The sequence below is a fragment of the Pseudomonas sp. A39 genome (genome assembly GCF_058145955.1).
The window spans coordinates 1-57,428 of record NZ_JBYVMD010000039.1 but is presented as its reverse complement, the minus strand read 5'-3'; the positions used below and the strand labels follow the sequence as shown (position 1 = coordinate 57,428).

The window sequence follows — 57,428 nt, the reverse complement described above, 5'->3', positions numbered from 1 at the left end:
GGGCAGGCTGACGCCGCTGATCATGCTTGCGGCGCTGCTCAGCAGGAACAGCACCGGCAAGGCCACTTCTACGGTTTCAGCAAAACGCCCAAGGGGAATGGCCGCCAGCGCCGGGTCGCGCTTGGACGGGTCGGACCACGCCATGGCCGCCATCGGCGTGAGCGTGACGGTGGGGTTGACGCTATTAACGCGAATGCCGAAGCGGCCCCACTCGGCACATTGCACGCGGGTGATCGCATCCAGCGCCGCCTTGGAAGCGCAGTAGCCGAGGTGATCGTCCAGGGCTACCAATGAGGCCTGGCTGGAGACATTGACGATGCTGCCGGCAATGCTCGCCTCGATCATTTTCGCCGCCACGCGGCTGCCGACCTGGGCGGCGGCGCGGGCGTTGACCTGCATCACCTGGTCGAAGGCCTCGGCGCTGATCGCGGCGGCGGGCTCCAGGCGCGAGATACCGGCGCAGTTGACCAGGCCGTGCAGCGGCGGAAGGGCTTGCAGCGCATTGTCGAGGGCGGTGCTGTCGGCGATGTCCAGGCACAAGGCGTGGCAGCCGAGTTGAGCCAGGGCCTGCGCGTCGCGACCGAGGGCGAAGACTTCAGCACCGCTGGCGATCAGTTGCAGGGCGATTTCCCGGCCGATGCCGCTGCTGGCGCCGGTGACGAGGATGCGGTGGTGGGTGAAGTTGAAGGCTGCGTTCATGAATAGAGATCTCAAAAACAATGAAGATCCAATGTGGGAGCTGGCTTGCCTGCGATGGCGGTGGTTCAGCTAGTACATTTGCGACTGATACACCGCTATCGCAGGCAAGCCAGCTCCCACATTTGGACTGTGTTGAATCAGTTGGTTTGTAGGCTGTGCATGATCGGTTTCAAAGCGGGGTACAGTTTCAAATACTCGGCAAACGCCCGGTCATAAACCCCGACGTTTTCAACCTTTGGCTCAGCCCGCAACGCCAGCTGCACCCACCCCTTGTCCATCTCCTCATCACTCACCAGCCCCACCGTATGCGCCGCCAGCAACGCCGCGCCCAATGCCGCTTCCACCTCTTGCACGATGGTGTAGACCGGGTAGCGCGTAACGTCCGCGATGATCTGCATCCACAGGTCCGAATGGCTCGCTCCGCCCACCACAATCAAGTGTGAATCCAGCGAATGCGCGCCGCGCGTGCCCGCTTCGATGTTGTGACGCAGGGCGAAACTCACCCCCTCCAGCACCGCGCGGTACAGGTGAATGCGGCTGTGGTAGAGGTTCAAGCCGACAAAGCTGCCACTGGCACGGTCATCCCACACCGGGCTGCGTTCGCCCATCAGGTACGGCTGGAACAACAGGCCTTCGCTGCCCGCCGGGATGTTCATCGCACGCTGTTCCAGCAGTACCAGGCTGTCCTGGCCGGTGGCCTTGGCTTGCTGTTCCTCGGCCTGGCAGAACTGCTCGCGAAACCAGCTCACCGACGCACCCGCCGTGATCGCACCGCCGAAGATGTACAGGTCGCGGTGGCCGTTGTAGACGTGGGGCATGCTCACCAACCCATGGTGCGCGTCCACCTGCTGGTTCAGGTAACCCCAGCACATGCTGGTGCCGATCATCGCCACATGGTTGCCCGGTTGCGTAACGCCTGCGGCCAACGTGGCCATGGCCGCGTCGACCCCCCCGGCCAGGATCGGCGTGCCGGTCTGCAGGCCCAGGCGCGCCGCCCACTCCTCCAGCAGGCCGCCCACCACCTCACCGGAATACACCAGGCGCTCCGGCATCATCGCTTGCGGTATACCCAGCGCGTCGAGCATCTCGCCCGACCAGCCGCGCGCCGCCACGTCATACACCCCGCCGATATTGCCGGCGCTGCTATGGTCCACCGCCAGCTCACCGGTGAGGCACGCGTTGATATAGCTGTTGGGCGGCAGCAGGTAACGGGTCTTGGCCCACACTTGCGGCTGGTGCTGCTTGAGCCAGAGCATCTTGGTGAAGCCGTAGTAGCTGTCCACCGAGTTACCGGTCACCGCGAACAGCCGCTCCAGGTCCACGTGCTCACGCACCCAGGCGACCTGCTCACCGGCGCGGCGGTCCATCCAGATCAGGCACGGGTGCAGCGGTGTGAGCGCTGCATCCACCGCAATCCCCGAGCCGCCGTACAGGCTGCTGATGCACAGGACTTTCACGTGTTCCTTGGCCACGCCGGCCTTGGCCATGCACTGCGCCACGCACGTCTCGACCGCATCGAGCCAGACCTGCGGCCATTGTTCGGCCCAGCGCACTTTCGGGGTATCCACGCGATACCCCTGGCTGTGCTGCGCGATAATCGTACCTTGAGCATCCACCAGCAGCGCCTTGGTGCTCTGGGTCCCTATGTCGACACCCATCACGTAGTTCATCTTCAGACCACCGGCTTCAGCAGCACCTTGATTGACTGGGTCGAGTTGGCCAGCTCAAACGCTTCGGCGTAGTCATCCAGCGGGAAATCGTGGGTGACGATGCCCTTGGAGGTGACCAGGCCGCGTTCGAACAGGTCGATGGCGATCGGGTAGCAATACGGGCCGAGGTGAGCGCCGCGCACGTCCAACTCCTTGCGGTCGCCGATGATCGACCAGTCGACGCTGGTCTCGGCACCGAACACGCTGAACTCGACAAAACGCCCGAGCTTGCGGATCAGGTCCAGGCCTTGGGTCACGCCGGCCGGTACGCCGGTGGTTTCGATGTAGACGTCGCAGCCATAGTTATCGGTGAGGCTGTTGATGATCTCGCGGGCGTTGTCGCGTGACGGGTTGATCACCACATCGGCGCCGAATTTTTTTGCCAGCTCCAGGCGCTCGTCGACCATGTCGATCACCACCAGTTTCTTCGGGGTCTTCAACGCGGCGACCTGGACCATGCACAGGCCGAGGGTCCCGGCACCGGCAATCACCACCACGTCGTCGAGCTGGACATCGCCACGGTTGACGGTGTGGATCGAACACGCCATCGGCTCCACCAGCGCCGAGTCTTCCAGCGACACCGACTCGGGAATCTTGTGCACGATGGCGGTCTTGGGGATGCGCATGTACTGGGCCATGCCACCTTCGGCCACTTCACGCTGGAAGCCGAAAATGTTGTGCACCTCGCACATCCAGTATTTGCCGGATTTGCAGAAGCGGCACTTGCCGCAGGGCACGATCTGCTCGGCGATCACCTTGTCGCCCACCGCGACTTCAAAGTGCTCTTCGGCGCCCTCGCCCGCTTCCACCACATAGCCGAAAAACTCGTGCCCCGGCACCACCGGCGCCTTGACCCACGGGTTGTCGCCGCCCCAGAACATCGCCGCGCCGGAGTGGCACTTGCAGTCACTGGCGCAGATGCCGCAGGCGGCGATGCGGATCACCAGCTCATTGGCGCGCGCCTGGGGTTTGCCGATGCGTTCCAGGCGGTAGTCTTTAGGGCCGTGGCAGACGACGGCTTGCATTTCGGTGTGCTTGTCCATGGTGTTCGGTCCTGTCTTGAGTTTATTTATGGCGCTGACGGCTGATGAAAATCGCCAGCAAAATGATCCCGCCCTTGATCACGCTCTGGACGTAGGGCGAAACGCCGAGCATGTTCAGTCCGTTGTTCAATACGCCGAGCAGCATGGCGCCGAGCAAGGTGCCGGCGATCACGCCGCGCCCGCCGGCAATCGACGCGCCGCCGAGTACCACGGCGGCAATCGCATCCAGCTCGAACGACACGCCGGCATTCGGCTGGCCGCTCATCAGGCGTGAGGTCAATACCAGCCCGGCAATCGCCGCCGTCAGGCCACTGATGCCGTACACCAGCAGCTTGAAGCGCGCGGCGCGCACGCCGGACAAGCGCACCGCTTCTTCATTGCCGCCGATGGCGTAGATGTAGCGACCGATGCGCGTGTGTTGCAGCAGCACATAGGCGGCCAGGTAGGTGAGCAGCATGATCAGGATCGGCACCTGGATGCCGAACAGGCTTTCGCGGCCGAAAAACGCAAACCAGTCCGGTAACCCGGAAATCGGGTAGCCGTCGGTGTACATCAGGCCCAGGCCACGGGCGATGCCCATGGTCGCCAGGGTGACGATGATCGGCGGCATGTGCAGGTAAGCGACGAAGAGGCCATTGCCGATGCCGAAGGCCACGCCGATCAGCATCCCGGCGCCAATCGCCAGGCCGGGCGGCAGGCCCGCGACCATCAAGCCGGCCGTGAGCGTGCCGGACAACGCCATCACCGGCCCCACCGACAAGTCGATGCCGCCCGTAAGGATCACGCAGGTCATGCCCACCGCGATAATCGCGTTGATCGACACTTGGCGGGCGATGTTCGACAGGTTGCTGGCGGTGAGGAAGGTGTCGCTGGCGAGGATCATCACCACGGTGACCACCACCAACCCGACAAAGGGGTAAAACGCCGGCGAGCGCACCAGCCGCGCCAGGTTGAGGCGCAGCCGGCTGCTGTCGACGGTATTAATGGACGTATTCACTTGAGCCCCCTGTTGCATGGCGCATGACCTGTTGAGGATTGACGGCGGACGCTTCCAGCAGCTTGACGATGGCGCCCTTGTGGAACACGGCGACCCGGTCGCACATGCCGATGACTTCGGGCAGTTCGGAGGAAATCATGATGATTGCGTAGCCCTGTTCGGTGAGGCTGCGCATCAGCGCGTAGATCTGCGCCTTGGCGCCCACGTCAATGCCACGGGTGGGTTCATCGAACACCAGCACGTCGCAGTGGTGGTTGATCCAGCGGGCGATCACGACCTTTTGCTGGTTGCCGCCGCTGAGGTTGAACACCCGGCTTTCGCTGCTCGGGGCTTTGATCGACAGTTGCTTCATCAGGCTTTCGACGCTGGCGCATTCACGACTTTTGTCGATCAGGCCCGAGGCGTTCTGGTACTTGGGCAGGTTATTCAGGGAGATGTTTTCGCGAATGCTGAAGTCGGTGATCAGCCCTTCGCTCTTGCGGCTTTCCGGCAGTAGGCCGATGCCGTGGGCCAGCGCCTGGGCCGGGTCGTCGAGGGTGATTTTTTCACCGCGCAACCACACGTCTTTGCTCACCGACGGCAGCGCGCCCATCATGCCCAACGCCAGTTCGGTGCGACCGGACCCGACCAAGCCGGCAAAGCCGAGGATCTCGCCCTTGTACAGCTGGAAGCTGTTGTGGGGGCCGTTGCGCACCAATTGGATGTCCTTGACCTCCAACAACAGCGGGCCGCGTACGCTGCTCGGCTTGGGCGGAAAACTGCATTCCAGGCGGCGCCCGACCATCATCTCGACCAGCCGGTCGATGTCGCTGTCAGCCACATCGGTGACGCCCACATTGCCACCGTCGCGCAGCACGCTGATGCGGTCACACACCTGGAAAATCTCCTCCAGGTGATGAGAGATGAAAATCACCGCCACGCCCTGGCGCTTGAGTTCGCGCATGATCTCGAACAGCAGCTCGGCCTCGCTGGGCGTGAGGGTGGCGGTGGGTTCATCCAGCACCAGTAGACGCGCATCCAGGGCCAGGGCCTTGGCGATTTCGACGAACTGCTGCTCGGCCACGCTCAGGTGCTTGACCGCGCATTGCAGGTCGAGGGTCACGCCCAGGCGCTTGAACAACGCCTCGCTGGCCTCGACCATGTCGCGCTTGCGCAGCAGGCCGAAGCGGTTGCTCAGCTCGTGGCCGAGGAAGATGTTTTCCACCGCCGTGAGGTAGGGAATCAGGCTGAACTCCTGGAACACGATGCCGATACCGGCAGCAATCGCATCACGATAGGTCGCGAAATGCTGCGCCTGGCCATCGATCAGGATCTGGCCTTCGTCTTGATGCTCGACGCCGCCGAGGATCTTCATCAGCGTCGATTTGCCCGCGCCATTCTCCCCGAGCAAGGCATGGATCTCGCCGCGCTCGACCTGCAGGTTGATGGACTTGAGGGCCTGTACGCCCGGGTAACGCTTACAGATGTTTTCCAGCTTCAGAAGACTGCTCATACCGCCGACCTCGTATTCAGAAGGAGACCTCAAGCCCCACGGGTTACGTGGGGCCTGGGTGATTTACCAGCTGAAATCCTTGGCCTTGGCCTGGTCGATCAGGGTGATGTCCACCGGGATCGTGGCGGGCACTTGCGAGCCCCACTTCTTGGCCAGGGCGATACCCAGCGCAAGGCGGATCTGGTCACGTGGGTATTGGGCCGAGGTGGCGATGAATTTGCTGCCGGGCTTCTGGATCGCCTTGATCGCTTCCGGCGCGCCATCGACGCTGACCAGCTTCACGTCCAGGCCGCTGGCTTCGATGGCCGAGAGCGCACCGAGCGAGCCGTTGTCATTCACGCTGAAAATGCCCTTGAGGGTGGGCTGGGCCTGCAACATGTTCTCGGTGACGGTCAGCGCCTGGTCACGTTCCTGCTTGCCATTCTGGATGCTGACAATCTTGATGTCCGGGTGCTTCGCCACGGCCTCTTTGCAGCCGCGTACGCGTTCCAGGATCGGCACCACGGCAATGCCGTCGAGGATGGCGATATTGCCTTTGTCGCCGATGTGCTTGGCCAGGTACTCGCAGGCCTGGAAACCGGCGTCGAAGTTCTTCGAGCCGACGAAGGAATCCAGCGGGCCGTCCGCCTGGGCGTCCACCGCGACGACCACGACACCGGCGGCGTGGGCGGATTTGACCGCCGATTGCACGCCCACCGAGTCGGTGGGGTTGATCAGCAGGATATCGATGCCTTTTTGCAGCATGTCTTCGACGTCACTGACCTGCTTGGACACATCGTGACGGGCGTCGGTGATGATCAATTTCGCGCCGATGGTCGCCCCGGCTTCTTCCAGGGCGTTTTTCATGGTGACGAAATAAGGGTTGTTGATTTCCTGGAAGGACGCGCCGATGCGGATGGGTTTTGCAGCGTCGGCAAAAACAGGGGCAGCGGTGCCGAGGGTGATGCTTACAGCCAATAAACACAGGGTTTTCGGGAGCATTTTCATGGCGTGGTTCTCTGTTTTGTTTTTATTTTTAGAGCAAATGTTATCGTTAACATTTTGCGAGAAGCTAGCAAGTAAATTCGGCAGGCGCAAGGGGCCGCTGGTCGACTGCCGTCAAAATGTGGGAGGGCGCTTGCTGTGGCGAGGGCGCTTGCTCCCGTTCGACAGCGCAGCTGGAGTCGGCTTTTTGGCGGCGCTCCGCACCCCAGCGGGAGCAAGCGCCCTCGCCACAGCAAGCCCACATTGGCGCGTTAAAACTCGCACATTCCCCACCACCAACTAAGCTCAGCCTCCAACAAAAAAATCCGAGCTGCCCGCCATGTCCCACCCCACCGAGACCTTTCGCGCCCGCTACCGCGCCAGCGTCGCGCCACACTACAACCCCTGGCTTCACGCCAGTTTTGTGTTCGGCTACGGCATCGTCTGCATCACCCTGGCCTGGTCATCGACGCATCAAATTACCGCACTGCAATGGCTGAGCGTGCCCGCGACCCTGGTGTTCTTCAACCTCTGCATCTACCTGGTCCACCGCCACCTCGGCCACCATAAACATGGGTTGGCCCGGCTGTTTTATGCGCGCCACACCGGCGACCATCACAGCTTCTTCACCCCCGGCCATATGACCTACGACAGCCCTCGGGATTGGCGGGTGATCCTGTTTCCAGCCTGGCTGATCGTGCTGCACAGCCTGGCTATCACCCTGCCCGCCTGGTGGTTGCTCAAGCAATGGAGCCGCAACGTCGCCGGGCTGTTCGCCGGGTGCATGATCCTCGGGTATTTGCTCTACGAATTGTTTCACGCCTGCGAGCACTTGCCTGTCGGCCACCCGGTGGCGCGCCTGCCGTGGCTGCGCCAGATGCACCGCTTGCACGCCCTGCATCACCGTCGTGAGCTGATGCAGGGGCGTAACTTCAATATTGTCCTCCCCCTGATGGATTACCTGTTCGGCACCCTGCACTGGGAGCCGAGCGCCCACGACAAGCAGGAACCGTCATGAGTACCCGTGCAAAAAAACTGCGTCATTGGCTGTTTGTGTTGTTTCTGGTGGTGATCGCCTTTTTGCTGCTGATGCCGACCAAAGTACAACCGGTGAATTGGGTACCGCCCAAAGCGCCGTCGATGAAAGACGGCCCTTACGCCGAAAACCAGCGCCTCAAGGGCGTGCAGAAAATCGGCGCCCAAGACATCGCCGGGCCAGAGGCCTTGCTGTTGGACGCCCAGGGCTATCTGATCAGCGGCTTGCATGACGGTCGCATCATCCGCACCTCGCCCGACAGCCGTAGCCTGGAAGTGCTGGCCAACACCGGCGGACGCCCCCTGGGCATGGCGCTGCACCCGGACGGGCGCTTGATCATTGCCGATGGGATCAAGGGCCTGCTCGCACTGGCTACGAATCGCCAACTGACCACCCTGAGCACCGGCGCCCATGACCTCCCCTTGGGGTTCGCCAATGACGTCACCGTAGACACCAGCGGGCGTTATGCCTACTTCAGCGATGCGTCGAGCCGCTGGGGTTATGGCCAAGACGGTGAAGCAGTGATCGAGCATGGTGGTGATGGCCGACTGCTGCGCTATGACTTCAGCAACGGCACCACCGAGGTACTGCTGGACCAGCTGCAATTCGCCAACGGCGTAGCCCTGGGCCCCGATGAAAACTACGTGCTGGTGAATGAAACCGGCGCCTATCGCATCAGCCGTTACTGGCTCAAAGGTGAGCGCGCGGGCACTCATGACTTGTTCATCGACAACCTGCCCGGCCTGCCGGACAACCTCAGCTTCAACGGCCAGGACCGCTTCTGGGTGGCGCTTTACTCACCGCGCAATCCACTGCTGGACAGCTTTGCCGGCTACCCGCTGCTGCGCAAGGTGATGGTGCGCGCGCTGATGGTGGTGCCCAAGCCGATCGAGCGCAAAGCCTTCGTGCTGGGGCTGGATACCGAGGGCAAGGTCATCGCCAATTTGCAGGACGGCAGCGCGGGGAATTACTCGCCCATCACCACGGCCCGGGAGTATGGCAACTGGTTGTACCTGGGTTCGTTGAAAAGCACGAGCATGGCGCGCGTGCCGTTGGCGCTGGCGTTGGCGCCCTGACGCAAAAAGGGCACACAGGCGCTCGGCCTGTATGCCCTCATTGCTTGCGGCTACACGCGTTTAGCTCTTGGTGCTGCTGAGCAGGGTTTGGTTGCACAGGTGACCAAAGCTGACGAACTCGGTGTTTTCACCGCCGACGCCAATGCCTGGATACTCCAGCACCTCCATGCGCCACACGCCGTAGTTGAAGTCGGTACGCCAGGTGTTGTTGTAGCCCTGGGAGTAATCGACAAAGGTGGTCTGGAAGTCACCGAAGCACGTGCCCACGTTGATCGTGCCACCGGCTTGGCCGGAGCTGTCGGTCGCCGCCGAATACGCCTTGTAGACGATATTGCCGGTGTCCGGGTTGATGTGCTGGTCGAGATAAACAATCGGGTGCAGCCCCACCAGTGGCGCGCCGGTGCTGTCGGACAGGTTCATTTTCCAGGTCAGGTTTCGATAAGCCTGGGTGGTCATGTAGCCGTAGCCCACATCAGACGCGGAATACGGGATGCGCAACACGTTGGCCTCGCCTTTCATATCCGGGTTGTCGACACGTGGGTTGGAACCAAAGGACAGGGTGTATTTGCCCGTCGCGCTCCACGGCTCGTTCGGGTGCTGGTTCGGGCGCACCCGCACCTTGACCACACCGCCCACACCCGGACTCGGGATCGACGTCGAGACGATATTGGCACCTACGGTGACCCACTGGCTGCCATCGAAGCGCTCAAGGATCCATTTGCCACGGGTGCTGCCGCTGGCGGCATCGGCCGACAGGGCAATGCCCACGCTCTGGCCACGCACAGCGGTGAAGTCGAAGTAATCGACATCATCGAGGCTGTCGGCGTTGCCGCTGATGTAGTTCAGGGTGTCCGGCAGTTGGAAGGCCGTGTCCGGCGTGTCATTCGGTTCGAAGGCATCGATATTGGCATTGACCGCCACACCGAACTGGAAGCTCGAACCCGAGACCGCCGCATTGGCTTCCATGAACCAGTAGTAGTCACCCGCCGGCAATACGCCGCTGAGGCTTTCGTCACCGGTACCGGGGTTATTGGAAGTGCCCAGCGGGATCGGATTGCCTTGGCCATCGTCCTGGAACAGGGTCAAGGACATGTCGGTACCGGCCGTCTGACCGACCAGCAGCGCATTGATACGGGCCGTCTGCGGCAGGTTGAAGTGGTAGCACAGCAGGTCACCGGTTTGCACACCATTGACCGTGTACAACTCATTCACGTCCAGCGTGGTTTCACAGCCTTGGACCAGCGCCGCTTGCACGGCAGTGGCTGGCTGAGCGCCGGCTTTCTTGACTTGGGTTACCGGGGCAGGTGCGCTGTGGTCTTCCACCACCGAGTCGGCCTTGGCCTTCGCGGCGAACACTGGCTTTTTCAGTTGGGCGCCTGCGTTCAGTTGCTTTTTCAGCGCCGCCGACGCCTTGGTGGCCGGGACTTTGCCAGCGGCTTTCAGGCTTTGCTTGATGTCAGGTTTAACGGCTTGCGCAGCCAGGTGAGGGTATTGCTCGGCCAGGGCAAAGGCCGAAACGAAGCAGGAGGCCGCCATGGCCGCGCCCAGCATAAAGGCTTTTTTCGATTTCATTTTTTATCCATCCATAGTTAAAAAGTGAAGCTCAGGTGACATCCGGTCACCTGGGATGGAATCTAGCCAATCACTGTATGCATGTCCAGTATTTTTACAGGAAATTTTCCGAACTAATACCCGGTCATCTCGAGGTACCCCACTCCCCCCTCAAACCGCACCGGCCCTTCCCAGTACGGAATACTCAGGTTCATCCAGGCGTTCGGATTGACCGCCTGGGGGGTGATGTCCAGCTGTTTGCGGGGAATTTTCAGCGACCAGCGTGTAGGCATCTTGCGCCCGTCAATGGTGGTGGTTTCCAGGGGTGTCAGCTGGATATCCGCGTTGTGCAACGTTTGTGTCTGGCCCTCGCGATCAATCCAGGTGCCGGTCAGGTAAGACGCGCCGTCGGTTTGCCGCACTCGGAACAGCATCAACTGCTCGCCACGGTCCAAGTGCAGGGAGAACCAGTCCCAACCGGTCTGGCTGGCGCTCAGGGGTTGGCTGCTCCACTCGCGGTCGAGCCAGGCCGGGCCGGTGACTTGATACACCTTGCCGTCGATGCTGACGCTGCCGCTGGCGTTGAAAAAGGGCTGGCTGTAGTAATAGGACGCCTGGCCCTGGTCGGATTTGCGGCTGTAGCCGTTGTCGCCCTGCAGCACCACTGGGCGGCTGGACGTCAGGTGCAAGTCGTAGGCGAACTGCGCGCCGCTGGCCTTGAGTTGCATGTCCGCCAAGGGGCTGGTGGCACCGGCGCGAGTGGCGAAATTCCAGTCGTCGATCCAGGCGTTGAACGGCACCGCCTCGGCTCCGGCCTGGCCGACGCCACCGCGCGCGTAACGTTCGGCGGCGTAGTGGTGGGTGGCGGAAGTGACGGCCGCATGGCCAAGCCAAAGGGTCGAGTCGTGCCAACCCGCTTGCGTCGGCCCCGCCTTGAGGGCGTTGCGGAACAGCGTCCATTGCACGCCGAATACATTGCCCTGCGCGTCCCTGAGGTTGGCGGTGACGTACCACCACTCGATACGAAAACCTTCATGGGGGCCATGATCCTCAGGGAAACTGAACACCTTGCCAGGCAGCACTTGGGCAAAGTCCGCCGCGTCACTGCCCAGACCGGCGAAGCTCTCCTGCGGCGCGGGGACTTTGTCGCAAGCGGCCAGTAACAAGCACACACACAGCAGCAGGCCGTTAATCTTCATGGGCAAACGTCCTCAACAAGTCCGCAGGACGGCTGCGATACAACTGCCACAGGGGCCAAGCCGAAGCCAGCAAGGTCGCCAGCATCGCCAACCCGAGCAATTGCGCGAGCTGCCACGGGAACACCTGCAACGGCAGGCGCCAACCAAACGCCTGCACATTGATCACCGCATCCAGGCACCAGGCCAGCAGCAGCCCAAGCGGCAACGCCAGCACCAGCGTAAGCACCGCCAGCAGCCAGGTCTGGCCCAGGTTGAGCAGCATCAATTGCCGACGCGTGACGCCCAGTGCCCACAGCGGCGCCAGTTGCCCAAGGCGGCTCTGGCTTTGGGTCAACAGGCTGATAAACAGCGCGACACCGGCCACGCCCAGCGTCAGGCTATTCAGCGCGGCCGTGGCGGCGAAGGTGCGTTCGAACACCTGGCTCGACCAGCCCTTGAGTTGTTGTTGATCGACGATACGGCTGTCTTCCAGGGCAAAGGCGCGTTGCACCTCGCGCACCAAGGGCGCCACATCCGCCGGCGCTACCCGCAGGTTGAAACGGGCCGGTGACAGCGTCGGCCAGTGGGCCAGCAGGTGCTGGGCATTGACCAGCACATGGCCCTTGGGGTTGCCGTAGTCGGCGTAGATCCCGACCACTGTCGGCGCCCACGCACCGTGTGGCGTGGGAATGCTCACGCTATCGCCCAGCCTCACGTCGAGCCGGCGCGCCAGTTGCTCGCTGAGCATCAGGGTGTCGCCTTGCTGCAACTGGTCCCACGGTTCGCTCGCTGCGTCCAGCAGCGGCCAGTGCTGACGATAGGTCGGGTCGTCGATCACGCCAAACAGGTCCGCCGGCCAGCCCTGCAATTGCACGGCGACCTGCCAGGTGGGCAGCACGGTTTGCACCAACGGTTGCCGGGCCAGCCAAGTGCTGAGTTGCTGCGCCTGGGCCGGGTTTTGCGGGTTGAGGTACAGCTCGGCCGTGAGGCGTTGTTCCAGCCAGTGATTGAAGGTGTGCCGAAAGCCGGAGGTCATGGAACCCGCGCCGATATTTGCGGCCAAGGCCAATAGCAGCGCCATCAGCGCCAGGCTCAAGGCCGGCAATTGCTGGCGGCAGTCCGCGAGAAACCATTGGCCGAGCACCGAACGGCTGCGCCCCAGCACGGCCTTGAGCAGGCCATTGAGCACCACGGGTAAACCGAGGGCGGCACCGAGCAACAGCGCGGCCATCAGCACAAAACCGGCGGCCAGGCTGTTGCCCAACCACAGCGCCAGCACCGCAACCAGCAACGCGGCACCGGCCACCCAACCTTGACGGCGCAACCAGCGCCCATGAGCCTCATGCCAGGCCTGGGCATTGGCCAGCGCCAGCAGTGGCAGGCGCGCTGCCCGCCACAGGCTGCCGGCACCGGCGAGCAAGGCACCGAGCAAGCTCAAGCCCAGCCCCGCCGCCCACCACCACGGGCTCAGGCTCAACTGCCCCGGCACCTCGGCGCCATACAACCCGCGCAGGCTGGCGGCCACATCCGGCAGCAACAGGCTGGCCAACAGGTAACCGCTGGCGACACCGAGCACGCCCCCCAACACCGAGAGCACGCCCAGTTCCACACTCAGGCTGACAATCAACATCCGCACGCTGACCCCGCAGGCCCGCAACGTACGCAGCAACCCGCGCCGTTGCTCCAGGGCCAGGCCGATGGCCGCGTGCACGATAAACAGCCCCACCACAAAGGACAGAAAGCCCAGCGCGTCGAGGTTCAGGTGAAAGCTCTCGGTGAGGCGCGCGAGGTTATTGTCCTCGCCCTGCTTAAGCTGCAACCCGGCGGGCGGCGTCGGATGGCCGGCGGCGAACGTTTTGTCCACCAGCAGGCGCGACAGGCGCTCGGGCATCTCCAGCACGGCTTGGGCAAACCCGATATCGGTGAGCAACAGGCCGGGCGCCATATCCGCCTGGGCTTGCAGCGGCGGCAAGGTGTGCCCATTCAGCGTGGTCGGCCGCTGCCCTGCGTGCAGCCCCAAGGCCTGCAAGGTCTGCGGCGCGATCCAGGTGCGCCCCGGCGGCGAAAAGAACGCCAGCATCTGGGCCTGGCTCAAGCGCTGCCCTGCCACCGCGCCACTGCCGGGCAACGACACCGGGTCGATGCCCATCAATTGCAGGCGTACTGCCTCATGCCCCTGGAGCTGCACCCGCCCCTGCACCACCGGCGACACCGGCCAGCCGGCGCGGCGCAATTGGGCAAACACGGCTTGGGGGAAACTCGCGTCGTCCGGCGCATTGAGACTGGCCTGGGGTTCACCGCCGATCAACTGGCTGGCGCGGGCGTAGCTGTCGCGCGCCTGGCCGTTGAGTGCCTGCACGCCAATCAGCAGCGCCGTGGCCAGCCACAGGCCGGTGAGCACGCTGAAAAATTGCACGGGATGCCGTCGCCAGTGGCTGAGCAGCGCGCGTAATGTCCAGTAAAACACCGCCATCTCAAGCGGCGCCTGCAGGGACGACACGCCCACGCTGCAGCACCACCTGCCGGTCCAGCCGTGCGGCGATGCGCGGGCTGTGGGTGACCATCAACAGGCTGGTGGGGCTGTCGCGCAGCAGGTCCAGCAGCAGTTGCAAGACTTCGTCACTGGTGGCTTCGTCAAGGTTGCCGGTGGGTTCGTCGGCCAACAACAGGCCCGGTTTTGAGGCTAATGCGCGCCCGACCGCGACCCGCTGCTGCTGGCCCCCGGAGAGTTGTTCAGGGTAACGCTTGAGCAGATCGCCCAGGCCCAGGCGTTCAACCAATTGCGCTTGCCACTGCGGGTCAAACCGCCCCGCCAACCGCGCCTGGAACGCCAGGTTGTCCTCGACCCGCAAACTGCCGATCAGGTTGAACTGCTGGAACACCAGGCCGATTTCGGTGCGCCGCCAATGGGCCAATTGCGCTTCGCTGAGCTGGTCGAGGCGTTGCTCGCCCACTTGGATGCTACCGCCGTCCAGCCGGTCGAGCCCGGCCACCAGGTGCAACAGGGTGCTCTTGCCGCTGCCCGACTCGCCCATCAACGCCAGGCTGCTGCGCTCGGCCAAGTGCAGGTCCACACCGGCCAACACCGCCAGCGGCCCTTGCGGAGTGACATAGCTTTTAAACACGGCGTGCACCTGCAACATGACAACTCTCGTTTGATGGGTGGCCATCGAGAATAACGGCTGCCGCCCAAGGCCATGCAAATTTTTCACATGGATTTCACCGACTGCCCACCCATGGCTGTTTAGATTACCGGCCATCGGTGATTCGTCGGCAACTTGTTAGTTGCCCTGCCTGACAACTTTTAACCGCAACATGTTCAGCGAAAAGACAGCCACCCTGTGACAGCCTCCTGCGTCACTGAGGCATTCGCCCACACGTTGCGCCTAACTAATTACAACGCTGCCAACAGTGCCCATGGTGAATGAAGTGGTTGACCTTACCCTGACCAAACCACGCTCGCGGCGAGCCTTTTTCAAGCGCTTGCAACCGCTGTGGCTGGGGCTTTTCGTGGTCGGCCTGCTGCTCGCCGGCAGCCTGTTCTGGCACGCCTCGCCACGCGACCTGGGCGTCGGCAACCGCCTGTTGAACTCCCATGTGCTGCCCCTTTGGCGTGATGGCGACCTGATCGTGCTGGTGCGTCACGAAGAACGCTGCGACCGCTCCACCAACCCCTGCCTGGGGCCTGTCGAAGGCCTGACGATCAGTGGCAGCCAACACGCCGAAAACCTGGGAAAAGCCTTTAAAACGTTGGGCATGGAAGGCAGTGACGTGCTTGCCAGCCCGACCATCCGAACCGCGCAGACCTTGCGCTTCATGTTCGGCAAAAACGAGTTGACCTCCGGCCAGCAAGCCGTCTGCGGCGCGGCCATGGGCGAAGAACTGCTCAGCCACAAAACCCCGGGACGCAACCTGGTCTTCGTCACCCACAGCGGCTGCATTGCCGACTTCGAAAGCACCCTGGGTTTCCCCCACGCCACATTCCCCCAGTACGGCAGCGCCCTGTTCGTGCAGGTATTGCCCAACGGCAAGTTCAAGGCATTGGGTATCGTCAATAATCCGGATTGGCCCGCCGCGCTGAAACAACTTTAATAACTCCCCCTCCTGCCTGTTCAGCAAAAAGACAGCCCGGTTCTGGCATGTTTAGTTGCGCCTTTTAATTAAGGACCTCATGAATATTTTGTGTAATTCAGTGAACGTCGTGACTGTCTCCGCTACTTCATTACTTCAAACATCCATTACTAAACGTCAGGGAGCGACGTTTTCATGACCCGATTAAAACCGCTGCCGATATTGTTGCTGGCCTTTGTCGCGTTTTACCTATTGCCGCTGGGCCTGCACGGTTTGTGGATCCCCGACGAGACCCGCTACGCCCAGATCAGCCAGGAAATGCTCCTGAGCGGCAATTGGGTCACGCCACATTTCATGGGTATCCGCTACTTCGAAAAGCCCGCCGGCGGCTACTGGTTGATCGCCCTCGGCCAGGCCGTGTTTGGCCAGAACCTGTTCGGTGTGCGCATCGCCTCGGCCTTGACCACCGGCTTAAGCGTGCTGCTGGCCTACCTGATCGCCCGTCGCCTGTGGAATGACCCACGTAAAAGCTTCGCCTGCGCCCTGCTCTACCTGAGCTTCGGCCTGGTGGCCGGGCAAGCGGGTTATTCCAACCTCGATCCGCAATTCACCCTGTGGGTCAACCTGAGCCTGGTGGCCCTGTGGTTTGCCCTCGACAGCACCACACTGCGGCACCGTCTAGGGGCGTGGGCCGTGGTGGGCCTGGCCTGCGCCCTGGGTTTCCTGACCAAAGGCTTCCTGGCCTGGGTGCTGCCGGTGCTGATTGCCGTGCCCTACATGCTCTGGCAACGGCGCCTGGGAGAATTGCTGCGCTACGGCCCGCTGGCAATCGCAGTCGCCGCCGTGGTCTGCCTGCCGTGGGCGCTGGCGATCCATCATCAGGAACCTGATTTCTGGCGCTTCTTTTTCTGGAATGAACACATTCGCCGCTTCAGCGCCGACAACGCGCAACACGTGCGGCCGTGGTGGTTCTTCCTACCGATCATCGCGGTGTCTTGCCTGCCCTGGGCCGGGCTGTTGCCCGCCACCCTGCGCACCACCTGGCAGCACAAACGCCAGCCGGCAATCACCTTCCTGGCCCTGTGGCTGCTACTGCCGCTGGTTTTTTTCAGCCTGAGCAACGGCAAGCTGCCGACCTACATCATGCCGTGCCTGCTGCCCCTGGCGTTGTTGATGGGGCATACCCTGGTCGACCTGATCAGCACCGGCCGTGCCCGCACCCTCTGCCTCAACGGCCTGCTCAACTTCGTGATCGGCATGGTCGCCATGGTCGGCCTGATCTACCTGCAGATCGCCCGGCCGCTGTACAGCAACAGTCACGCCGAAATGTTCAGCCTGTCGCTGGCCTTTATCGTGCTGTTGGCATGGATCCTCACTAACCTGCTGCAAGCGTTCCGCCCGTTGACGCTATGGGCCACGCCGACGCTGGGCATCGGCCTGCTGGTGATCCTGTTGCCGGCGAGCATGCCGGCGTGGATCGCCGACAACGAAATGCCCGACCAGTTTGTGCTCGAGCACCTGGAAGAGTTGCAACAAACCCAGGCACTGCTGAGCAACGAACTGGAGAGTGCCAGCGCCCTGGCCTGGCGCCTGCAACGCCCGGCTGTGGCGCTGTATGACACCGAGGGCGAGTTGCGCTACGGCTTGCAGTACGCGGGTTCGGTGCAGCGCAAAGTCGCACTGGAACAGGTGCAGACGTGGCTCAAGGACGCGCGCCAACGCGGCTCGGTGGGCGTGCTGATGCGGGTCAGAAGCACCAGCGAGATGCGTGAGGCGGGGCAACTGCCGCCGGGGGGCAAACGCTACTACAAGGGCGCCCTCGAACTGATCATCTACCCGAAATCGCCCTGATGGCGGCCTTCTGGAAAACCGAACGCGGCGCCCTGGTGGTATTGCTGGGTGTCACGGCCGTGCTGCTGCTCGCCGGCCTCGGCGCACGCGACCTGTGGGGCCCCGAAACCCGCTGGGCCAACATTGCCTTGCAGATGCTGCAAAGCGGCGACTACTTCGACCCGTATCTCAAAGGCGTGCCCTATTACGACAAGCCCCTGCCTTCCTACTGGCTGATCACCGCGACCGCCCACGCGATGGGCGGCCTCGGCCCGTGGTCGTTACGTTTGCCGTCCGTGATCGGCGCCTGGCTGAGCGTGTGGCTGATCTACCTGATCGGCGAACAACTGTTGCGCAAGGGCACCGGGCTGATTGCCGGCTGGATGCTCGCCACTACCTTCTACTTTCTGTTCTGGGCGCGCGTCGCCACGGCGGACGTGCTCACGGTGTGCGGCGTACTGGCGGCCGTGTGGTGGTATTGGCGTGGGCCGCAGGACACACGGCTTGGGCGCTACACCGTGTTCTTTCTCTTGTTGGCGGTGACCTCCCTGTTCAAGGGCTTGATCGGCTTTGTGCTACCCGGCCTGGTGCTGCTGCCGCACCTGCTCAGTGAGCATCGCTACAAACGCCATCTCAACCTGCGCCTGCCACTCGCCCTGCTGATGGCGGGCGCAGTGTATGCCGTGCCGTTCGTGCTGTCCCATGTCTACGGCGCACCCAGCTACGGCGAAAGTGGCCTGGCGCTGGTGTTCCGCGAAAACGTGGTGCGCTTTTTCGACCCGTTCGACCACATGGGCCCGATCTACACGTACCTGATCTACCTGCCCGCCTACACCCTGCCATGGGTGCCGTGCTGGCTGCTTGGCCTGTGGCTGGCGCTGCGGCATTGGCGCCAGACCCCGCCCAACGTACGTTGGCTGGTGTGGGGCCTGGGGTTGCTGTTCGTGTTCTTCACCGCCAGTGGCAGCCGACGCAGTTACTACGTGCTGCCGTTGGTGCCGTTCGCGCAGTTGCTGGGGGCCTGGTGGGTGAGTGAACGGCTGGCGAAAAACCCGGCGAGTTGGCCGCGCTGGCAGAAAGGTTTCGCAAGCGCCGCCGTGCTGATGCTACTGGTGCTCGGGGTGCTGTATCCCTGGACCAACGGCAATGGCGGCGTGACGCGTTTCGCCGAGGACGTGGAAACCCAGGCGACCCAAACAGCACCGTGGAACCAATGGCAGATGGTGCTGGTGGAAGTCGACAACAAACTCCCTCTGTACCTGCAAAACCACGGCGAACCCTTCTACTACGTAGCCGAAACCCAGGACTTCCCGCGCCAGGGCGACAGCGCCGCGTTCATGGCCTGGCTGGCCAACACCAGCGGCCAGGATTTCGACCCGCTACACACAATTATCGTTGCGCAATTCTCCAAGGACGACCCAACGCCACTGGCCTACCTGGGTGCGGATCATCACGTGATTACCACCCAGCCGGACAACGGCGAGCGGTGGTTTGCGAAGCGCGAGGGAGGCAGCGTGGCGTTTATCCCATCGCCGCGCTGATCAGGTCTTGCGAGCCTTGCCGGGGTCCACGGTGCCGATAGGCCCCAGGCTACCCCCCAACCCGGCCACGTGCTCCTGTACCGCCCGCCCCTCCGCCCGGTTGCGGATAAACCCGGCGCGGGTAAACCGCTCCAGAAACGGCACCGGCAAGGCCTTGTCAGGGGGCACCGCAGGATGCTCGGCCACTTCCCCGAACAGGGTGTACGCCGCGCTCGGCAAGTGCCGGGTATTGAGGTCGCCGGTCAGGCGTCCGGCTTGCAACACGAGCGCGCGGTTGGTGACGCGTTGCAGATCGGACAAGCGCTGGGAGATGTAGAGGATGGCCACACCGCGTGCGCGCTGGCTGTCGATCAGGCCGAGCAGGCGTTCGGCGTCGGTTTCCGACAAGGCCGCCGTCGGTTCGTCGAGGATCAACAGTTTGGGTTGCTGGGCAAAGGCACGCGCCAGTACCAGCAGTTGACGGTCCGCCTGGCCGAGGCGTTCGACCGGGTGTTGCAGCGGCAGGTCCAGGCCCAGCCCGGCGGCGATGGCTTCGGCACGTTGCAGGAGGCTTTTGCGGTTGAGCAGAAAATCCGCGTCTGGCTGCCCCAGCTCATCGAGCAACAGGTTCTCGGCCACGCTCAGGCCGGGGGCGATGGCATCGTCGGGCCGTTGATGCACGGCGACGATGCCGAGCCGGCGTGCCGACAACGGCGAGGTAAAGCGTTGGCGCTGGCCCTCGACCCACAGTTCGCCGCTATCCGGCGCCAGGCTGCCGCTGAGGACCTTGACCAAGGTCGATTTGCCCGCTCCCGTGGCACCGAGCAAGGCCACACCCTCACCCGGGTAAATATCCAGGGTGACTTGATCCAGCGCCTGCTGGGCACCATACGTCTTGCACAGGCCAACCAGACGGATCAAAGGCTCGGGGGCAACGGGGTTGCTCATGGCTAATCTCTAAGGCGCAACGATGACTCATTACAACGCCAGACAGCGCTGATTTATTCCGAACAACAATGAGTTAGGTCCCGAATTAAAGGCATTACCTCATGAACAATCCAATAGCTGAATCGCATAGCCGAAAACATTCGAGTTATAAGGCCCTTGCCCGCAGTGTGTTGAATGCTTTCAGCCAGCGCCTTCAGGGCCCGCCCGCGACTTCAGATCCTGCGACGGCGATTGAGTTGAGGAATAGCGGTTTGCGGGATCTCCACACGCTTTACCTGCGTCAAGGTACACGCCGCCAGTTGCGCCAACGTCGGCTGGCTGAACACGCTCCGCGCATCCACCTCCAACCCGGCCTTGCGCATTCGCGCCACCAGGTTCACCGCCAGCAACGAATGCCCGCCCAGTTCAAAGAAATGGTCATGCCGCCCTACCCGCTCCAGCTTCAAGACCTCCGCCCAGATCCCGGCCATCACGGTCTCCACTTCCCCGATCGGTGCGGCATACGCTCGGCTCACCACCGCCTCCAACCCCGGCGCCGGCAATGCCTTGCGGTCGAGTTTGCCCGCAGGGTTGAGGGGCATTTCATCAAGCCGCACAAACGCCGCCGGCACCATGTACTCCGGCAATTGCTCCAGCACATGAGCGCGCAACGCTTCCAGGCTCGGCGCGTCGGCACGCACGGTGAAATACGCCACCAGCCGCTCTTCCCGAATCAACACCGCCACTTCGCGCAACGCCGGATGCGCCAACAGCCGTGACTCGATTTCCCCCAGTTCCAGGCGCACACCGCGCAGTTTGATCTGGAAGTCATTGCGCCCGAGAAACTCAAGATTGCCATCCGGCAGGTAACGCACCAGGTCGCCGGTGCGGTACAGCCGATCCCCTTGCACAAACGGGCTGTCGATAAAGCGCTCGGCGGTCATCTGCTCAAGCCCCAGATAACCACGGGCCACGCCGACGCCACCGATATGCAGCTGCCCGCTGACGCCCATCGGCACCGGCGAATCCTGCGCGTCGAGCACATACAGGCGGGTATTGTTGATCGCCCGGCCGATCGGCAATTGCAGCGCGGGCACCGGTGCGCCCGGTTCCAGCGTCCAGGCGCTGCTGTCGACCGTGGCCTCGGTGGGGCCGTAGACGTTATGCAGGCGCACCTTGGGCAGTCGCGCCTGCACGCCACGGGCCAGGGCTTCGGTGAGCTCGCCGCCGCCACACAATACGTCGGTGAGGCTGGTGCACAGGGCCGATTCTTCCAGTTCAAGGAACTGCTGCAACATCGCCGGCACGAACTTGATCACCGTGATCTGCTGCTCACGAATCACCTGCGCCAGGTAGGCAGGCTCGCGATGCCCATCGGGGCGTGCCAGTACCAGGCGCATGCCATTGGCGAGCGGCCAGAACAGCTCCCACACCGAACCGTCGAAGCTGAACGGCGCCCGTTGCAACAGCGCACCGCCTTCAGCGTTGGGGCACAGTTGCGAGCCCCAGTGCAGCAGGTTGCCGAGGCCGCGATGCTCGATCATCACGCCTTTGGGCGTGCCGGTGGAGCCCGAGGTGTACATGACGTAGGCCAGGTTGGCGACGCTCAAACCCGGCACCAGCGGGTTGCCGATGGGCGCCTGGCGCCAGGCACAGTGGTCGAAGTCGATCACCGGGATCGACACCTCGCCCGGCAAATCGCGCGTCGCGGCGTGTACCAGCAGCGCCACCGGTTGGCTGTCGTGAAGCATGTAGACCAGACGCTCACGCGGGTAGCCGGGGTCCAGCGGCACATACGCGCCGCCAGCCTTGAGAATGGCCAGCAGGCCCACCACCAGGTCCAGTCCGCGCTCGACGCACAGCGCCACGCGAGAGTCCGGTTGAACGCCACGTTCGCGCAAGTGGAAGGCCAGTTGGTTGGCGCGTTCGTTGAGTTCGCGGTAGGTCAGTTGCAACGTGCCGGCCTGCACCGCCACGGCGTGGGGGATCTGCCGCGCATGGGCTTCGAACAGCGCCTGCACGGTGAGGGTGTCGGGGTAGTCGGTGGCCGTCGTGTTGAAGTCCACCAGCAGGGTTTTCAGCTCACTGGCGGGCAGCACCTGCACCTCGCGCAATGGCCTTTGCGGCGTCTGCTCCAACGCGTCCACCAGGTTGACCAGTACGGTTTCGAGGTAATCCAAAAGACGCCCGGCGCCCACGGTGCGCGGGGCCTTGGCCTTGATTCGGAAGCCGCTGGCGGTATCGTCCACGGTCAGCATCAGCGGGTAGCTGAGGACGTCTTCGCTGCTGAGCAAGGCGATGCCCGGCACCAGGGTCAGGTCGCGCTCGGCGTCGGTGTGCCGGTAATTGAGCAGGCTGTTGAACAACGGCGACGCGCTGCTGCAGCGTTGGGCCAGTGCCAGGGAGGCTTGTTCATGGGCGAGCAAGGCGCTGAGCTGGGTGTGGGTGTCCGTGAGGGCATCGGCCACCGTCCGCCCGGCCAGGCGCACCCGCAGCGGCAAGGTGTTGATGAACATACCCAAGGCGCGGTCGGCGCCCTCACCGGCCTGCAAACGGCCGAGCAGCACGGTGCCGAACACCCCATCATCGCGGCCCGCGACACGGCTGAGTACCTGGGCCCAAGCCAGATGGAACAGGCTGGCGGCGCTCACGCCCAGCCCACGCGCCTGTGCCCGCACACGCTGATGCAGACGCTCGCCCAGTGCGCGTTCGGCTTCGTCGGTTTGCGCCCGATCCGCCTGGCGCGCCTGTAGACCGAACGCCAGGGTCGGCTCGTCCACATCCCCCAACTGCTCACGGAAAAACGCTTCATGCCCTGCCTGTCGCGCCGGTGAACGGGCTTGCACCACCACATTGCGGTACGGCACCGACGCCGGCAGTTGCGCCTGTTGACCGAGCAAGTGGGCGCGGATTTCCTGCATCAACAGCGTGGTCGAGGTGGCATCGTTGACCAAGTGATGGAAGCGCAGCCGCGCGACCCAGCGTTGCTGCTGCGGCTCTTCGGCATAGTCCAGGGCCATCAGCGGCGCCTGGCGCAAATCCAGCGGTTCATGCCCCTCGCGCAGCGGTTCGACGCGCAACTGCGCCTGGCGCCAGACCACCTGCATCGGTTGCTCCAGGGCTTCCCACGCCAGGCTGGTGCGCAGGATGTCGTGGCGGTTGATCACCTGTTGCAAAGCTTGGGCAAACGCGTCCAATTGCTCGCGTCGCGCAAAGCTGAACAGCGCCTGCTGCTGGTAGGGGTCGTGCTCATCGGTGAGGTGGTGGTACAGCAACCCTTCCTGCAACGGCGCCAGCGGATAGACCGCCTGCACATTGGCCGCGCCACCGGGGATGCCGGCGACGATCAGCGCCAGGCTGGCCTGATCCGGTTCGGCCAGGTCCGCCTCATCCACCTCGCTGTATTCACTGGCCGCCGCCAATGCCGCCAGGGTCGGCTGGCCGAACAACACCTGCACATCGGCGCGCAGCCCGACCTGGCGCATGCGTTGCACCAATTGCACCGCCAGTAAGGAATGCCCGCCGAGTTCGAAAAAGTGGTCGTGGCGGCCCACCTGATGCACGTGCAACAACTCGGCCCACAGCTGCGCCAAGACGGTTTCCACGCCCGCGTGCGGGGCTTCATACCGGCGTGTGACGAAGGCGTCCTGGCTGGGTGCCGGCAACGCCTTGCGGTCGAGTTTGCCGTTGGCGGTCAGGGGCAACGCGTCCATTGGCTGGTAGGCGGCCGGTAGCATGTAGTCGGGCAGCGACGCTTGCAGGTGGCTGCGTAAGGCCTCGATCGGCACGGCTTCACGCGGCACGAACCAGGCCAGCAATTGCCCCTCGCGCGACTGCACCACGGCCTCTTGGATATGCGGGTGGGCGGCCAGCGCGGATTCGATTTCGCCCAGCTCGACGCGCACGCCACGAATTTTCACCTGGTCGTCATTGCGCCCCAGGTATTCCAGGTTGCCGTCCGGCAGCCAGCGCGCCAGGTCACCGGTGCGGTACATCCGGCCCTGGGTGAAAGGGTCATCCAGAAAGCGTTCGGCGGTGAGATCGGGGCGGTTCAGGTAGCCACGCGCCACCCCCTTTCCCCCCACGTACAACTCCCCTGCTACGCCGATGGGCACCGGGCGTTGCTGTTCGTCGAGCACGTACGCGGTGGCATTCGCGATCGGCGCGCCGATATGCAGCGGCTTGCCCACGTCCATGCGGCCGGAGGTGGCGACCACCGTGGCTTCGGTGGGGCCGTAGTTGTTGATCACGGCAAAGGACTGCGCCTGGGGGAAAGCGCGCAGACGGTCGCCACCGATCAGCAGGGTGCGCAGCGTTGGGTGTTGCAGGCCCTGGCTGAAGGCGTATTCGGCCACAGGCGTCGGCAGGAAGCACACGTCCAGCGACTGCGCGCGCCACCAGCTGAGCAACGCGTCGATGTCTTCGGCGCCGTCATGGGCGGGCGGCAGGTGCAGCGTGGCGCCCACACACAGTGCCGGCCAGACTTCCCAGGCCATCGCATCAAAACCAAACCCGGCGACACTGGCGGTGTGGCTGCCGGCGTGCAGGTCAAAGGCCCGGCAATGCCAGTCCACCAGGTTCGAGACAGTGTGGTGCTCGACCATCACGCCCTTGGGCAAGCCGGTGGAGCCTGAGGTGTAGATCACGTAGGCAAGGTGGGAGGGGCTGACCGCTACGCGGGGGTTGGTGCCCAAGTGAAAGGTCGGGCGGTCCAGTTGGAGCACAGGCACATCCAGCGCAGGCAGACGGTGCAGCAGGTCATGCTGGGTCAGTACCACCACCGGATCGCTGTCTTGCAGCAAGTAGTTCAGGCGTTCGGCCGGATGGGCCGGGTCGACCGGCACGTAGCAGGCGCCGGACTTGAGAATCGCCAGCAACCCCACCAGCGTGTCCAGCCCGCGCCGCGCCAGGATCACCACGCGGTCGTCCGGCTGTACGCCACGCTCCAGCAGTTGATGAGCCAGGGCGTTGGCCTGCTGGTTGAGTTGGGCGTAGCTCAGCTGCCGGCCCTGGTAAACCGCCGCCACCGCGTCCGGCGTGCGCGCGGCCTGGCCTTCGATGCGCGCGTGCAGGGTCTGCGGCTGCGTACCGGGCTGGGCGGTGGCGTTCCACTGGTGCAACCGGGCCTGTTCGGCGGGCGTCACCACCGAGAAATCACTGAGCTTCAACGCAGGGTCTTCCAGCCCTTGCTCCAGCAGCCAGGTAAAGCGTTGCGCCAGGGCGAGCACTTCGTCGTGCTCGAAGTACGCCTCGTTGTACACGCAATGCAGGCACGCGGTGTCCTGGTAGCGGTTGCTGCGCAAGTGGATCGCCAGCGGCAGCGGCTCATGGTGGTTGGAGACTTTGACCGCACGCGCCTCGGTGGTGCCGTAGCGCAGCTCATGGTCGTCCTGCTCGTAAGACACCGACAGGTCGAACAACTGGCCGCGATCGCTGCGGCGCACGCCCAACTCACGGTTCATCTCACTCAGGGGAAAACGCTGGTGGCGGAAATCCTGCTTGAGCTGGTCGCGCACGCCACGCACCACGGCGCTGAACGGCAACTGCTCATCGAACTGCAACCGTACTGCGCTGACCTGGGTGAACAGCCCGACGGTCGAACGGAACTGCGCATTGGAACGGTTGAGAATCGGCAGCCCCACCACCCACTCCTGGCGCTGGGCGGTGCGCGTGAAATACACATACATCGCCGCCAGCAGCACATGAAATGCCGACGCCTGGTAACGGTTGGCCACCTGCTCCATGCGGTTGAGCAGGGCCGCCGGAAACGCTTGCACCAGGGTGTTGCTGGACGCCTTGGCGGCGTGCCGCGGGGTCAGCAGCGGTTCCGGCAGCACCGGGTACTTGGCCAGCCAATAGGCGCGGTCGCGGGCATAGCGGGCCGAGGCACGGTAGCGCTCGTCCGCGTCGATAAAGTCGATATAGGACGGCGCCAGCGGCTCCGGCTGTTGGCCTTGCGCCAGGGCGGTGTACAGCCGCGCGAGGGATTGCAGCATTTGGCCGAAGCCCCAGCCGTCGAGAATCAGATGGTGGGCCTGGGTGCCGAGGCGGTAGTGATCGGCATCCAGCTTGACCAGCAAGAAGCGGAACAGTGGCGCGCCCTGCAGCGCGTACGGCAAGGCCATTTGCGCCTGCATCAGGGCGTGGCAGGCGGCGTGCGGGTCGGAGGCTGCACTCACGTCATGCAGCGTCAGGTCCACGGCCACCGTGGCGGCGAAGGTCTGCCGAGGCAGGCCGTTGGCGTCGCTGTGCAATTGCGTGCGCAACGCATCGTGCTTGGCCACCAGCAGCTCGATGGCACGCTGCATCAGGTTCGGGTCGACGGCGCCGGCAAAGTCCACATAACCGCCGATGTTGTACAGCGGTGAGTCACCTGCACGCAGTTGGTCGAGCCAGATGTCCTGTTGGGCGGCGGTAAGGGGGAAGCTGGCCGGCAGGCGGGAGGAATGCTTCATAAGATCCTTCTCATGGGGGTCAGGCACTGGCCGCGCAGGGAGGCCCATTACGACGAATGGGCCGGATTGGAGCATGGGGCCCCGGGGCTGTCTGTCACCCTAAACCCGGACATCCAAACGCACGGAACGGGCTTGGCTGAGGGCTCATTGCTGAAACGATTAAAGAGATGTAGGAGATTGGCTATATCTGGCCGATGCCAGGTTGGGGGGAGGTTTTTTAAAAATAATTATTTTCCATATTTATCAAATAGTTAAATAACTCTAAAGGCATCTCCTGATTTTTCGTGGCCGGAATCATCGCTCAGAAACGTCGAATTAATGACGTTGTTTTTATGGCACGTTGTGTCCCTCGTTTCCGCTACATACGTAGAACGAATCCCCTGGCTAAATACAATTTCGAATACCGACTCTGGTGGGTGAGCAACGGATCGCACCCGCAGAGGCTCAGAGAATCTGTTGACGGTTTTCGACATCAAGGATGAGATGGCTATGAGTTTGATCAGCACTACCGCCAACACGCAAAGCCCGAATTTTTATGCAGAAATGGGCGAACTGATTGCCAACAGCGGTCACCCGGACTTCGCCGCGCACATGCTGCACCTGGTGGATAAATGGGTACCGATCCACCTGGTGGATCTCAGCGAATGGACCCTCGACGAGCTGCGCGACCGCGTGCTCGATATCAAGCTGCTGGGCAGCGCCGGCCAGAAGCAGGACCTGCCACCGCCCCTGGCCCTGAACTCCATGGACGATCACCCGCTGCTGCGGGAAATGCTCGGCATGCACGACCCGCTGCTGATCCAATTGAAGGCCAAGGCCAAGAGTGCATACCCTCGCGGCACCTCGCACCAGTGCAACCTGGTGTCGCGCCAGGGCAACCGGCGCTGTGTGATTTCGTTCTACCGGCCGCCAAACCACCGCGGGTTTTCCCTGCCCGAGCTGTCGTTTCTCAAATGCCTGTCGGACACCCTGCTGCCGCTGATGGAGTGCCACGCCCAAAGCCTGCGCCAGGCACCGCACCCCGAGACCGAAGCGGCCCATACCCTGCTGGAGCAATCCCAATTGCAGCGTGAGTTCTACAAGCGCCTGTCCCTGGGCGACATCACCCTGTCGGCACGCGAGCAAGAGGTGTGCCTCGGCCTGCTGACCGGCGGTACCGTGCCGCAGATGGCGGAAAAACTCAGTGTGAAGAACAGCTCCATCGAAACCTACCTCAAGCGCGCCGCCGCCAAGCTGGGCGTGAGTGGCCGGCATGGCCTGGCCAAATGGATGGTGGGGGCCTGATGCGCACATTGAGCACTTTGGCGATGGCATCGATGCTCAGCGGTTGCTCGCTGATCCCGGACTACCAGCGGCCGCAAGCGCCGGTGCCTGTGCAGTATCCGCAGCAGGGTGTGTATGCACAGGCGCAGGCCGGCAGCGCTGACTGGCAACAGCTGTTCCACGACCCGGCGCTGCAGCAGCTGATTCGCGATGCCTTGGTCAACAACCGCGACCTGCGGGTGGCGGCGCTGAACGTCGAGGCGTTCCAGGCGCAGTACCGTATCCAGCGTGCGGATCTTTTCCCCGCTGTGTCCGCCACCGGGGCCGGCCAGCGTCGGCGTTTGCCCGGCGATGTGAATGGCACGGGCAAGCCGGCCATCACCTCCAGCTACTCCGCGACCCTGGGTATCAGTGCCTACGAACTGGATTTTTTTGGCCGCGTGCGCAGCCTCAGCGAACAGGCCATGCTCACCTACCTGGGCACCGAGGAGGCCCGACGCAGCGCGCAACTGAGCCTGGTGGCGAACGTCGCGAATGCCTACCTGACCTGGCGAGCCGACCAGGAATTGCTGGCCCTCGCCCAGCAAACCCTGGTGGCCAACGACCATAGCCTGCGCCTCACCAGCCGCAGTAAAACCGCGGGCAAAGCCTCGGCTCTGGACGTGGTCCAAGCCCGTACCAGCGTCGAAAGCACCCGCGCCAGCGTGGCCCGCTACGAGCGCCAAGTGGCCCAGGACCTCAACAACCTGGCCCTGCTGGTGGGCGGCCCGGTGGACGAACAACTGCCCGCGCGCCCACTCGCGGCTGACTGGGTGGCGCGCGTACCGGCGGGCCTGCCCTCCGACCTGCTGCAACGCCGCCCGGATATCCTCCAGGCCGAATACCAACTGCGCGCCGCCAACGCCAATATCGGCGCCGCACGCGCGGCGTTTTTCCCTTCGGTGAGCCTCACCGCGAATGCCGGCAGCGCCAGCACCGAACTGTCGGGACTGTTCAAGGGAGGATCGGGCAGTTGGACGTTCCAACCGCAGATCAACCTGCCGATCTTCAACGCCGGCAGCCTGCGCGCAAGCCTCGACTATGCCAAGTTGCAAAAAGACATCAGCGTGGCGCAATACGAAAAATCCATCCAGACCGCTTTCCAGGAAGTCGCCGACGGCCTGGCGGCGCGGCAGACCTTTATCGACCAGTTGGACGCGCAGCGGGATTTCGTCGCGGCCAACCAGCAGTATTACAAACTGGCCGAACACCGCTACCGCAGCGGCGTCGACAGCAACCTCACCTTCCTGGATGCGCAACGTGCGTTGTTCAGCTCGCAGCAGGCATTGATCGTGGACCGCCTGGCGCAGTTGGTGGCGGAGGTGAATTTGTATACGGCGCTGGGGGGCGCGTGGGGGGATGGCATGCCTGCGCCCATGGCGAGCGCGCGGGGTGATGAAGCCGCCCCAATCGGACCACTGCGGCGTATCAGGTGAATGTACAGGGGGGGGTTTGGGGCTGCTGCGCAGCCCAGCGCGGGGCAAGCCCGCTCACTAAAAACATATTCGGTAACCAAGTGGTAGAGGGTCGCGGTGGAATACGCGCTAGCGTTAATACGCTTAGGGACTCTTTCAGGAACAACGGATTGCGCCCAAAGCCTCAAACCCATCGACTGCGTCACGGCCGTTCTTCGGAACGCGGACGAAGTTATCTCATCACCATCGTCGTCCACCACCGCCAGCGTTTATTCACCGACCTGTTCCTTGGCCGCCTGCTGGTTGCCGAATTCCGCCAAGTTCATGAACCGGGTTTGGTTGACTCTATGGCCTGGGTAATCATGCCTGACCACATTCATTGGCTGTTTGAGTTGAAACAACAGACGTTGGCCTACGTCATTCGGCGTATCAAGTCACGCAGTACGCTGACGACCAACAGGCGTCGCGCAAGCAAGGAGCGTGTCTGGCAGCCAGGCTATTACGACAGGGCTGTGCGTGTAGAGGATGATATACGTACGATGGCGCGCTATATCGTCGCCAATCCGCTGCGAGCCGGCTTGGTCAAACGGGTGGGGGATTATTCGTTATGGGATGCTGCCCGGCTCTGACTGTACTGCACAGGATCGTGTAGTGAGCGGGCTTGCCCCGCGCTGGGTGGCGAAGCCGCCCCAACCGGACCACTGCGGCGTGTCAGGTGAATTTACAGGGACGGGTTTTGGGGCGGCTTCGCCACCCAGCGCGGGGCAAGCCCGCTCACTACAAGATAGGCTATCATTGGGCCACCACTTGGACATGGAGGTCGTGATGCGCCTGATATCAGCTACTGGTTTTACACTTGCCTGCATTGGCCTCTGCGGCTGCAGCATCAAACAAACCGTCACCCCGGTTGCCTTCTCCGCCGCCCAGGCCCCTGAGATTTGCATGATCCCCGCCGAAGGCCTGCGCGCAGGATTTAATACGACTTACACCGCGCAACTGCGCAGCAAAGGGTTTCAGACCCGGGAGTTGCGACCCGGCAGTCCACCGGCCAGCTGTGCACTGTCGACCACGTACATCGGCCAATGGAGCTGGGACTTGGCGCTGTACATGAGCTATGCCGATATCCAGGTATTTGAAAACGGCCGGCAGGTGGGCAAGGCGTTGTACGACTCGACCTCGGGGGGTGCCCGGATGGGCAAGTTTATCGATGCACAGAGCAAGATCATCGAGATGACCAACCAGCTGTTCCCGAATGCCTCCTACGGTCCGAGCCAGGCTACCACTGCCCCATCGCCAGACTGAACGGCGAAAACGCCGCGAACTGCCACCGCAACGCCAGCGCCGCCGGGCGCCGCACCACGTGTTCCACGCTCACCGTCCACAAGCGCTGGGCGCCGGCGAACAGGGCCACTTGCGGGCCGTCCAGGATCAGCGCGGTGCGCCCGGCCACGTGCAGCACGTCCCCCGATTCAAAATCGATGAACAGCAACCCCGCCACCGGGTTCACCTGCAGGTTGCCCAGGGTGTTGAAGAACAGGTTGCCGGCGAAGTCGGGAATGGTCAGCAGGTTGCCTTCAACCCGCACAAAACCAGTGTTGCCGCCCCGATGAGAAACGTCCACCGAGCGCTGGCCGTCGACCTCGACGTAGCTGGCGACGAAGAAGGTGTCGACGTTGCGGATTGTCGTTTGAGCGGCGTCATCCAGGCTGTCGGAACGCTCGACGAGCGTGCCGGGTTTGCGGGCGACGGCGTCGACGGGCCGCAGCTGGATGTACTTGGGGCAGTTGCCGAAGCTCTGCACCACATCAATCGAAAAGCCCTCGTGATCGAGCGCGCCGATCCGTCCGTTCAGGCGGTTGCGGCGGCGAGTGTTGAGGTCGATGCCCAGCAGGCCGACGGATACGCCGTCTCGCAGTGCGCTGCGGGCCGGGTCACCGGCCGACGGCAGACTGTCGATCTGCAAGGTCTGTGGGTCCGGCGAGTGGGCAAAGCCTGGGGCGCCTTCAATCATGGTCGCCCAGGGAATGCCGCGTTCATCCACCACGCCCAACATCAGGTACGGCAACAAGGGGTAAAAATCCCGATGCTGCCCAGGCAGGTGATCGCGAATCACTTTGGGCCCGACCACGGCCATGCGGTCGGCCACGCCAACAGTCTCTTGCAGGTGACGCTCACCGGCATGCCAGGGCGTTTGTTCGATCGGGTTCATGGCGAGTACCTCATGTAGGATAGACCGATGTTGCGCCCTGCCAGCCGTGGCGGCAGTTCGTAGCCTAGCAAAACACGACGTAACTGCCAGATACGCTAGCTTCCTGTGGCGAGCGAGCTTGCTCGCGCTGGGCGGCGAAGCCGCCCCCAAAACCTGCCAACGCGAATTGTCTGAAAAAACGCGGAGACCTGATTGGGGCTGCTACGCAGCCCAGCGGGAGCAAGCTCCCTCGCCACAACCAGTGCCTTGACTACACAATGGCCACCCTGGGGGAGCTGTGGTGTGCTTCAGCGCTCCTCAAGCCTGTCCCGCAAGAATCGGTGGCTGCTGGAAAACAGTCGCCGGTAGGTGAGCAACACCGCACCCACCGTGCCCAGCGCCGATGAGGCGGCGATCAGAAACATGATCACGATCTGATACCGCACCGCATCCACCGGGCTCTCCCCGGCCAGCACTTGCCCGGTCATCATGCCTGGCAGGCTGACGATGCCCACTACGGTCATCTGGTTCAGCGTCGGAATCATCCCCGCGCGCACCGCCTGGCGGATGGCTTCCTGCGCCGCTTCCCAACGTGAGCCGCCGAGGGCCAGGATCATCTCGATGGTGTTGCGCCCCGAGGTCAGCTCCTGGGTCATGCGTTCGATGCCCAGGGAGACGCCGGTCAGCGTGTTGCCAAGGATCATGCCGAGGATAGGGATCGCGTATTGCGGCTCGTACCACGGGTGGATACGGATCACCGCAAACACCCCCACAGCGGTGACCAGCCACGAACTGCCCCATACCGACAGCACGCTGTCGGCGCGCTGCCCCCGGTAAGTGCGCCGCCCACGGCCTGCAGCCGAGAGGCCGGCGATCAGGGTCATCGCACACATCAACGGCAGCACCACGTACCAGTAGGCGAACTCGAACACCCAGCCCAGCAGATAACCGATGGCCAACAGTTGCACCACGGTGCGCACCGCCGCCCACAGCAACTGGCGGCCCAGACCCAGGCGTAGCAGCAGCGAGAGTGCGCCGTTGATGAGGATCAGCGACGCGGCGATGCCCATGTCCAGCGCGGTAAGGTTCTGATAATTCATGCCTGGATCGCTCCGCTCAATGCACCCGCGTCCATTTGCCAGTGGATGTCGCTCATGCGCCGGGCCTGGTCCAGGTCGTGGGAGACCCAGATACAGGCACGGGATCGATCAGCGGCAAACCAGGCATCGATCAGCGCTTCCACCTCGCGGGATGAGGTGGGGTCGAGGGCGGCGGTGGGCTCGTCCAGCAACAGCACTTCGGGGTTGAGTTGCAGGGTGCGGATCAACGAGACCACCTGGGACTCGCCGCCCGACAGGTCGGCGGCGCGCTTGGCCAAAAAATCCGGCGCCTTGCCGGCATGCCCGAGCAGTGTGGTGACGGCCGCCAGATCGAAGCGGCGCGTGCGCAAGGTCTTAAGGCTGAAGGGAAAGCACAGGTTGTCTTGCACCGAGCCCTCGAGCAGCGCCGGGCGTTGGGACAGGTAGCTGATATGGCTGCGGTAGTGGGGAATCTGCGCGTTGCCGATCGGCTGGTTGTTCCACAGGATCTGCCCGGACGTGGGCGCATCCAACAGCGCCAGCGCGCGCAGGAACACACTTTTGCCGGAGCCGGACGCACCCGTGATCGACACGCGGTCGCCAGCGTGCAGGGTGAAATCGGTGGGCTGGAGCAACGGCACCTGGCGGCGCTCGTCCAGGCGCGTGAGGGCGCGGGTTTCGATCAGTGCGCTCATGGACGCGGGTTCCTGTTAAATCCTGTTGGGCGTAATGGTGAGGCAGGCGCACGAAGTTTTCATGAAAAAATTCAAACTATCGCACCCCACGTCGTTCACACCTTCACGTGCAACGTTAAGTAGGAGGCGACATGCAATACCGACAACTGGGTCATTCCGGCCTGCTGGTGTCCGAAATCATCCTGGGCACCGTGCCTTTTGGCGGTCGCGCCGAATTTGAGCAGTGCGGCGCGGTGGACGTGCCCCAGGCCAAGCGCATGTTCGACATCGCGTTCGACGCGGGTGTGAACATGGTCGACACCGCCGACCTCTACTCCCACGGCCTGGCCGAAGAAGTGGTCGGCAACGCCTTGGGCGCCAAGCGCAACGATATCCTGCTGGCCACCAAGGGCCGCAGCCCCGTGGACAACAACCCGAACAATTCCGGCTCATCGCGCTACCACCTGATTCGCGCCTGCGAAGCCAGTTTGAAACGCCTGGGCACCGACCATATCGATCTCTACCAACTGCACAATTGGGACGGCATGACGCCCATCGAGGAAACCCTCGAAGCGCTGCGGCTGCTGGTGGGCTCGGGCAAGATCCGCTACTTCGGCACCAGTAATTTCACCGCCTGGCAAATGATGAAAACCCTGGGTAAGGCTGAGCTGCACGGCATGCTCAAACCCATCACCCAGCAGATCTACTACACCCCGGAATCCCGCGAGGCCGAATACGAATTACTGCCCCTGGCACTGGACCAATCAGTGGGCACGCTGGTGTGGGGACCGATGGGCGAAGGGCTGCTGACCGGCTCCACTCGACGCGGGCACCCCGCGCCGGCCAACACCCGCCAGGGCAGCGGCTGGCCGGAACCCTACGTGCATGACCAGGAGCGCGCGCTGGACATCATCGAAACCCTCGCCGCCGTCGGTGATGAACATGGCGTCTCGGTCGCGCGCACGTGCCTGGCGTGGCTCAAGGACCGGCCGGGGATCACCTCGCTGATCGTCGGCGCCCGCACCGAAGCACACTTGCACGATAACCTCGCCGCGACTGAACTGAAGCTGACCGAGGAACAGTCTTCGCGTATCGAAGCCGTGACGCGGCGCCAGCCGTTGTACCCGTACTGGCATCGCTTTACCGCCGGGATTGATCGTTTTGATCCCGCGGAACAGCCGTTTTTGGCCGAGCACCAGAAGACCCTGGATGCGCGCAAGGACAAATAAGCCCTGAACACCGCCACTCAACCTGTGGGAGGGGATTGCTCCCTCCCCACATGGGGTCCGAGTACAGCCACAACAAAGGAGCCTGCCCTTGATCGCCCAAATCATGATCGCCGCCCTCGGCGTTGTCGCCATCTGGTTCAGCCAGAGCAAACGCCTGAAGGTGCGCCGCTACGCCTGCCTGTTCGGCATGGCCGGCCAGCCTTTCTGGTTCTGGTCGTCGATCAATGCCGAGCAATGGGGCATCGTGTTGCTGAGCTGCTTCTACACCGTGGCGTGGGCCAAGGGCATCAAGACCCATTGGATTGATCGCCAGCCGGACGCGCAGCTATGAAGTGGGCACAGGGCGTGGGCAATGGTCAGCTGGGGTATGACACGTATCAGTAGACGCCAAACTGAACCAACAGCGTGCAGGCAAACGCCCGCACGCTCACCCCGCTTACGGTAACGGTTCGAACTTCAACGCACTCAAGCTCTGCACCTTGTCCTCGCGCACCATCTTGTACTCGGTGTTCGGGCCGATCCAGCGGTCCCAGATCGCGTCAATCTCCCCGGCCTTCTCCATCGCCATCAACGACTCATTCACCTTGGCCAGAAACGCCGGTTCGTCGCGACGCATGCCCGCACCAATCGGTTCCAGGGCCATCGGCTCTTTGGCCAACGCCAGTTCAACGCCGCCGGCCTTGGCCTGGTTGACCAGTTTGAGGGCGGTCATGGTGTTGGTGACCAGGCCCACTACCTTGTTCTGTTGCAGGGCCATGTAGGCCGAGCCGGTGTCCTGGAAGGTCACCGGGGTAGCGCCGGCGAGGCGGATCGATTGCTCGGACGTCGAGCCCTTGGTGGAGCTGATGCGCTTGTCCTTGAAGAAGCTCTTCGGCTGGTCGGCATTCGCCGCGCGCACCACCAGGGTTTCCTTGGCGATGTAGTACGGGTCGCTGAACTGGATTTGCTCGGCACGGGTCTTGGTGTACGCCAGGTTGGCGAAGATCACATCGACGCGGCCCATTTTCACTTCGGGAATGCGCGCTTCAACCGACAGCGGCTTGAGTTCCAGGGCCACGCCCATGGTCTTGGCCAGGGCCTTGCACAGGTCGACGTCCATGCCCACCAGCTCGCGGGTCTTTGGGTCTGGCGCGGAGAATGGCGGCACGTCAGCGTACACTCCGCAGCTCAGGGATTGCTTGGCCATGATGTCGCTCAATTGGTCGGCCTGCGCGATGGCAACCGCCAGTGGACCCAACGCCAGCGCAGTAAACAGATGCTTCATACCCATGGGAAATCTCCAGTAAGTTGGACCAGCAAAAATGGCAGGGGGAGCAAAGCCGCCGCAGCTCAATGGGCCCGCAGGTCGGCGATAAAACGTTGCGCTCGCGGGTGCGAAGGCTGGGCGAAGAAGGCCTCGGGGCTGCTCTTTTCCAGAATCTGCCCCGCGTCCATGAACCAGATGGTGTCAGCCACTTCGCGGGCGAAGTTCATCTCGTGGGTCACGCACATCATGGTCATGCCGTCCTTGGCCAGGCCCTTCATCACGTTCAGCACTTCACCGACCATTTCCGGGTCGAGGGCACTGGTGGGCTCGTCGAACAGCATCACCGGCGGCTCCATCGCCAAGGCCCGGGCAATCGCCACGCGTTGTTGTTGGCCGCCGGACAACTGCGCCGGGTAGGCACCGGCCTTGTGGGCCAGGCCCACGCGGTCGAGCAGTTCCATGGCCTTCTGCTTGGCCGCCGCGCCCTTGAGGTTGCGCAGCTTGTTCGGTGCCAGGGTGATGTTTTCCAGCACGGACAGGTGCGGGAACAGGTTGAAGCTCTGGAACACAAACCCCACGCGGCTGCGCAGCCGGTTGACCTGGGCGTCGGTGCCGTGCACGTCCTGGCCATCGAACAGGATCTGGCCGGCCTGGATGTCCTCCAGGCGGTTGACCGTGCGGATCAAGGTCGACTTGCCTGAGCCCGAGGGGCCGCACAGCACCACCACCTCGCCGGGTTGCACCTCGGCGGTGATGTCAGTGAGCGCCTGGTACTCGCCGTACCATTTATTGATTTTCGAAAACATGATCATTGGATGCATGAGCGCAGCCCTCTTCAATTATCGGTGGCCAGCAACGGATCGCCCGGCACGGTTTGCCCGCCGTCGCCCAGGCGCTTGCGCGCAATGCGCTGCTCCACCCAACCGGCCAGGCGGGTCAGGCCGAAACACAGCAGGTAGTAGATGATCGCCAGGATGAAAAACACCTGGAACGGCTTGGTCAGCAGTTGGTTGTTGACCTGGTTGGCGGCAAAGGTCACTTCCTGCACGTTGATCACGTAGCCCAGGGAGGTTTCCTTGATGATCGAGATGAACTGGCTGATCAGGCTCGGCAGCGCGTTGTACAACGCCTGGGGCAGGATCACCCACACGGTGGTACGCACGTAGCCCAGGCCCAGGGCGCGCGACGCTTCGTATTGCCCGGCCGGCAATGCCTGGATGCCGCCGCGAATGATTTCGCACAGGTAGGCGCTCTGGTAGATCACCAGGGTGCAAAGCATGGTCATGAAGCCGGTGATGTTATGGCCGATCAGCAACGGCACCAGGAAGTAAGTCCAGAAGATCACCATCAGCAACGGAATACCGCGCAGCACGTAGACCCACACCGTGGCAAGCAGGTACAGGCCCTTCCACGGCGATACCCGCGCCAGGGCCAGGAGCAGGCCGAACGGGAACGCCAGCAGCAACGCCAACGCCGCCAGGATCAGGGTGCTCGCCAGCCCCCCCAGCGGGCCGTGGGGGTATTGGCCGATAAGGAACAGCGTCCAGTTCTGTTGCACGATCGAAAACATATCGAACATCGTCGTCTACCTCGCCAGGGCTTTGCTGAAGTGCCGGGCGAGCAACGCCCCGGCGCCCATCAGCAGCAGTGAAAACACCAGGTAGAACACCGTGGCGACCAGGTACGACTCGAAGGTGCGGAACGTGTAGTTCTCCACTTCGCGGCTGGCGTAGGTCAGTTCCACCACCCCGATGGCCATCGCCAGGCTGGTGTTCTTGAACAGCAGCACCGTGTGGTTGATCAGCGAAGGCAGGCAGTTGCGCACACCTTGCGGCAGAATCACGTAGCGCATCGAACGTACGTAACCCAGGCCCAGGGCCCTGGACGCTTCGGTCTGCCCGGCGGGAATGGCGCGCAGGCCACTGCGGATGTCTTCACAGAAATACGCGGCCTGGCACAGGCCCAGGGCGATCACCGAGAACAGGTATTCGGTGTTGTGGTTGGCAAGCCACAGTTGCGCGGATTCGCTGAGCAGCGTCGGCACGCCGAAGTACCACAGCATCAGTTGCACCAGGGTCGGCACATTACGGTGGTACGACACGTACCCCGCCACCAGGCGGTCAGCCAGCTTATTACCGGTCAGGCGTACGGTGACCAGTGTCAACGCCAGCACCATTGCCAGCAGCCAGGCGAACAACGCCAGCTGCAAGGTCATTTCGATGCCCTTGACGATCAGCTCGGCATATTCGCCTTGCAGAATCGCGGCCAAATCGAAGTCTTGCTTCATGGTCAATCCCTATCGGCATTGGGCTAGGGCAGGAATCAAATCACCCGGCATGGCCGTGGCGGGGGTGCAGCGATGACGGATCGGTCCGTTCTTTTGAAAGTAGCGGGTGTTCAGCCCTGATAGTCCTGGGGCCGTGCGGTGGAGAGCCCGCCCGGCACTTGCAGGGTCGGGGTGATTTCCATATGCCCGATGTTCACTGCAATCGGCGCAGCAATCGCAAAGGCGATCGCGTTGGCGATGTCTTGCGCCTGGGGCAATTCAAAGCCCTCGACAAAGCGTTTGTAGGTCTCTTCGGAGTCGCCGTGCACATGCGCAAAGATGTCGGTAGCGACCCGGCCCGGGCAGATCTCGGTGACGCGCACGCGCTTGCCGAACGCGTCGATACGCAATTGGCGCGAGAGCATGCTCACCGCCGCCTTGGTCGCGTGATACGTCGAGTTGCCGCCAAAGTTGTAGGCCGCCGCAATCGAACTGATGTTGATGATGTGCCCGCAATCGCGCTCGACCATCCCCGGCAATGCCAGGCGTGCCAGGTGCAGCACGGCGCGCAGGTTGACGTCGATCAGCAGGTCGATGCCCGCGGCGTCGGCCTTGAGCAAGGAGCCAGGTTTGTCGACGCCAGCGTTGTTCACCAGGATGTCGAAGCGGTGTTCGGCGAACAGCGTGGTCAGCCCGGCGAGGTCGGTCACGTCGATGGCGTGGGCGATGCAGCCGGTCCTGGCCGCCAGTTCCTGCAACTTGTCGGCGCTGCGAGCCAGGGCATGCACCTGCACGCCTTCCTGGCATAGGCGCTCGACAACGGCAGCGCCGATACCTGAGGAAGCCCCGGTGACCAGCGCGGTTTGGTAGTCGGAAAATGGCATGGGGGTGGTCCTTGTGCGACGGGTTATGGTTCGACTCTATCCAGCGTTCGGACGCTGGACCAAGACGCAATGGTTGTGTGGCAATAAGGCCTGCTTATGACGCCGCCAACAGCTGGGAAATCGGTGTAATGCACCCGCCCATCCGCTCGATTTCCTCGCGCAGGGTGCGTGCCAGTTCGACCGCGCCGGGGGTGTCGCCGTGCAGCAGGATTGAATGGGCCGGCACCCGCAGCACCTTGCCGCTGAGGGCTGTCACCGTGCCCTCCTCCAGCAACTGGCGCACCCGACGCAGCACGGCCGTCGGTTCCTTGATCACTGAGCCCTCGACCTTGCGCGGCACCAGCAGGCAGTCATCGTCATAGGCGCGGTCGGCGAGAAAGGTGGTCGCGACGCGCAGACCGCACTTCTCGGCCGCGCCCTCGATGGCTCGGCTGCTGGAAGAGCTGATGATCAGCGTCGGGTCAAAGGCCGCCACCGCCCGCACCAGCGGCTCGGCCAGCGCGGTATCGGCCGCGACCATGTTGCCCAGGGCGCCATGGAAGCTCATGTGGGTCATGCGATGGCCGTTCACTGCGGCCATCCCGGCGAGCGCGCCGAGCTGGTAGATCACGTACGTGGCGAGCTCCTTGACCTCGATGTTCATCTGCCGACGGCCAAAGCCCATCAAGTCCGGGAAGCCCACGTGGGCGCCCAGGTCGATGCCACCGGCTTTGGCCAGGTGCACCGTGTTGTGCATGATCAGCGGGTCGCCGGCGTGGAAACCGCAGGCGACGTTGGCCGATGAAATCAGGCGCATCAATGCGTCGTCCTCGCCCATGCGCCACGGGCCGAAGCCCTCGCCCAGGTCGGCGTTCAAATCGATCTTCATACTGGGTTCTCCATACCGAGGAACGCTTCGCCATAACCGACGTGGGTGCCGCAGGGCACACGTACATCGACCACGCGTGCGGCCTGGGGGCTGCGCAATGGCAACAGCAACTCCCCGACTTGCAGCAGTGCGACCAACTGGCCGGCGCTGAGCTGATCGCCCACCGCGACAAACGGCTCGCTGAGTTCGGGATGGGTCAGCAGCAAGCGGCCCAGGCCCGTGGTGCGCAGCACGTTGTCCTCAACCGTGACGGCCGCAGGCGCAGCCACAGTGACGGCCGGGACACCGCGCTTGAGCGTCAAGTGCACACCGGGGCGGCTCATCTCGGCGCCGGCCAAGTGGTGTTCCTTGAGCCACAGCGCCAGTTGGCGAATGTCCGAAAGGGTCATGCGTTTACTCCTTCACGGTGCAGTGCCACCAGGCGGCTGACTTCGCGCAGGTAACGGCGGTTGGTGTCCAGGGCTTCGACGGCTTCCAGATAGCTGCACTCGATAAAGCGCACCTTGCTGCCAATGGGCGCCTGGCCCAGGCGCCACAGGTCGGCCTCGATCACACTGCCGAACTTGGGGTAGCCGCCACTCGGCTGGGCATCGCGCATCTGGATAATCGGTTGGCCACCGTGGGGCACCTGGATCACGCCCGGCACGATGCCATGGGAACGAATTTCCATCGGTGCGACAGGCAGCAGCGGCTCGCCTTCCAGCCGGTAGCCGTAGCGATTGCTCTGGGTCGTGACCTTCCACTCACCTGCCCAGAACGCGGCGCGAGACGCAGGCTGAAAACGCTCGTACTCGGCAGCAGGCAACACGCGCATCGCGGGCACCCCATCGACCTGCAGCGGCAAGGCCAGGCTCGGTGCCAACACGCCAAAATCCAGCGCCAACGGGCTGATCCCTGGGCGCATCGCTCCCAGCCGATCACCTTGTTGCAGCGCACGGCCGTCCAGGCCGCCAAACTCACCGCGCAACTGGGTACTGCGTGAACCGAGCACGGCCGGCACATCCACACCGCCTGCCAGGCATAAGTAAGCGCGGCTGCCGGAGGTGGGGTAGCCCAGGCTCAGCACCTGGCCTTCGCGGCCTTGGTACACCCAGTTCGGTGGCAGCGGCTGGCCGTCCAACGTGGTGTCGCAAGCGGCGCCGGTCACGGCGAACGCGCAGTCCTGCAGCAGGCGTACTTCAAACGGAAACAGTGGTATTTCAATCGCGGCAGCGTCTTCGGGGTTGCCCAGCAACAGGTTGCCCAAGGCCAGGGCCAGGTGGTCCATGGCGCCCGACGTGCCCACGCCGTAACCCAGGCTGCCGAAGCGGCCGAAGTCCTGCACGGTGGCCAGGGCGGTGGCCGATAGAATCTCGATCATCGAATGATCCTCTCGATGCGCAAGCGCAGGAAATCCCCCGGCCGCAAGATGGCCGGCGGGGTTTGGGCCGGGTCGAAAAACGCCATCTCGGTGCGGCCGATGGTGTTCCAGCCGCTGGGGCCGGCCGAGGCGGACACCCCGGTCTGCACACCCCCGATGGACACCGAGCCCGCGCCGATATTCAGCACTGGCACCTGCCGCCGTGGCGTGGCCAGGCGTGGGTCCATGCCGCCGAGGTAGCAGTAACCGGGGTGGCTGCCCAGGGCATATACCGGGTACAGCGGTTCGCAATGCAGGTTGGCGATGGTCTCGATATCCAGCCCGGTGTGGGCGATCACGTCCGCCATGTGCGGGCCGAACTCGCCGCCATACACCACCGGCAACTCGACGATGCGCCCTTCCAGGGGCAACGGCTGGCTCTGTTCCCAGGCCTCCAGCAGGCGTTGGTACAACCCGCTGAGTTCACGCGGCGGCGTGAGGAAGGTGAGCATCAAGTTGTTCATGCCGGGCACGGCTTCGTGGATCTCGGGCCATCCGCCGGCTTGCAGGGCCAGGCGCCAGATACGCTGCTGCGGCGCCAGGTCGAGTTCGCCCGGGGCCTCGAACAGCAACGCGCTGGAGCCCAGCAGGCTGATGACAGGGACAGTGCTCATGTGGAACTCCTTTGCTGCAACCAGCGCTCCAAGTGATGAATGTCGACGCCGCCAGCGCAGAACGCCGGGTCGTCGAGAATGTCGCGGTGCAGCGCGATGTTGGTGCTGATGCCCTCCACGCGCATCTCGCTCAGGGCCAGGCGCATGCGCGCCATGGCTTCTTCACGCGTGGCACCATGGGTAATGACCTTGGCCACCATCGAGTCGTAATACGGCGGCACGCGATAGCCGGTGGTGACATGTGAGTCGACCCGCACGCCAAAGCCGCCGGGCACTTCCCAGCGCTGGATCAGGCCAGGCGTGGGCATAAAGGTGATCGGGTCTTCGGCGTTGATGCGGCACTCCAGGGAGTGGCCGTTCAGTTGTACGTCTTCCTGGCGCACGCTCAACACTTCTCCGCGCGCCATGCGCAGTTGCTGCTGCACGATATCGATGCCGGTGGTCATCTCGGTGACCGGGTGCTCCACCTGCAGACGCGTATTCATTTCGATAAAAAAGAACTCGCCGTCCTCGTACAGAAACTCGAAGGTGCCCACGCCTCGATAGCCGATCCGGCGGCAAGCCTCGGCGCAGCGTTCGCCAACCTTGGCGATCAACGCCGGATCAATGCCCGGTGCCGGCGCTTCTTCCAACACCTTCTGGTGGCGACGTTGCAGCGAACAGTCGCGGCAACCCAGCCAGATCGCGTGGCCATGGGCATCACACAGCACCTGGATTTCCACGTGCCGGGGGTGGCCGAGGAATTTCTCGATATAGAGTTCAGGGTTGCCGAAGGCCAGTCGCGCTTCTTCACGGGTGAGGCCGATGGCGGCCAGCAAGTCGGCCTCGGCCTGCACCACGCGCATGCCGCGACCACCGCCACCGCCGGCCGCCTTGACGATCACCGGGTAGCCGATTTCAGCGGCAATCGCGAGGATGCTGGCGTCGTCGGTCGGCATTGTCGAGTCCGGCCCCGGCACGCAGGGCACACCGGCTTCGCGCATCGCCCGTTTGGCCGCCACCTTGTCACCCATGGTGCGAATGCACGCGGCGCTCGGGCCGATAAAGGTCAGGCCCGCCGCTTCGATACGCTCGGCAAACCCGGCGTTTTCCGACAGGAACCCATAACCGGGGTGGATCGCCTGGGCGCCGCTGACCTTGGCGGCAAACAGCAACGCCGTCTGGTTCAGATAGCTCAGGCCGGGCGCGGCTGGGCCGATGCACAGCGATTGATCGGCGTTTTGCACATACTGCGCCTGGCGGTCCGCTTCGGAGTGCACCGCCACGGTCTTGATGTCCAGGCCATGACAGGCACGCTGAATGCGCAGGGCGATTTCGCCACGGTTGGCGATCAGCACTTTGTCGAACATTGAATTCACCTGAATTACGAATACGCGTGAGGGTCAACCCAGGCGGAACAAGGCCTGGCCGGCTTCGACTTCAACCCCGCCCTGGGCCAGGATCTCGAGGACTTTGCCGGCAGCCTTGGCCTTCACCGGATGGAACATCTTCATTGCCTCAATCACCGCCACGGTCTGGCCGGCTTCGATGACTTGCCCTAGCGCTACAAACGGCGCTTCACCGACGGCGGGCGTCAGGTGCAGCACGCCGTAGAGGCTGGCCTTGATGTCCACGGCCGCCGTTGGCTGTGTCGGTGTCGCTGCCGGCGCTGCAACCGCCGTCGGCACGACGCTGACGGCCACCTCACCGGGCTGTTTGAACAGCCGCAACGTGCTGTCGCCTTCGGTGAGGCTCAGCTCCAGCAAATCGGACTCGGCCAGCAATTCCATCAACCCCTTGATACGTGCTGAATCCATGTATGGCCCCTGCCTGTCGAGCGTGTCTTGAGTGGATGGGCCCAATCTACCGAGCCCCTCGAAAAGCGGCCAAGACGCTTTGGCTTTGGGGTGATAAGCCGACCTTATGACCCTTCAAATCAGGCTGCCACGCATCTGCGCCACCAGTTCCAGCAAGATCGCCTTGACCGCCTGGGCCGGCACCGACAACGGCAAATGCCCCGACAGGCACAGCGCCAGCGGCGCCTCCACCTGGGGCTCGACGATGCGACACATATGCACCGACGTCGCGGCCACCATCACCCGCGCCGACGACTCCGGCAGGATGGTCGAACCGAAATGATCGGCCACGGCGGCGGTGAGGGTGGTAGACGACTCGATCTCGGCCACCACCCGAGCACTGAGGCCGATACGCAGAAAGGCTTCATCCACCAGCCGGCGCATGACGTTGTAGGGACGCGGCAGCAGCATGTCCATGTCCGCCAGTTCGGCCAGCGGGATGTCTTCACGGGTAGCAATGGCCGGGTCGGCACTCACCAGGTACAGCGGCTCGCGCAACAGCGAGACAAAACTCAAGCCATGCACCTCGCGACCACCGTAGAGCACCGCCATGTCCATGCGGCCGTTCATGATCAGCTCACTCAAGGTGGTGCCGAAGTTCTCATTGAGATACAGCAGGATGCCGGGATGCCGCTCGCGCACCGTGCGCAGCAACGGCAACGACAGCGCCGAAGCGGCAGTTCCCGGCGCAAGCCCCACCGACACCTGCCCGGACAACGCCTGGCCGGTGGCGTTGATATCGCTCTGCGCCTGTTCGCACTGGCGCAGAATGATCTGCGCATGGCCATAGAGCACCTTGCCCGCCTCCGTCGGCGTGACGCCACGCTTGGTGCGAATCAACAACTGTTGCTGCAACTCCGCTTCCAGCGTCGCCAACTGCTGACTCAACGCCGGTTGCGCCACGTGCAGCACATCGGCAGCCTGGGTCATGCTGCCGATGTCGACCAGTTTCACGAAATACTTCAATCGACGCAGGTTCAAAATGGCGATGCCCTTGTGCTGGAGGTGGACGTTTTTTGCTTGTTTCTGCTCTGCTTTTGATCTTGATCTCAAGCGCCCCGTCAACCACGCTGGCCGAACGCAGGCTTGAATCCGTGGGTAACCCGGCAGGACGCCGGGTTAGCCGCCCCGCGCCATGGATGGCGCGGGGCGGCGGCCCACGGATTCAAGCCGGAGTGAGGGCATGCCGAGCCTAGGCGAGGCACCGAGTGGTGGGGCAAAGCGTTTTTGGTTACTTTTGGCGCTCTTCCAAAAGTGACCCGCTGTAAGAGCGGAACCCTAAGCCGCCGTTACCGCAGCAACGGATATGCACACCGCCCGACCGCCCCACAGCCCCGCCTTCGCAGACAAGCCAGCTCACACAGAGACCTGCGATGTTTTGCAAAACCCAGGCCACTCCCCACAACCAGCCATAAGCCTTCGCTATGGCTCCCCCAAAATCCCCCTCCCAGGCACCCACGCGGCGCACCCAGGGCTGGACGCACCCATTCAGTGCGCGCCCAGCCATAAGCACTTCCTATCAAACCAGAACAAACTCATCTTATGACCCGCTCCCCCACCCCTCGTACTGTGGCCCCTGTCAACGCCATCAACGAGGAACGCCCGTGACTGCCTCCCGCATCGCCGCCCGTGTGCAACGCATCAAACCATCGCCCAGCAGCGCCGCGTCCGACCGCGCCAACGAGCTGCGACGCCAAGGCCAGTCCATCATCAACCTGGTGGTAGGCGAACCGGACTTCGATACGCCCCCCCACATTCGCCAGGCCGCCAGCGCCGCCATCGAGCGCGGTGAAACCCGCTACACCCAGAACGCCGGCACCCCGGAACTGCGCCAGGCCATCGTCGACAAGCTGGCCCGCGAAAACGCCCTGACCTACACCCCCCAGCAAATACTGGTGACCAGCGGCGCCAAGAGCGCGATCTTCAATGCCTTCGCCGCCACCCTCGGCACGGGCGATGAGGTGTTGATCCCAGCACCGTACTGGGTGTCGTACCCGGACATGGTGCTGGCATGCGAAGGCGAGCCCGTCACCCTCGCCTGCCCCGAACACAACGGTTTCAAACTGACCCCGGAACAACTGCGCGCCGCCATCACCCCCCGCACCCGCTGGCTGCTGCTCAATTCGCCGAGCAACCCCACCGGCGCCAGCTACAGCCGCAGCGAATTGCGTGCCCTGGCCGATGTGCTGCTGGACTGTCCCCATGTGTTGCTGATGACCGATGACATCTACGAGCACATCCGTTTCGACGGCCTGGACAACCCGCACATCCTGGCCATCGAACCGGCCTTGAGCGAACGCAGCCTGGTGGTCAACGGTGTGTCCAAGACCTACGCCATGACCGGCTGGCGCATCGGTTACGCCGCTGGCCCCGCCGACCTGATCGGCGCCATGGCCACCCTGCAATCGCAGTCCACCAGCAATGCCTGCTCAATCAGCCAGGCGGCGGCGGTAGAAGCGCTCAACGGTGACCAGTCCTTCGTCAAGCAAAGCGTGCAGGTCTACCAGCAACGCCGCGACCGCTGCCTGGAGTTGCTCAATGCGATTCCCGGCCTGAGCTGCCGCAAGCCGGATGGCGCGTTCTACCTGTATGTGAACTGCGGTGGCCTGCTGGGTAAAACCACGCCCGAGGGCAAGGTCCTGGACAGCGATGGCGAGGTGGTGATGTACCTGCTGGAAAGCCAGGGCGTGGCGGTGGTGGCGGGCACGGCGTATGGGCTGGCGCCGTTTTTCCGCATGTCGATCGCGACTGCGATCACCACCCTCGACCAGGGCTGCGCGCGTATTGCTGCCGCCGTCGCCGCGTTGCGCTGAGGAGCGACGATGACCGTGGCAGCCCACCCTCCCCTGAGTTTCCAGCAAGCCTTGCTGGCCATGCTCGGCATCTCCCTGGTGCTGATGCTTTCGGCACTGGACCAGACCGTGATCGGCAATGCCTTGCCGAGCATCGTCGCCGAGCTTGATGGTTTTGAACTCTATGCGTGGGTGGCCACCGGTTATCTGTTGGCGTCCATCGTCACTATCCCGATTTTTGGTCGGTTGGGTGATTACTACGGGCGCAAGCCGTTCGTGCTCGCCGCCACGCTGATTTTCACCCTGGCGTCCCTGGCCTGCGCCGTGGCCAACGACATGCTGGTGTTGGTGATTGGCCGCGCCCTGCAAGGGGTAGGCGGCGGCATGCTGATCGGCACCGCGTTCGCCTGTATCCCCGAATTGTTTCCCGATACCCGCCAACGTCTGCGCTGGCAGATGCTGCTGAGTGCGCTGTTCAGCGTGGTCAATGCCATCGGTCCGGGCCTGGGTGGTTACCTGACCGGAGCCTTCGGCTGGCGTTCAGTGTTTTACCTCAACCTGCCGCTGGGCTGCCTGGCGCTGCTGATCGCCTGGCGCTTTCTGCCCTGGTACCGCCCGCAACAGCGCAGCGGTATTCGCCTGGACTGGCCCGGCGCGCTGTTGATCGCCCTGGCCCTGGGCAGCCTGCAATTGTTTGTGGAATGGCTGGGGCATTCGAGCCTGGCGCTGAGCACCGCGTTGGGCCTGGGCTGCATCGCCGCGATCATCGCGTTGTGGCACTGGGAACGGCGCTGCCCCCATGCCCTGTTGCCTGCGGCACTGTTCAGCGTGCCGAGCCTGCGTGTGCTGTTCATCCTGTCGGTGGCCGCCGGTGCAATCATGTTTTCGCTGTTGTTCTACTTGCCGCTGTTGCTGCAAGGCGCCTATGGCTACTCGCCCCAGGACGCCGGCCTGTTGATCACACCGTTGGCGTTGAGCATCACCCTGGGGGCCATCGTCAACAGCCGGATCGTCACCCGCTTGCGCAACCCCAACCGCTTGCCGCTGGCGGGGTTTGTCGCGCTGTTGCTGGCGTGCCTGGGGCTGGCAGTGGTCGGGCGCGGGGCCTCGTTCAACCTGTTGCTCGGCTTGATCCTGCTGGCCGGCGTGGGGCTGGGCTTTATCCTGCTCAACCTCACGGTATTCACCCAGACGTTGGCCGAACGGCAGTTCCTGGGGATTGCCACCGCACTCACCCAGTCCCTGCGGTTGGTCGGCGGGCTGCTGGGCACGGCGGGCATGGGGGTGCTGGTCAACCTGCTGTACAGCGCCAACGTGCAGCGCGTGTTTCTCGCGGCGGACCACGCCGAGGGGATTGCCTTGTATGCCGACCCGCAAGCGCTGTTGCACTCATCCCTTGACGCCTCGCCCTGGCTGAACCTGGCCCGCGATGCGCTGGCCCAGTCGGTGGGCGTCGGCCTGTTGCTGTGCGCCGGGATCGGCGTACTCGCCCTGTTCATCCTGTACCGCTTGCCGCCGGTGCGACTGCATGTCGGGCCCGCCACCGTTGCTCCTGAAAAACCTGCTCCTGAAAACAAATAGAAAATTTCACTGCCGCTTTTGACTGCCCTCAAAAAAACCAAACACTTATGGGGATGACACCGATGGAGCTTTTCAATCGCGCACCTAAAGTAATCGCCGGCCTTTGCGGTCTGATGATCGCTCAGCAGGGCTACGCCGCCGGCCTGGTGGAAGACAGCAAACTCAACGTGCTGGCCCGCAACTTCTTCAGTAACGCCGATAACCGCAGCGGCGCGGCCGACCCCAACTACACCCAGGAATGGGGCCAGGGCTTTATCGCCAACTTTGAGTCGGGCTACACCCAGGGCACGGTGGGCTTCGGCGTCGACGCCATCGGCATGTTCGGTGTGCGCCTGGACTCCGGCAAGGGTCGCCACTACAACCCACAAAGCACCGCGTTTAACGGCAACGTATTCCCCACCGACAGCGATGGCCGCGCAGTGGATGAGTTCGGCAGCCTGGGCCTGACCGCCAAGGCGCGTTTTGCCAAGACCGAGCTCAAATACGGCACCCTGGTGCCGATGCTGCCGGTGGTGATGTCCACCGACCGCATGCTGCAACAGACTTTCAATGGCGGGCAGGTGCAGTCCAAGGACCTGGACCACTTCACCTTCACCCTCGGCCAACTGGAACACGTGAAGGGCCGTGGTTCGAGCGACCAGATGGGCATGTCGATCCCCGGCGCCAACAACGCGCGCACCGGTGAGTTCGTCAACAAGTTCTACTACGGCGGCGTCGACTACAAACCCACCAAAGACCTGACCTTGCAGTACTACTACGGCAACCTGCAGGACTTCTACAAACAGAACTTCCTGGGCCTCAAGTACGACTGGCAGATCGGCCCGGGTACCCTGCGCACTGACCTGCGCCACTTCGACAACCGCTCCGATGGCGCCAACGGCAACGACCCGGCGTTCTACACCTTCGGCTACTACGGCGACGGCGTGACCAAAGGCAAGGTCGACAGCCGCCTGAGCAGTGCTCAGTTCACTTACCTGGTCAACGGCCACACGATTGCCGCCGGCCTGCAACAAGTCAGCGGCGACAGCGATGCGGTGTGGTTGAACCAGGGTGATGGCTCCACTGCGTATTTCATGACCGAATCGATGATCGGCAAATTCCAGCGCGCCGGGGAAACCACCTGGCAGGTGCGTTACGGCTATGACTTCGCCACGGTCGGCGTACCGGGCCTGAGCTTTATGGGCATGTACGAAAGCGGCTCGAACATCCGTACCCCCACTGGTGATAAAAGCGAGTGGGAACGCAACCTGACGGTGAGCTACGTGATCCAGCAAGGGCCGCTGAAGAACCTGAGCATCGCCTTGCGCCATGCCTCATTGCGCACCGAAGTGACGACTCAGCGTGACAGCGATGAGCACCGGGTAATCGTCAGCTATCCGTTGAGTATTTTGTAAGGCGAAGCAAGGTGGTGTGCTTACGCAGAGCACATCACTCGCCTCCCATGCAGGTCGAATGTGGGCGCAGGCTGGAAACATCTCACAGCGTGGTGAATCAACGCCGGATTAGGCTAAGGTGCCGCTCATGCGTCCTTCCCTACGAGACCTCACCATGCGTAACCTGCTCTTCGCCAGCCTGTGCCTGCTGGCCGGCTGTCAACACACCCCGCCGGCCAACGACCAACTCGACGCCGTGCTCTGGACCCAGACCTCCATCGAGCACGAGCTGATCTACCGCCAACTGTTCGCCAACGCGACCCGCCAACTGGACGTGGCCCTGGCCGATCCCACCTGGGACGCCCTGCCCTTTCCCCCGCGCAACCTGAACGGGCTACCGCCGGCGCTGGTGGTGGATATCGACGAAACCCTGCTGGACAACGTGCCGCTCAACGCCCGCGACGTGGTCAATAACCAAGTGTATTCCTATGACCGCTGGAACACCTGGGTCGATCAGGCCAAGGCCCAGGCGCTTCCCGGTTCCGTGGCGTTCCTGCAAGCGGCGCAGCAAAAAGGCATCAAGGTTTACTACCTGACCAATCGTGAACACAGCCAGGTCGCGGCCACCGTGAAAAACCTGCGGCTGCGCGGTTTCCCGATTGAGAGCAATGAACAAATACTCGCCGCCAGCACGCCCACCGGTCACTGTGAAAGCGCCGGCTATGGCAAGAACTGCCGCCGCCAGTGGGTCGCCAACCATGCCCGTGTGTTGTTGATGGCCGGCGACTCCCTCGGCGACTTCGTACAGGCCGAGCACAACAGCCTCGCGGCACAACGCAAGGCCGTCGAGCCCTACGTGAACTGGTTGGGGCAACGCTGGTTCCTGCTGCCCAACCCGACCTATGGCAACTGGTACAGCGCGCCCTATGGGGATGATGAGAAGTTGCCGTTCGAGCAAAAGCGCCAACTCAAGCAGCGCGCACTGGACCTGCAGTAAATCGCAAAACATATAACTGAAAGCGCACTCGTCAGCACTTTAAATCATTAAACAGAAAGCATTTATCGCGTTTAAATATAAAAAACTCGCTTGGATGCTTTTTATGAACTTACGCACTGCTGCCGCCTTCAGCCTCACTTTCCTTCTGGCCAGCCCGGCCGTGTTCGCCGGGCAAACCCTGGACCGCATCACCCAATCCAAGCAGTTGGTCGGTGTGCTGATGGAGAACTACCCGCCTTTCTCTTTCCTCAACGAGCAAAACCAGCTGGATGGTTTTGACGTGGACGTGACCAAGGCCGTGGCCGACAAACTCGGCGTGAAATTGAAACTGGAAACCCCCTCCTGGGAAGTCATCGCCGCCGGGCGCTGGAATGGCCGCTATGACGTGTGCATCTGCTCCATGACCCCCAGCGCCGCCCGTGGCCAAGTCTTCAACTTCCCGTTCGAGTACTACGCCTCGCCCGCCGTGGTGGTGGTGAATGCCGACGACAACGCGATCACATCGGCGGCCGACCTCAGCGGTAAAAAAGTCGGCGTGGTCAGCGCCTCCACCTACGAAGCCTACCTGGCCAAGGACTTGGTGATCGAAGGCGCGAGCAAGCCCATCGACTACCCGTTCAAGGCCGTACAGGCCGTGCCCTATGACAACGAAACCATCGCCTTCCAGGACCTCGCCCTGGGCACCGGCAAGCGCCTGGATGCGATGGTCACCAACCTGGTCACCGCCAAGGAACGCATCGACCACGACCCACGCTTCAAGATCACCGGCGATGCGCTGTACGCCGAGCCCAACGTGGTGGCCACCGAAAAAGGCGACCCGGCATGGGACGCCAAGCTGGCCCAAGTCCTGGCCGAGCTTAAAAGCGACGGCACGCTGGCGAAGATCTCGCAGAAATGGATCGGCTCAGACATCACCCAATGAGTGTTTTCCCAACCCCACCCGCCGTGGTGAAGCCGCCGCCGGTGAAACGCACGCTGTTGTCGTTCCGAGTACGCCTGTGGCTGACCTGGGGCGTGATGCTGTGCCTGTTCGCCGGGATGTTCCTGAGCTTCGACCTGAAGTTCGCCATCGTCGCCGACAAATGGCAGAACCTGGTGGGGCTGCACCTGTCGCCCCAGGGGTTTCTGCAAGGCGCGGCGCTGACGCTGTTTTTATGCTTCTGCTCGATCTGGCTGTCGCTGGCGCTGGGCTTCGCCACCGCCCTGGCGCGGTTGTCGAACAGCGCGGTGGCGTTCGGCATCGCCAGCTTCTACGCCTCGTTCTTTCGCGGCACGCCGCTGCTGATCCAGATCCTGCTGATTTACCTCGGCCTGCCCCAGTTGGGGGTGGTACCAGGCGCGATCAGCGCCGGGATCATCGCGCTGTCGTTGAACTACGGGGCGTACCTGAGCGAGATCTTTCGCGCTGGCATCCTCGGCGTGTCCCAAGGCCAACGTAACGCCGCATCCGCACTGGGCATGGGCCGGGCGGTGACGTTCTGGCAGATCGTACTGCCCCAGGCCATGCGCACCATTATTCCGCCGACCACCAGCCAGTTCATCTCGATGCTCAAGGACTCCTCGCTGGTCTCGGTGATGGGCGTGTGGGAGGTGATGTTCCTGGCGCAATCCTATGGCCGCTCGTCGTACCGCTACATCGAAATGCTCACCACCGCCGCCGTGATTTACTGGCTGCTGTCCATCGGCCTGGAACTGATCCAGGCCCGGCTGGAGCGGCACTACGGCAAGGCCTATCTCCACGGGCGATAGTCAGTCGCCCCATCTTTTTTATTGGCAGGAAGCACCATGTCCGATCCTACCCCGCTGTTATTCGGCCTCTACGAACAAGCCAGTGTCGGCTGCGGCGGCGCGCCCAGCCTGTGGACCCACCCGGCCGATGAAAGGCTGGGCATCAACACCCTCAAGTACTGGTCGAACCTGGCCCGCACGGCGGATGAAGCCCACCTGGACCTGATGTTTTTCGGCGATGTGCTGGGCTTTTACGATGTGTTCGGGGGCAACGAGGCTGCGGCCTTGAAATGGGCGGTGGAGGCCCCCGCCAATGACCCGCTGACGATCATTCCAGCCTTGGTGGCCCTCACCGAAAAACTCGCCTTCGGCGTCACCGTCACCACCACCTACGAGCACCCGTTTACCCATGCCCGACGTTTCAGCACCCTGGATCACCTGTCGGACGGGCGCATCGGCTGGAACATCGTCACCTCCTACCTCTCCAGCGCCGCGCGTAACTTCGGCCTGGAACAGATGATCAAGCACGACGACCGCTACGAACGCGCCGAGGAGTTTCTCGACGTGGTCTACAAACTGTGGGAAGGCAGCTGGGCCGATGACGCAGTGCTCGCCGACAAGCTGGCGCACACCTATGCCGACGGCTCACGGGTACGGCCGATCCAGCATGCCGGGGAACATTACCGGGTGGCCGGCCCGCACCTCACCTCGCCGTCGCCGCAGCGTACGCCTTTGCTGATCCAGGCGGGCTGGTCGGCGCGGGGTCGGCAGTTCGCGGCCAAGCATGCGGAGTTGGTATTTATCGCAAAGTCCAACCCACTGGAAATCCGCCAGGGCCTGGAAGACATCTGGCGCCAGGCCGAGGCCCGTGGCCGCCAGGCCGCCGATGTGAAATCACTCACCGTGCTGCGCATCGTCACCGCCCCCACCGCCATCGAAGCACAGAAAAAATACGACAGCCTGCAAAGCAACTATCACCTGCAAGCACAACTGGTGAGCTACGCCGGCGACACCGGCATCGACATCAGCCGCTACGCCGACAACGAAGCACTGTCGACCCACACCGAAGGCATGACCTCCTACGTGATGAAACCCGATGGCAGCGGCAAGCCCCTGACCGCCGGCGAAGTACGCCAGCGCTTTGCCAACGTCACCCGAGGCAGCGACCTGATCCTGGTCGGCACCCCGGAACACATCGCGGACAAGATCGAAGAACACGCGCGCATTTCCGGCACCAGCGGCTACATGCTCAACCCACTGATCAGCCCCGGCTCCCTGAATGACTTTGTCGAACTGATCATCCCCGCCCTGCAAAAGCGCGGCCTGTACCGCACCACCGCGCAAAGCGGCACATTGCGCTCGCGCCTGAGCGCCGACGGCAGCGATCGCCTGCCAAGCTCGGCTCATGGCGCCTCGTTCAGGTTTGCCTAGCGTTTGCTTTGCTTTTGATCTTGATCTCAAGCGCCCCATCAAACACGCAGGCCAAACGCAGGCTTCCACATTTGAATGGGGTTTACACACGATCAAGCAAGGTCGCCTGATCGGCAGGCAACCTCAATGCCGCAGCAACTTGCGCAACGGCACACCATCCTTGAGCACCGGCGACTTGATCACGATGTAACTGAAATACTTGGAAATCCCAATATTCTTATCCAACAGACTTTCAACCACCTCTTGATAGTGCTGAATGCTGCGGGTCATAAAACGTACCAGGTAATCGTAGCCACCGCTGATCAGGTGGCACTCCAACACTTCATCCACCAAACGGATATTGGATTCAAACTTGGCGAAATCTTCGCGCTTGTGGTCGCTGAGGGTAATCTCGGTAAATACCGTGACCGAATCGGTGATCTTGGCGAGGTTCAAATGCGCCTTGTAGCTGGAAATATACCCGGCCGACTCCAACCGCTTGACCCGTTGCAGGCACGGGCTGGCAGACAGGCCCACGGCGTCGGCGAGGCTGACATTGGTCATCCGGCCGTCCTTCTGCAATTCAACCAGAATGCTGATGTCGATCCGGTCCAGCTTTACGAGCCCTTCCATTGCGTACCTCTTGACTGCCATTTTTAAGACAATCTTCTAGCAAAATCAGCGCCGTAAAGACAGCTGATGCTGCGCCACCAGATCCGCCATGCTGTTGATGCAGTAGTCCGCCGCACAGGGCGAAGGCTGCCGCGCCCGGTGGCGGCCGATCAAACAGCGGTCCAGCGCCGCGTGTGCAGCGACCGACGGTCGCGTGACATGCAGCACCGGTTGCAGCTGCGCGCCTTGATCCGTGAGCCATTGCGGGTCTTCGGCCAGGGAAATGAAATCTTCCGGTGCAATCCCCAATCGCTCGCACAACCCCCCACGATCCTCGGCGTCGCGGTCGCCGCGCACCAGCAGGCGATAAAACTTGCGCAGGTACAGCATCGCCCCCGGCGCATCCTCGAACAACGACCAATTGCCCGCCGAACGGGCGAAGCTCATGCCCTCCTCCCAACTGGCGTGCAGACCCCAGGCTTCCGCCAGTTGGCGATGGGCGAAACACAACACACCACTGAAGCCTAGCTCAGCGAAGCGCGGGTAGAGTTTGGCCACCACCGCATTGAACTCGGCCAGCACCTGCTCCCTGGACGGCTGCCCGCCACGGCTGTCGAGCAACGGCTGCAGCGCCGCCCACACCCCGGAATCGCGATCCACCAGCACTTCATCGCAATCGATCAGCAACGCTCGATAATCTGTCAGCCCCATGGTGGGTCAAGCCTCCTTTGATGCGTTTCGCCCCGAGCGGGCACAGCCTCAGTTCAAGACCCGTGCCAACGCGGCGTCGAGAATCTGCAGCGCTTCGTCAACCTGGGCCTCGGTGGTCACCAGCGGTGCGAGGAAGCGCAGCACGTTGCGGTGCACGCCGCACTTGATGACCAGCAAACCACCGGCACGGGCCTCATCGATGACCCGTTGATTGAGGTCGGCATCCGGGGTACGCGCCGCGTCATCCTTGATCAACTCGATGGCCAGCATAAAGCCGGTGCCGCGCACGTCGCCGATGTTCGGGTAGCGCGCCTGCAAGCCGAGCAAGCCGTGGCGCAGGCGCTCGCCCAGCACTTGGCTGCGGGCCAACAAGTGTTCGTCTTCAAATGCCGTGATCACCGCCAATGCTGCCGCGCAGGCCAGCGCGTTGCCGCCGTAGGTGCCACCCAGCCCGCCGGGCAGGGGTGCGTCCATGATCTGCGCCTTGCCGACCACACCGGACAACGGCAGGCCACCGGCCAGGCTCTTGGCCACGGTGACCAAATCGGGCTGGATGCCGGCGTGCTGGAAACCGAACCAGGTGCCGGTGCGACCGAAGCCGGTCTGGATCTCGTCAAGAATCAGCACGATGCCGTGCTTGTCTGCCAACGCACGCAGCGCCTGCAGGAACGCCGGCGGCGCGGTCAGGAAACCACCGTCGCCCTGCACCGGCTCGATGATGATTGCCGCCACACGTTCCGGCGCCACCTGGGTTGCCAGCAACTCATCAAGGGCCTTGAGCGCGACCTCGCTGGTCACCCCGCGATACGCGTTCGGATAGGGGGTATGGAACACTTCCGGCGCAAACGGCCCGAAGTTCTGTTTGTAGGGTTGGCTCATGCCGGTGAGCGTGGTACCGAGCAACGTGCGGCCGTGGAAGCCACCACGAAAAGCAATCACCGCCGAACGATTGGTGTGGGCGCGGGCGATCTTCACCGCATTTTCCACCGCCTCGGCGCCGGAGGTGAAGAACGCCGCTTTATAGGCCTCCTGACCGCCGATCATTTCGCACAGGCGCTGGGCCAGGTCGAGATAAGGCTGGTACGCCACCACCTGGAAACAGGCGTGGGACACCTTCTGCAATTGGGCCTGCACGGCGGCAACCACCTTGGGGTGGTTGTGACCAATGTTGAGCACGCCGATACCGCCGACAAAATCCAGGTAACGCTTGCCATCCACGTCCCACAACTCGGCGCCCTGGGCGCGGTCGATCACCAGCGGGTGCGCGGTAACCAGCCCACGGGGCACGAACTGCTCGCGCTGACGGAGCAAATGAGGGGTTTCGTCGACTTTGCTATTCATGGCATTTCCCATCGTGAGTCCGGCAACCTGGAGGTGGTTGCGATGCTGTCCAGATTACGGTGTGCCCACAACGAACTCAGCCGAACTTGGCCCGTGAGAAATTCGGATCGACTGTTTTGGCCCTGCCTTTCAACAGATCCTGCGCCAGGCTTTGGGCGATGATAATCGCTACCTTCATCCAGCAGGAAACACCCATGGCCTTGCTCTACAAAGCTGACCCGGTGCGCGGCCGACACTGGCAGGCACTCTTCGCCGAACACGCACCGGACATCGAATGGCGCGCCTGGCCGGACATCGGCACCCCCGAAGACGTCGAGTACCTCGCCGCCTGGCAGGCGCCGGAAGATCTGGCGCACGTGCTGCCCAACCTGAAAGTGTTGTTCGCGTTGTCGGCCGGGGTCGATCAGCTCGACCTTTCCCGTTTGCCACCGGAACTGCCCGTGGTGCGCCTGCTGGACCCTGGCATCACCCGTGGCATGTGCGAATACGCCAGTTGGGCGGTGCTCAGCCTGCACCGGGACATGTTGCGCTACCGCCAGCAGCAGGTTGCACGGAGCTGGCAGGCGCATCTGTTACAGCCGGCTGCGCATCGACGCGTGGGGGTGATGGGGTTGGGTGCCCAGGCTCAGCAGATTTTGGCGACGTTGGCGCCGTTGGGGTTTGCGTTGTCGGGCTGGGCGCGCAGTGCACACCGGGTGCCGGGGGTGGCGTGTTATGCGGGGGAAGCGCAACTGCCGGCGTTTCTCAGCCAGTGCGATATTGTGCTGTGTGTGCTGCCGTTGACGGAACAGACCCAAGGGATTCTGGATCGGCGGCTGTTTGCGCAACTGCCTCGGGGAGCGGCGCTGATCAATATGGGGCGCGGGGGGCATTTGGTGGAAGAGGATTTGTTGGAGGCGCTGGGGAGTGGTCAGTTGAGTGGCGCGGTGTTGGATGTGCTGCGGGAGGAGCCGGCGGCGGCGGATCATCCGTTTTGGGGGCATCCGCAGGTGTTGTTGACGCCGCATATTGCGGCGATGACGCAGCCGGAGAGTGCGTTTGGGGTGTTGTTGGAGAATATTCGGCGGTTTGAGCGGGGGGAAGAGATGGTGGGTGAGGTGGATCGGGGGCGGGGGTATTGATTGGGTACCTATCCGTGGTTGAGTACATATCCGTTGTTTGGGTAACGGCTGCTATGGGTTCCGCCCTTACGGCGGGTCACTTTGGAAAAGAGCCCCAAAGTAACCAAAAGGCTCTTGCCCCAACACTCGGCACCTCGCCTAGGCTCGGTGTGCCCTCACTCCGGCTTGAATCCGTGGGCCGCCGTCATGGGCCATCCTTGGCCCAGGACGGCTAAC

General features: G+C 63.1%; 48 protein-coding genes and 1 pseudogene (1 of these 49 running past the window's edge). 19 read left to right on the top strand and 30 right to left on the bottom strand.

The genetic code is table 11. From position 1 onward, the window contains the following. From AC3ZU9_RS24545 to AC3ZU9_RS24520, 6 genes are all read right to left on the bottom strand, one after another. Positions 1-699 carry the 5' portion of an SDR family oxidoreductase gene (locus AC3ZU9_RS24545; RefSeq protein WP_490091466.1) on the bottom strand. 27 nt of this gene lie to the left of the window's left edge, so the window shows 699 of its 726 coding nt (coding positions 1-699); the start codon lies at positions 697-699; its stop codon lies beyond the left edge, outside the window. 137 nt (positions 700-836) lie between these two features. Next, on the bottom strand, positions 837-2,369 hold the full coding sequence (locus tag AC3ZU9_RS24540; protein ID WP_490091465.1) for an FGGY-family carbohydrate kinase: 1,533 nt from the start codon (positions 2,367-2,369) through the stop codon (positions 837-839). Positions 2,370-2,371: 2 nt separating this feature from the next. Then, on the bottom strand, positions 2,372-3,451 hold the full coding sequence (locus tag AC3ZU9_RS24535) for an alcohol dehydrogenase catalytic domain-containing protein (RefSeq protein ID WP_490091464.1): 1,080 nt from the start codon (positions 3,449-3,451) through the stop codon (positions 2,372-2,374). 22 nt (positions 3,452-3,473) lie between these two features. After that, positions 3,474-4,466, bottom strand: coding sequence for an ABC transporter permease (locus AC3ZU9_RS24530; protein ID WP_490091463.1), 993 nt, complete (start codon positions 4,464-4,466; stop codon positions 3,474-3,476). Next, entirely contained in the window at positions 4,432-5,940 is a 1,509-nt protein-coding gene (locus AC3ZU9_RS24525; RefSeq protein WP_490091462.1) for a sugar ABC transporter ATP-binding protein, read from the bottom strand. The genes AC3ZU9_RS24530 and AC3ZU9_RS24525 overlap by 35 nt, the downstream gene beginning before the upstream one ends. A 63-nt stretch (positions 5,941-6,003) precedes the next feature. Beyond that, the gene (locus AC3ZU9_RS24520) at positions 6,004-6,927 is read right to left on the bottom strand and encodes a substrate-binding domain-containing protein (protein WP_015884789.1); all 924 of its coding nucleotides are present in this window, start codon (positions 6,925-6,927) and stop codon (positions 6,004-6,006) included. A 316-nt stretch (positions 6,928-7,243) separates the two neighbouring features. On the opposite strand from AC3ZU9_RS24520, the gene AC3ZU9_RS24515 reads away from it, so the two are divergent. Continuing rightward, positions 7,244-7,921 (top strand): sterol desaturase family protein, encoded by a 678-nt coding sequence (locus AC3ZU9_RS24515; RefSeq protein ID WP_490091461.1) that lies wholly within the window; start codon positions 7,244-7,246, stop codon positions 7,919-7,921. Next, positions 7,918-9,015 carry an SMP-30/gluconolactonase/LRE family protein gene (locus AC3ZU9_RS24510; RefSeq protein ID WP_490091460.1) on the top strand — a complete coding sequence of 366 codons (1,098 nt, stop codon included), beginning with the start codon at positions 7,918-7,920 and terminating at the stop codon, positions 9,013-9,015. The genes AC3ZU9_RS24515 and AC3ZU9_RS24510 overlap by 4 nt, the downstream gene beginning before the upstream one ends. A 60-nt stretch (positions 9,016-9,075) precedes the next feature. On the opposite strand, the gene AC3ZU9_RS24505 is transcribed toward AC3ZU9_RS24510, so the two are convergent. The 4 genes from AC3ZU9_RS24505 to AC3ZU9_RS24490 all read right to left on the bottom strand — a co-directional run bounded on the left by AC3ZU9_RS24505 (position 9,076) and on the right by AC3ZU9_RS24490 (position 14,887). After that, positions 9,076-10,587 carry a hypothetical protein gene (locus AC3ZU9_RS24505; RefSeq protein WP_015884792.1) on the bottom strand — a complete coding sequence of 504 codons (1,512 nt, stop codon included), beginning with the start codon at positions 10,585-10,587 and terminating at the stop codon, positions 9,076-9,078. Between the two features lie 113 nt (positions 10,588-10,700). Next, a complete protein-coding gene (locus tag AC3ZU9_RS24500) occupies positions 10,701-11,765 on the bottom strand; it encodes a lipocalin-like domain-containing protein (protein WP_490091459.1) in 1,065 nt (354 codons plus the stop codon). Continuing rightward, positions 11,755-14,217, bottom strand: a complete 2,463-nt coding sequence (locus tag AC3ZU9_RS24495) for an ABC transporter permease (RefSeq protein WP_490091468.1) — start codon at positions 14,215-14,217, stop codon at positions 11,755-11,757. Before AC3ZU9_RS24495 ends, AC3ZU9_RS24500 begins: the two co-directional genes overlap by 11 nt. A gap of 1 nt (position 14,218) precedes the next feature. Continuing rightward, positions 14,219-14,887 carry an ABC transporter ATP-binding protein gene (locus tag AC3ZU9_RS24490; protein WP_046036508.1) on the bottom strand — a complete coding sequence of 223 codons (669 nt, stop codon included), beginning with the start codon at positions 14,885-14,887 and terminating at the stop codon, positions 14,219-14,221. Positions 14,888-15,161: 274 nt separating this feature from the next. Here AC3ZU9_RS24490 and pmrG point away from each other — a divergent pair, with 274 nt between their 5' ends. The 3 genes from pmrG to AC3ZU9_RS24475 all read left to right on the top strand — a co-directional run bounded on the left by pmrG (position 15,162) and on the right by AC3ZU9_RS24475 (position 19,186). Beyond that, positions 15,162-15,836, top strand: coding sequence for a lipopolysaccharide core heptose(II)-phosphate phosphatase PmrG (pmrG, locus tag AC3ZU9_RS24485; protein ID WP_043205588.1), 675 nt, complete (start codon positions 15,162-15,164; stop codon positions 15,834-15,836). Between the two features lie 174 nt (positions 15,837-16,010). Beyond that, positions 16,011-17,666 carry a lipid IV(A) 4-amino-4-deoxy-L-arabinosyltransferase gene (gene arnT / locus AC3ZU9_RS24480; protein WP_490091458.1) on the top strand — a complete coding sequence of 552 codons (1,656 nt, stop codon included), beginning with the start codon at positions 16,011-16,013 and terminating at the stop codon, positions 17,664-17,666. Beyond that, positions 17,666-19,186, top strand: a complete 1,521-nt coding sequence (locus AC3ZU9_RS24475; protein ID WP_490091457.1) for an ArnT family glycosyltransferase — start codon at positions 17,666-17,668, stop codon at positions 19,184-19,186. The genes arnT and AC3ZU9_RS24475 overlap by 1 nt, the downstream gene beginning before the upstream one ends. Here the strand turns inward: AC3ZU9_RS24475 and AC3ZU9_RS24470 are convergent, their stop codons facing one another. Continuing rightward, a complete protein-coding gene (locus tag AC3ZU9_RS24470) occupies positions 19,187-20,113 on the bottom strand; it encodes an ATP-binding cassette domain-containing protein (protein WP_320399355.1) in 927 nt (308 codons plus the stop codon). Between the two features lie 212 nt (positions 20,114-20,325). Next, positions 20,326-26,547 carry an amino acid adenylation domain-containing protein gene (locus tag AC3ZU9_RS24465; protein ID WP_490091456.1) on the bottom strand — a complete coding sequence of 2,074 codons (6,222 nt, stop codon included), beginning with the start codon at positions 26,545-26,547 and terminating at the stop codon, positions 20,326-20,328. A gap of 489 nt (positions 26,548-27,036) precedes the next feature. Between AC3ZU9_RS24465 and AC3ZU9_RS24460 the strand changes: the two genes are divergently transcribed. The 4 genes and pseudogenes from AC3ZU9_RS24460 to AC3ZU9_RS24445 all read left to right on the top strand — a co-directional run. Further along, entirely contained in the window at positions 27,037-27,831 is a 795-nt protein-coding gene (locus AC3ZU9_RS24460) for a helix-turn-helix transcriptional regulator (protein WP_015884801.1), read from the top strand. After that, the gene (adeC, locus tag AC3ZU9_RS24455) at positions 27,831-29,285 is read left to right on the top strand and encodes an AdeC/AdeK/OprM family multidrug efflux complex outer membrane factor (protein WP_490091455.1); all 1,455 of its coding nucleotides are present in this window, start codon (positions 27,831-27,833) and stop codon (positions 29,283-29,285) included. Before AC3ZU9_RS24460 ends, adeC begins: the two co-directional genes overlap by 1 nt. Positions 29,286-29,434: 149 nt before the next feature. Beyond that, entirely contained in the window at positions 29,435-29,893 is a 459-nt protein-coding gene (locus tag AC3ZU9_RS24450) for an REP-associated tyrosine transposase (protein ID WP_490091454.1), read from the top strand. Between the two features lie 196 nt (positions 29,894-30,089). Then, positions 30,090-30,530 (top strand): annotated as a pseudogene (locus AC3ZU9_RS24445) (Sbal_3080 family lipoprotein); the annotation flags it as partial. A 10-nt stretch (positions 30,531-30,540) separates the two neighbouring features. Here AC3ZU9_RS24445 and AC3ZU9_RS24440 read toward each other — a convergent pair. From AC3ZU9_RS24440 to AC3ZU9_RS24430, 3 genes are all read right to left on the bottom strand, one after another. Next, positions 30,541-31,473, bottom strand: coding sequence for a flavin-nucleotide-binding protein (locus tag AC3ZU9_RS24440; protein WP_490091453.1), 933 nt, complete (start codon positions 31,471-31,473; stop codon positions 30,541-30,543). A 287-nt stretch (positions 31,474-31,760) separates the two neighbouring features. Further along, complete coding sequence (locus tag AC3ZU9_RS24435) at positions 31,761-32,552, bottom strand: ABC transporter permease (RefSeq protein ID WP_490091452.1); 792 nt, start codon at positions 32,550-32,552, stop codon at positions 31,761-31,763. Continuing rightward, positions 32,549-33,226: an ABC transporter ATP-binding protein gene (locus AC3ZU9_RS24430; protein ID WP_490091451.1), complete on the bottom strand. Its 678-nt coding sequence runs from the start codon at positions 33,224-33,226 to the stop codon at positions 32,549-32,551. Before AC3ZU9_RS24430 ends, AC3ZU9_RS24435 begins: the two co-directional genes overlap by 4 nt. A gap of 131 nt (positions 33,227-33,357) precedes the next feature. On the opposite strand from AC3ZU9_RS24430, the gene AC3ZU9_RS24425 reads away from it, so the two are divergent. Next, entirely contained in the window at positions 33,358-34,434 is a 1,077-nt protein-coding gene (locus AC3ZU9_RS24425) for an aldo/keto reductase (protein WP_015884806.1), read from the top strand. Positions 34,435-34,522: 88 nt separating this feature from the next. Then, positions 34,523-34,765 carry a hypothetical protein gene (locus tag AC3ZU9_RS24420; RefSeq protein ID WP_015884807.1) on the top strand — a complete coding sequence of 81 codons (243 nt, stop codon included), beginning with the start codon at positions 34,523-34,525 and terminating at the stop codon, positions 34,763-34,765. Between the two features lie 105 nt (positions 34,766-34,870). Here the strand turns inward: AC3ZU9_RS24420 and AC3ZU9_RS24415 are convergent, their stop codons facing one another. From AC3ZU9_RS24415 to nac, 12 genes are all read right to left on the bottom strand, one after another. After that, positions 34,871-35,704, bottom strand: coding sequence for an ABC transporter substrate-binding protein (locus AC3ZU9_RS24415; protein WP_015884808.1), 834 nt, complete (start codon positions 35,702-35,704; stop codon positions 34,871-34,873). Positions 35,705-35,763: 59 nt separating this feature from the next. After that, the gene (locus AC3ZU9_RS24410; protein ID WP_173390410.1) at positions 35,764-36,492 is read right to left on the bottom strand and encodes an amino acid ABC transporter ATP-binding protein; all 729 of its coding nucleotides are present in this window, start codon (positions 36,490-36,492) and stop codon (positions 35,764-35,766) included. Positions 36,493-36,515: 23 nt separating this feature from the next. Then, positions 36,516-37,259: an amino acid ABC transporter permease gene (locus AC3ZU9_RS24405; RefSeq protein ID WP_015884810.1), complete on the bottom strand. Its 744-nt coding sequence runs from the start codon at positions 37,257-37,259 to the stop codon at positions 36,516-36,518. 6 nt (positions 37,260-37,265) lie between these two features. Next, positions 37,266-37,967, bottom strand: coding sequence for an amino acid ABC transporter permease (locus tag AC3ZU9_RS24400; protein ID WP_015884811.1), 702 nt, complete (start codon positions 37,965-37,967; stop codon positions 37,266-37,268). 110 nt (positions 37,968-38,077) lie between these two features. Next, a complete protein-coding gene (locus AC3ZU9_RS24395; protein ID WP_015884812.1) occupies positions 38,078-38,830 on the bottom strand; it encodes an SDR family oxidoreductase in 753 nt (250 codons plus the stop codon). Positions 38,831-38,924: 94 nt separating this feature from the next. Continuing rightward, positions 38,925-39,698: a LamB/YcsF family protein gene (locus AC3ZU9_RS24390; RefSeq protein WP_102060054.1), complete on the bottom strand. Its 774-nt coding sequence runs from the start codon at positions 39,696-39,698 to the stop codon at positions 38,925-38,927. Then, complete coding sequence (locus tag AC3ZU9_RS24385) at positions 39,695-40,087, bottom strand: biotin/lipoyl-containing protein (RefSeq protein WP_102060053.1); 393 nt, start codon at positions 40,085-40,087, stop codon at positions 39,695-39,697. Before AC3ZU9_RS24385 ends, AC3ZU9_RS24390 begins: the two co-directional genes overlap by 4 nt. Next, positions 40,084-41,058 carry a 5-oxoprolinase subunit C family protein gene (locus AC3ZU9_RS24380; RefSeq protein ID WP_015884815.1) on the bottom strand — a complete coding sequence of 325 codons (975 nt, stop codon included), beginning with the start codon at positions 41,056-41,058 and terminating at the stop codon, positions 40,084-40,086. Before AC3ZU9_RS24380 ends, AC3ZU9_RS24385 begins: the two co-directional genes overlap by 4 nt. Beyond that, positions 41,055-41,711 carry a 5-oxoprolinase subunit PxpB gene (gene pxpB / locus AC3ZU9_RS24375; RefSeq protein ID WP_490091450.1) on the bottom strand — a complete coding sequence of 219 codons (657 nt, stop codon included), beginning with the start codon at positions 41,709-41,711 and terminating at the stop codon, positions 41,055-41,057. The genes AC3ZU9_RS24380 and pxpB overlap by 4 nt, the downstream gene beginning before the upstream one ends. Further along, complete coding sequence (accC, locus tag AC3ZU9_RS24370; RefSeq protein ID WP_490091449.1) at positions 41,708-43,060, bottom strand: acetyl-CoA carboxylase biotin carboxylase subunit; 1,353 nt, start codon at positions 43,058-43,060, stop codon at positions 41,708-41,710. Before accC ends, pxpB begins: the two co-directional genes overlap by 4 nt. 33 nt (positions 43,061-43,093) lie before the next feature. Next, the gene (locus tag AC3ZU9_RS24365) at positions 43,094-43,507 is read right to left on the bottom strand and encodes an acetyl-CoA carboxylase biotin carboxyl carrier protein (protein WP_046036519.1); all 414 of its coding nucleotides are present in this window, start codon (positions 43,505-43,507) and stop codon (positions 43,094-43,096) included. A 114-nt stretch (positions 43,508-43,621) separates the two neighbouring features. Next, positions 43,622-44,527 (bottom strand): nitrogen assimilation transcriptional regulator NAC, encoded by a 906-nt coding sequence (gene nac / locus AC3ZU9_RS24360; RefSeq protein ID WP_015884819.1) that lies wholly within the window; start codon positions 44,525-44,527, stop codon positions 43,622-43,624. A 623-nt stretch (positions 44,528-45,150) separates the two neighbouring features. Here nac and AC3ZU9_RS24355 point away from each other — a divergent pair. The 7 genes from AC3ZU9_RS24355 (at position 45,151) to AC3ZU9_RS24325 (ending at position 53,448) form a co-directional block, all read left to right on the top strand. Beyond that, a complete protein-coding gene (locus AC3ZU9_RS24355; RefSeq protein ID WP_122811640.1) occupies positions 45,151-46,359 on the top strand; it encodes an aspartate transaminase in 1,209 nt (402 codons plus the stop codon). Positions 46,360-46,368: 9 nt separating this feature from the next. After that, entirely contained in the window at positions 46,369-47,919 is a 1,551-nt protein-coding gene (locus AC3ZU9_RS24350) for an MFS transporter (protein ID WP_093541299.1), read from the top strand. 62 nt (positions 47,920-47,981) lie between these two features. After that, the gene (locus AC3ZU9_RS24345) at positions 47,982-49,313 is read left to right on the top strand and encodes an OprD family porin (protein ID WP_015884822.1); all 1,332 of its coding nucleotides are present in this window, start codon (positions 47,982-47,984) and stop codon (positions 49,311-49,313) included. A 154-nt stretch (positions 49,314-49,467) separates the two neighbouring features. Next, a complete protein-coding gene (locus AC3ZU9_RS24340) occupies positions 49,468-50,289 on the top strand; it encodes a 5'-nucleotidase, lipoprotein e(P4) family (RefSeq protein ID WP_043205596.1) in 822 nt (273 codons plus the stop codon). A 103-nt stretch (positions 50,290-50,392) separates the two neighbouring features. Beyond that, positions 50,393-51,211, top strand: coding sequence for a transporter substrate-binding domain-containing protein (locus AC3ZU9_RS24335; protein WP_490091448.1), 819 nt, complete (start codon positions 50,393-50,395; stop codon positions 51,209-51,211). Beyond that, entirely contained in the window at positions 51,208-52,038 is an 831-nt protein-coding gene (locus AC3ZU9_RS24330; protein ID WP_015884825.1) for an amino acid ABC transporter permease, read from the top strand. The genes AC3ZU9_RS24335 and AC3ZU9_RS24330 overlap by 4 nt, the downstream gene beginning before the upstream one ends. A gap of 36 nt (positions 52,039-52,074) precedes the next feature. Then, positions 52,075-53,448, top strand: a complete 1,374-nt coding sequence (locus tag AC3ZU9_RS24325) for an LLM class flavin-dependent oxidoreductase (RefSeq protein ID WP_043205600.1) — start codon at positions 52,075-52,077, stop codon at positions 53,446-53,448. Positions 53,449-53,571: 123 nt separating this feature from the next. On the opposite strand, the gene AC3ZU9_RS24320 is transcribed toward AC3ZU9_RS24325, so the two are convergent. Genes AC3ZU9_RS24320 through gabT form a run of 3 tightly spaced genes read right to left on the bottom strand, consistent with a single transcriptional unit; the run spans position 53,572 to position 56,091 of the window. Beyond that, complete coding sequence (locus tag AC3ZU9_RS24320; RefSeq protein WP_003174918.1) at positions 53,572-54,060, bottom strand: Lrp/AsnC family transcriptional regulator; 489 nt, start codon at positions 54,058-54,060, stop codon at positions 53,572-53,574. A 45-nt stretch (positions 54,061-54,105) separates the two neighbouring features. Beyond that, positions 54,106-54,750: an HAD family hydrolase gene (locus tag AC3ZU9_RS24315; protein ID WP_015884827.1), complete on the bottom strand. Its 645-nt coding sequence runs from the start codon at positions 54,748-54,750 to the stop codon at positions 54,106-54,108. 48 nt (positions 54,751-54,798) lie between these two features. After that, on the bottom strand, positions 54,799-56,091 hold the full coding sequence (gabT, locus tag AC3ZU9_RS24310) for a 4-aminobutyrate--2-oxoglutarate transaminase (protein ID WP_093541293.1): 1,293 nt from the start codon (positions 56,089-56,091) through the stop codon (positions 54,799-54,801). Positions 56,092-56,285: 194 nt separating this feature from the next. On the opposite strand from gabT, the gene AC3ZU9_RS24305 reads away from it, so the two are divergent. Next, on the top strand, positions 56,286-57,212 hold the full coding sequence (locus AC3ZU9_RS24305) for a 2-hydroxyacid dehydrogenase (protein ID WP_490091467.1): 927 nt from the start codon (positions 56,286-56,288) through the stop codon (positions 57,210-57,212). Positions 57,213-57,428: the final 216 nt, after the last annotated feature.

Excerpts from the sequence above, each read along its gene's own strand:
- AC3ZU9_RS24540 (WP_490091465.1), bottom strand. The coding sequence starts at position 2,369 with ATGAACTACGTGATGGGTGTCGACATAGGGACCCAGAGCACCAAGGCG.
- AC3ZU9_RS24535 (WP_490091464.1), bottom strand. The coding sequence starts at position 3,451 with ATGGACAAGCACACCGAAATGCAAGCCGTCGTCTGCCACGGCCCTAAA.
- AC3ZU9_RS24530 (WP_490091463.1), bottom strand. The coding sequence starts at position 4,466 with ATGCAACAGGGGGCTCAAGTGAATACGTCCATTAATACCGTCGACAGC.
- AC3ZU9_RS24525 (WP_490091462.1), bottom strand. The coding sequence starts at position 5,940 with ATGAGCAGTCTTCTGAAGCTGGAAAACATCTGTAAGCGTTACCCGGGC.
- AC3ZU9_RS24520 (WP_015884789.1), bottom strand. The coding sequence starts at position 6,927 with ATGAAAATGCTCCCGAAAACCCTGTGTTTATTGGCTGTAAGCATCACC.
- AC3ZU9_RS24515 (WP_490091461.1), top strand. The coding sequence starts at position 7,244 with ATGTCCCACCCCACCGAGACCTTTCGCGCCCGCTACCGCGCCAGCGTC.
- AC3ZU9_RS24510 (WP_490091460.1), top strand. The coding sequence starts at position 7,918 with ATGAGTACCCGTGCAAAAAAACTGCGTCATTGGCTGTTTGTGTTGTTT.
- AC3ZU9_RS24505 (WP_015884792.1), bottom strand. The coding sequence starts at position 10,587 with ATGAAATCGAAAAAAGCCTTTATGCTGGGCGCGGCCATGGCGGCCTCC.
- AC3ZU9_RS24500 (WP_490091459.1), bottom strand. The coding sequence starts at position 11,765 with ATGAAGATTAACGGCCTGCTGCTGTGTGTGTGCTTGTTACTGGCCGCT.
- AC3ZU9_RS24495 (WP_490091468.1), bottom strand. The coding sequence starts at position 14,217 with ATGGCGGTGTTTTACTGGACATTACGCGCGCTGCTCAGCCACTGGCGA.
- AC3ZU9_RS24490 (WP_046036508.1), bottom strand. The coding sequence starts at position 14,887 with ATGTTGCAGGTGCACGCCGTGTTTAAAAGCTATGTCACTCCGCAAGGG.
- pmrG (WP_043205588.1), top strand. The coding sequence starts at position 15,162 with ATGGTGAATGAAGTGGTTGACCTTACCCTGACCAAACCACGCTCGCGG.
- arnT (WP_490091458.1), top strand. The coding sequence starts at position 16,011 with ATGACCCGATTAAAACCGCTGCCGATATTGTTGCTGGCCTTTGTCGCG.
- AC3ZU9_RS24475 (WP_490091457.1), top strand. The coding sequence starts at position 17,666 with ATGGCGGCCTTCTGGAAAACCGAACGCGGCGCCCTGGTGGTATTGCTG.
- AC3ZU9_RS24470 (WP_320399355.1), bottom strand. The coding sequence starts at position 20,113 with ATGAGCAACCCCGTTGCCCCCGAGCCTTTGATCCGTCTGGTTGGCCTG.
- AC3ZU9_RS24465 (WP_490091456.1), bottom strand. The coding sequence starts at position 26,547 with ATGAAGCATTCCTCCCGCCTGCCGGCCAGCTTCCCCCTTACCGCCGCC.
- AC3ZU9_RS24460 (WP_015884801.1), top strand. The coding sequence starts at position 27,037 with ATGAGTTTGATCAGCACTACCGCCAACACGCAAAGCCCGAATTTTTAT.
- adeC (WP_490091455.1), top strand. The coding sequence starts at position 27,831 with ATGCGCACATTGAGCACTTTGGCGATGGCATCGATGCTCAGCGGTTGC.
- AC3ZU9_RS24440 (WP_490091453.1), bottom strand. The coding sequence starts at position 31,473 with ATGAACCCGATCGAACAAACGCCCTGGCATGCCGGTGAGCGTCACCTG.
- AC3ZU9_RS24435 (WP_490091452.1), bottom strand. The coding sequence starts at position 32,552 with ATGAATTATCAGAACCTTACCGCGCTGGACATGGGCATCGCCGCGTCG.
- AC3ZU9_RS24430 (WP_490091451.1), bottom strand. The coding sequence starts at position 33,226 with ATGAGCGCACTGATCGAAACCCGCGCCCTCACGCGCCTGGACGAGCGC.
- AC3ZU9_RS24425 (WP_015884806.1), top strand. The coding sequence starts at position 33,358 with ATGCAATACCGACAACTGGGTCATTCCGGCCTGCTGGTGTCCGAAATC.
- AC3ZU9_RS24415 (WP_015884808.1), bottom strand. The coding sequence starts at position 35,704 with ATGGGTATGAAGCATCTGTTTACTGCGCTGGCGTTGGGTCCACTGGCG.
- AC3ZU9_RS24410 (WP_173390410.1), bottom strand. The coding sequence starts at position 36,492 with ATGATCATGTTTTCGAAAATCAATAAATGGTACGGCGAGTACCAGGCG.
- AC3ZU9_RS24405 (WP_015884810.1), bottom strand. The coding sequence starts at position 37,259 with ATGTTCGATATGTTTTCGATCGTGCAACAGAACTGGACGCTGTTCCTT.
- AC3ZU9_RS24400 (WP_015884811.1), bottom strand. The coding sequence starts at position 37,967 with ATGAAGCAAGACTTCGATTTGGCCGCGATTCTGCAAGGCGAATATGCC.
- AC3ZU9_RS24395 (WP_015884812.1), bottom strand. The coding sequence starts at position 38,830 with ATGCCATTTTCCGACTACCAAACCGCGCTGGTCACCGGGGCTTCCTCA.
- AC3ZU9_RS24390 (WP_102060054.1), bottom strand. The coding sequence starts at position 39,698 with ATGAAGATCGATTTGAACGCCGACCTGGGCGAGGGCTTCGGCCCGTGG.
- AC3ZU9_RS24385 (WP_102060053.1), bottom strand. The coding sequence starts at position 40,087 with ATGACCCTTTCGGACATTCGCCAACTGGCGCTGTGGCTCAAGGAACAC.
- AC3ZU9_RS24380 (WP_015884815.1), bottom strand. The coding sequence starts at position 41,058 with ATGATCGAGATTCTATCGGCCACCGCCCTGGCCACCGTGCAGGACTTC.
- pxpB (WP_490091450.1), bottom strand. The coding sequence starts at position 41,711 with ATGAGCACTGTCCCTGTCATCAGCCTGCTGGGCTCCAGCGCGTTGCTG.
- accC (WP_490091449.1), bottom strand. The coding sequence starts at position 43,060 with ATGTTCGACAAAGTGCTGATCGCCAACCGTGGCGAAATCGCCCTGCGC.
- AC3ZU9_RS24365 (WP_046036519.1), bottom strand. The coding sequence starts at position 43,507 with ATGGATTCAGCACGTATCAAGGGGTTGATGGAATTGCTGGCCGAGTCC.
- AC3ZU9_RS24350 (WP_093541299.1), top strand. The coding sequence starts at position 46,369 with ATGACCGTGGCAGCCCACCCTCCCCTGAGTTTCCAGCAAGCCTTGCTG.
- AC3ZU9_RS24345 (WP_015884822.1), top strand. The coding sequence starts at position 47,982 with ATGGAGCTTTTCAATCGCGCACCTAAAGTAATCGCCGGCCTTTGCGGT.
- AC3ZU9_RS24340 (WP_043205596.1), top strand. The coding sequence starts at position 49,468 with ATGCGTAACCTGCTCTTCGCCAGCCTGTGCCTGCTGGCCGGCTGTCAA.
- AC3ZU9_RS24335 (WP_490091448.1), top strand. The coding sequence starts at position 50,393 with ATGAACTTACGCACTGCTGCCGCCTTCAGCCTCACTTTCCTTCTGGCC.
- AC3ZU9_RS24330 (WP_015884825.1), top strand. The coding sequence starts at position 51,208 with ATGAGTGTTTTCCCAACCCCACCCGCCGTGGTGAAGCCGCCGCCGGTG.
- AC3ZU9_RS24325 (WP_043205600.1), top strand. The coding sequence starts at position 52,075 with ATGTCCGATCCTACCCCGCTGTTATTCGGCCTCTACGAACAAGCCAGT.
- AC3ZU9_RS24320 (WP_003174918.1), bottom strand. The coding sequence starts at position 54,060 with ATGGAAGGGCTCGTAAAGCTGGACCGGATCGACATCAGCATTCTGGTT.
- AC3ZU9_RS24315 (WP_015884827.1), bottom strand. The coding sequence starts at position 54,750 with ATGGGGCTGACAGATTATCGAGCGTTGCTGATCGATTGCGATGAAGTG.
- gabT (WP_093541293.1), bottom strand. The coding sequence starts at position 56,091 with ATGAATAGCAAAGTCGACGAAACCCCTCATTTGCTCCGTCAGCGCGAG.
- AC3ZU9_RS24305 (WP_490091467.1), top strand. The coding sequence starts at position 56,286 with ATGGCCTTGCTCTACAAAGCTGACCCGGTGCGCGGCCGACACTGGCAG.